Consider the following 56335-nt stretch of genomic DNA (forward strand, 5'->3'; position numbering starts at 1 on the left):
AGCACCGCGAGATCCGGGGTTTACCCGTTTCCTGAGAGCTGGCCAGAGAGCTGACCAGAGACCTGGCTAGTGACTTGGCCAGAAAACTGGAGCGTGTTGACCTTCATCAGCAAACCCTGGCGCTTCGGCACTCGGCGTTGAGTATAGGCTTCGGATCTACGCTTCGCTACTCGGGAGGCATCCTGGGGCTTTACTGGGATCCGGCGCAGGCTCACCCAAAACAAAAAGCCGCCTTGCGGCGGCTTTTCGAATTCGAAAGAGGTTGATCGGACTTAGCCGAACTTGCCGAATGCGGCGTGCAGCTTGTTGATCTGGGAAGCGACCGGATTGTCGTTCGTTGCTTCCTCGACCTGCTCTGCGTCCTTGCGGTACAGCATCTTGTCGAGGTGGACGACGCGTTCCTGCAGCCGGGAAGAGCGGTCAACCAGCTCGCGCAACGTTTCCGGCAGATCAGTCCAGGTTGGGCCGCCCGCGGCTGTGGACAGCTTGTCGAGGCGAACCTTGTTCTTCTCGCTGCCGGCCTGCTCACGGGACATCTCGCCCTCGTTAACCGCACGCTGCAGCAGCAGCCAGGAGGCCAGCTGCATGAGCCGGGTGGTCAGACGCATGGACTCCGTCGCGTAGGCGAGGGAGGCAGGACGCGGAAGCTGCTTGGCTTCTTCGCGGCCGTTGCCGTCCAGGTACATTGCCGTTTCCTCGACCAGCGACATGCCTTCCTGAAACAGGCTCTGGAAGCTGTCGGAGCTGGCAAGGTGATGCGCGATATGAACTGCGCTTCCTGTGTCACCGGCTTTTTTGATGTCGTCCGTCATAGGATTGCTAAGCCTCAATTACTCTTCCGGTTATCCTGCCATCTCTTCTTTGTCTGTCCCGGGATATGACATCCCGTTTCAGGTGTTCCTTTTTGGAACGATGCAGGTCTTCATGGCCTGTATCCAGCAAAGCGCGTGCCAAACGGACAAGTAAACGGCCATTAACCAGAACATTGACAAGATACTATGAGGCGTTGGCAAAAAAAAGAGCCGCTTGGTTGCGGCTCTGAGTCTTTAACAGGGAGGCGTCAAACAGAGTGGACAGGAGCCACTCACATCCAGATGACTGGATAGCTATGTTTATATTTTAGAAAGATTAATAAGAGGTAAACGAGTAAATTTTTACCTATCAGCTTTACTGTAAGTGCGTGTCAAAAAAGGACATAAACTCAAGTTCTGTAATAATTTACAGGGTCACTTCTGGAAAATTGAGTTGGCTGCATCGCGAATAGTGCCGCGTTGCTCAAGCTCCTTCTGGGTACGGTTAATTTCACCCTTCAGGGCTTCGATCCGTTCCTGCAGCTCGGCCTCGGAAAGACGAGACAGTTCTTCCCCTACGGCAACCGCGCCAAGTGGTGATTTTTTGGGGACATCTTCATCAAACAGGTTCATCGGTTTCCTCCTCTGCGATGCCAGATCGGGGTCCGGCCGCGTTTCCGACCGTTATTTAACCCGAGCCCGGGCGGGTTGCCTCGCCGGGCTGTTTTCCTGCAAATAGACAGACGCTCGATTTACCATATGCCAGGCACAGTTGGCCTAGCCAGTCCCAAAATGAACCAAAAAGGAAACGCCTCTATGCAGAATCTGCCGGATCGCATGACCGCCGTTGCCATTTCAGAGCCCGGAGGACCGGAGGTTCTGCGCGTTGAAGAGCGGTCCATTCCCGAATTGGGACAAGGCGAGATCCTGATCAAGGTGGCGGCTGCCGGTGTCAACCGGCCGGATGTCCTGCAGCGCAAGGGGGCCTATCCGCCGCCGAAGGGCGCGTCCGACCTGCCGGGGCTAGAAGTCTCTGGCGAAGTGGTGGCTCTGGGCGAAGGAGCAGGTCGGCACAAGATCGGTGACAAGGTAACGGCGCTCGCCCCTGGTGGCGGCTATGCGACCTACTGCAAGGTGCCGGAAGGACATGCCCTGCCGGTTCCCAAAGGGCTTTCCATGGTGGAGGCCGCAGCCGTTCCGGAAACCTTCTTCACTGTCTGGACCAATGTGTTCGATCGCTGCGGCCTGAAAAGCGGAGAGCGCTTCCTGGTGCATGGCGGCACTTCGGGTATCGGCACAACGGCAATCCAGCTCGCGAAGGCATTCGGCGCCGAAGTATTCACCACCGTCGGGTCGGCGGAAAAGGCCGAGGCGGTGAAAAAGCTCGGAGCGGACCACGCCATCAACTACCGTGAAGCGGAGTTCGAAAAGGTGATCCTGGAGATCACGGGCGGCGAAGGGGTTGACGTGATCCTGGACATGGTCGGTGGTGACTATGTTGAACGGAACTGGAAAGCCGCAGCGGTGGAAGGGCGTATCTGCCAGATCGCGACGCTGAACGGCATTGCGGAGAACGTCAATTTCTCTCGCCTGATGGTCAAGCGCCTGACCCATACGGGGTCGACTCTGCGTCCACGCAGCGATGCGTTCAAGACGGCAATTGCCGAAAGCCTGAGGGAGAAGGTTTGGCCGCTGCTCGAATCGGGCAAAGTCGCGCCCGTGATGGATTCCACCTACCCCTTGGCCGAGGCCGCGGAAGCCCATCGGCGCATGGAAGGCTCTGGCCATATTGGAAAAATCGTCCTGACGGTGGATGTCTGATGCCGGATGGAAACCTGCAACTGGGCGATTGTTACGCGAGTATTTGCGTTTCCGTGTTTTTCGACATATATTCCGGCCACTTTCCAGGAAACTGATCAAGGAACACCGCTTTTTCGCCCTGCCGGGCGAGAGAGCAGACGAGAGGAATTTATCTGATGGCGAACACGCCGCTTATGCCGAAGGCAACCGCCGTCTGGCTCGTGGACAATACCGCGCTGAGTTTCACTCAGATCGCCTCCTTCTGCAAACTGCACCCGCTTGAAGTGAAGGCAATTGCCGATGGCGAAGCCGCACAGGGGATCAAGGGACTTGATCCGATCCTGACCGGCCAGCTCTCCCGTGAAGAAGTCGAAAAGGCTCAGAGAGATCCGAACTATCAGCTGAAGCTTCAGGGTTCGAAGGTGGTCGTGCCTGAATCCAAGCGCAAGGGACCGCGTTACACGCCGGTATCCCGTCGTCAGGACCGTCCGAATGCGATCCTGTGGCTGGTGCGCAACCATCCGGAACTGAAGGATGCGCAGATCATGCGCCTTGTCGGCACCACCAAGCCGACCATTGCCGCAATCCGCGACCGGACCCACTGGAACTCTGCCAACCTGACGCCGTCCGACCCGGTTACCCTGGGCTTGTGCAGCCAGCTTGAGCTGGACATGGAAGTCGAAAAGGCTGCGAAGAATGCTCCGCTGCCGATGGCAGGCGAAGTGAACGAGACCCTGATGTCCGTCGAAGACAGCACCAGCGAAGACGCTATCGCAGCTGCTTTCTCGCTCGATCCGTCGAAGCCGATCCAGCGCGAGGAAGAAGAGGAAATCGACGCCGATGCCGTGTTCGCCAAACTGAACTCGCTGAAGAGCGAAACTCAGGACGAAGACGAAGAAGACGACGAAAACCGCTGATCGCTTCCCGCTTTCTGCAAATTCTGGAACCGCCGGCTGAGTTCAGCCGGCGGTTTTTGTTTGACCTTCCAGACGCATGTTTCCGGCTTGCCCGCCCAGGGTGTGGAATGGCTGAATTTTCGACATGAGCCGTACCCAGATCATATGAAAACGCGTTGCCACGTTGAGGATCACACAATAATCTCCCTGAAAAATTCGGGAGACGCTCATGACCTACAGACTTTTGAAACTTGCTTTTGGCCTGACCCTCGCCTTTGGCTCGTTCCAGGCTCACGCGGAAACGCGGATCACCTATAAATCCGCCAAGACCGGTTCCTCCTATTACCAGATGGGTGTCCAGATCGCGGAAGCCATCAAGGCCGGCAGCAATGGAGACATGATTGTCACCGTGGAAGAAAGCCAGGGCTCCGTTCAGAACGTGATGGAAGCCAAGGCGCGCGGTGGTGACTATGTGTTCACGACGCCGCCAGCGCTCGTTTCCCTTGCCCAGGGCGGCAAGGCCATGTTCGAAGGCAAGGGCGATCCGAAGTTCGATGAAATCCGTGCCCTGTTCCCGATCCCGTCGTTGACCATGCATTTCGTCATGTCGGCCGATAGCGGTGTTTCCGACTTTGCCGGGATGGAAGGCAAGACGATCCTTCTCGGCAAGGGCTCCTTCGGTGCGACGGAAGGCGAAAAATATCTCAAGATGTTCGGCCTTGAAGGCAAGGTGAACATCGCTGACGCGGAACTTTCCAATGCGGTTGCCGCGCTCAAGAATGGCCAGATCGATGGTTTCGTGACCGCCGGTTCCTGGCCCGCGCCGAATGTTATCGAGGCGGCTGCCTCCGCGGACGTGACGGTGCTTTCGCTCAGCGATGAGCAGATTGCCGAAACCAAGCGTTCGAAACTGGTTATTCCGGCCGGGACCTATGCCGGCCAGGCCGAGGACATCGTCACCACCTCGCTACCGGTCGTTGCCTATACGACCAGCGCCATGGACGACGACACGGCCTATGCCCTGACCAAGACCTTCTGGGACGAAAAAGCCAAGATGGGCGAAGAAGCCCCGTGGTGGAATGGTGTCGATCAGGCGCTGATGGCCAATATCACCGGCAAGATCCACCCGGGTGCCGCACGCTACTATCAGGAAGCCGGCATCGAATTGACAGACGCCCAGAAGTAAATCACAAGACCGAACGCGGGGCGCCATGGCAGGATCTGCCGGAAAATGGCGCCCCGTATCGTTCGTGCAGACACAGTGGTCCGGCGGAAATCGTCCAACGGGCCCTTCCAGGACTGTCCAAAAGCATCAGTTCCCTGCCTTGCGCAGGAGAGCGCTCTGACAGAATGAAACCGTGCAGCGGCATGTCGCCCCTTCGGCCGATAAGCTGCGCAACCAGATAGAAATACCAGCCCATGATCAGTGGTGACACCGCGACATCGCCCTTCCAGCGAATGGCCATGCTTCTTCTCGCAACGGCGCTTGTCGTATTTCATCTCGGGTTGATCTTCTCCGGTCTGGTGCCGAACCTCGTCAGTCGGCCGCTTCATCTTGCACTTGCCCTGCCATGGATCTTCATCTTTGCCAAAGGCGGTTTTCTCACGCGCTTGAGCGGTGCAATCCTGTGTGCTGCAGGTGTGGCCGTCTGTCTGTGGATCGTGGCCAACCAGTCCGCGCTTTCGGACCAATACGGCTTTCTGGAAGGTGACTTCCAGTTCTGGATGGCCGGCACCCTGTTGCTGGTTGTGCTTGAGGGCGCGCGTCGCGCAATCGGCTGGCCGCTGCCGGTGGTGGCGGCGCTGGCACTGGCCTATGGCATGTTCGGTCAGCATATTCCGGGTGAATTCGGTCACTCCGGCACGCCGCTTGCGAGTTTTCTCGGCACGCTGACCATTGCTGAAGGCGGGGTCTGGGGAAGCCTGACCGGTGTCTCGGTTGGCGTGGTCGCCATTTTCGTGATTTTCGGCGCGGTTCTGAATGCCGGGGAAGCCGGACAAGGGTTCATGAACGTCGCTGCGGCGGCGGCAGGCCGGCTCAAGGGCGGGGCGGCCAAGGTGTCCGTGTTGTCCTCGGCGCTGTTCGGCTCCATTTCAGGCTCCGCGTCTGCCAATGTGGCTTCCACAGGTGCAATCACTCTTCCGGCCATGACGCGGCTCGGCTACCCGAAAAAACTGGCGGCAGCCGTCGAGGCAGTTGCGTCCTCCGGCGGCCAGATCATGCCGCCTTTGATGGGGGCAGGGGCCTTCGTCATGGTGGAGCTGACACGGGTGCCTTATACTCAGATCATGGCAGCGGCCTTGCTGCCGGCAATTCTTTATTTCTTCGCGGTCTGGGTGGGCATCAATGCCTATGCCAAGCGGTATGACCTTGCTGCCATCGACCAGGGCGATCAGCCGCAAATGCGCCAGGTGGCCATTACCTCAGCCTTCTTCCTGGTGCCGTTCTCCGTGCTGCTGTGGGGCATGTTCGTCGCGCGCTATACACCGCAATACGCTGCCTGCATTGCCATTTTGGCCGGGTTCGCGCTGCTTTTCTTCAACGCCCAAGGAACCTTTGCACTCAAGGACATCCTGCTGCGGCTGGAAAGCGCGGCTTTGAACTCGGCGCGTCAGGTATCGGTCATCGCGGCGATCATCGTCTGTGCCTCGATCATCATCGGCGTGCTGGCGATCACCGGGCTCGGCGTCAAGATCACGTCGCTCATTCTGTCCGGGTCGGGTGGATACCTGTGGCCGTCCTTGTTCCTGACCGCGCTTGCCTGTCTGATCCTCGGCATGGAAGTGCCGACGACCGCGGCCTATGTCATTTGTGTTTCCGTTGCCGGACCGGCCTTGATGCAACAGGGGTTGGAACCCTTGCAGGCACATCTTTTTGTCTTCTGGTTCGCGCTGCTGTCGACCATCACGCCGCCGGTCTGCGGAGCCGTCTTCATCGCCGCCGGGATGATTGGCGAAAACTGGCTGAAGGTAGCTCTTTCCGCCATGGCACTCGGCATTGGCCTCTACATCATTCCTCTGGCCATGGTCGCCAATCCGGCGGTGCTGGAGCTTGCGGCCCGCCCGCTGCCGGCGCTGCTTGCCGCTGCCAAGATCGGCCTCGGGCTGGGCCTTGTTTCCTACGGTGTCATAGGCTTCAGAAAGCCCCTGCAGAGACTGGCTGCAAGCGGCGCAGGCCTTCTGATTATCTTTGTCGGGGGCAATCTGCTCTAGGCAGTCGCCCTAGGTGCCCTGGCCACAGCCTTCCGGCTTGAAAATCCGTTGTGTCGAAGCTGGATGGCGAAGCAGGGCTGCTGCCGGCCGAATTGGGCGTTGCTGAAAATTGCCGCCGCAGTTGGGGCATGCGCCATTGAGGACGTTTCGGGCGCAGTCCGCACAGAACGTACATTCGAAAGTACAGATAAAGGCCTCTTCGGATTCCGGTGGAAGGTCCTTGTTGCAGCATTCACAATTGAGGCGCAGATCCAGTATGGCGGTCTCCGGTAAGAAATTGTCCGCCAAGGGTCATCCGTTGCGGTTGGTCAGGTCAAGCGGCAATCGCTAGCCCTTTTGAACGCGCTTTCCGAAATCGACGTTGCTGCTCTTCCCGAGGCCGTGTCTGAGGCACAGGTAGATGATGGCGAGGCTTGCCAGCAGCCAGAGTGCGCCCCAGAAAATCGTGGGGCTGCCAAACTCTTCCGCCAGCATGTAGGCATCGGAACGGGCACCTGAGCGACGGATGGTGTCGTCGAAAATGTCGAAGGGCACGTAGAGGATGCTGGTCAGGCCGATGACGCGCAGGATCAGGTCGTTGACCGTGACACTGAGATACCTCGCTGCCGCCAGCATGGCCACGCCGGTGCCGATGCAGAAGGCGAGGGCAAAGAGATCGCGGATATAGAGCAGCGCGACCAGCAAGGTGAAGGCACCGAGCAGGCCCAGCACGATGCGGTCTGCATTTGTTTTCAAGGCAATCATCAAGAGTGCCATGCCGATGGCGAGCGAGCCGAGATACCCGGCCGTCAACGTCAGGAAACGGCTGCCACCGCGTGTAATCGCATGGCCACCCTGCCAGGGCGAGAGAGAGATTTCCTCCACGGAACCACCGGTCAGGATGGCCGCCAGCGCGTGGGACAATTCATGCAGATAGACGATCAGGATCTTCAGGGGCACGACCAGGATGGTGTTCCAGAAGAGGAACATCACCGCGGTAATGAGGATGAGCTGCCAATGGCCTTTGAGGATCTGCATGAAGTTGAAAAGTCCGTCTGAGGGCGGAAAAGTCAAGCCGGCATGCCCGGTTCACCCGACATCACGCGTGCATTCCTCAGGATCCGTTGAGCTGACGTGAGTCTCAGCGTTCCGTCAGTTTCAGTTCGATCCGGCGGTTCTTGGCCAGGGCGTCCGGTGTTTCCCCTTCTTCCAGCGGCTGGAATTCGCCGAACCCAGCTGCGACAAGCCGCTTGGGGTCGACGCCGCGTTCGATCAGGTAGCGGACCACGGAAATGGCGCGGGCGGCGGAGAGTTCCCAGTTGTTACGCAAGCGTCCGGTGCCCGACAGGGGGCGGGCGTCGGTGTGCCCGTCGACACGCAGCACCCAGTTGATCTCGTCCGGAATTTGACCGCTGAGCTCCTGGATGGCGTCTGCAAGCTTGTCGAGCTCCTGCCGGCCTTCCGGATTGATGTCTTCCTGACCGCTGTCGAAAAGCACCTCGGACTGGAACACGAACCGGTCGCCGACAACGGAGATGTCGGAACGCTGGGACAGGATTTCGCGCAGGCGGCCGAAGAAGTCCGAGCGGTAGCGCGACAGTTCCTGCACGCGCTGAACCAGTGCGGCGTTCAGCCTCTTGCCGAGGCTGGCGATCTTGGCCTGGCTGTCGGCTTCCTTTGCCTCGGAAGCTTCAAGAGCAGCGTTAGCGGCAGCTATCTGGCGGCGTAGTGCCGCGATCTGCTGATTGAGCAGCTCCACCTGCGCAAGGGCGTCCTGGCTGATCTGACGTTCGTCGTCGAGCAGGTTTTCCAGCTGGGTGGCGCGTCCGCCGGCCGCATCGGCTGCACCGGAACTGTTTTCCAGAAGGCCAAGCAGCCGGGTCTGTTCGCTCTGTGCATCGGAAAGGCTGGCCTGCAGGCCGAGGATCGTGTCTTCCAGCTCCCCGGAATTGGCGCGCTCCAGGGCGAGAAGCTCCGTCAGCTCGCTGATCTGGGCATTCAGCCGGTTCAGCACCGTGTCGCGGCCCGAGAGCTGCTGCGACAGGAAGAACTGGGCGATCATGAAGATGGACAGCAGGAAGATGATGACGAGCAGCAGTGTCGCCATGGCATCAACGAAACCGGGCCAGTAGTCGGTCGACTGGGCCCTTCGGCGAGCGCGCAATCCTGCCAGTCCGGCCATCGTCTACTCCTTCGCGCGGTCGAAAGCGGCGGCGATCGAGGACAGGAGCCCTTCGATGCGCTTTTGCTGTTCGCCCTGGGCCTCGGCCCAGTCGCGCATCATCTGCTGTTCGGAGCGAACGTGTTTGACGAGGCCCTGAATGCCTTCGGCCAGATTGGCCATGGCCTGGTTGGCATTCTTGCTGCCGCCTTCCTCAACGCTTTTCTGCAGGGCGGAGATCGAGGCCTGTATCTGTTCGACGCCGGGTGAGTCCGGAGCATTGAACAGGCTTTCTTCCGGATCGATGTCAGTGACAGTTGAGAGCCAGTCTTCAAGCTCGTTGTAGAACCGGTTCTGGGCCTGCCCCGCCTGCAGATCCAGGAAGCCGAGCACAAGCGAGCCGGTCAGACCGAAGAGCGAGGACGAGAAGGCCGTGCCCATGCCAGAGAGAGGCGCTTCCAGGCCTGCTTTCAGGTCCTCGAAGATGACGTTGGCATCACCCGAGCCGACGTCGAGCGATTGAATGGTTGCACCGACTGAGCTGACGGTCTGCAGCAGACCCCAGAACGTGCCGAGCAGGCCGAGGAACACCAGGAGGCCTGTGAGGTAGCGCGACATCTCGCGGCTTTCCTCAAGACGCATTCCGATGGAATCGAGGATCGAACGGGCGGTGGTTGGCGTCAGGGCCATGTCGCCGGACTTGTTGCCGAGCAGGGCAGCCATCGGCGCCAGCAGCACCGGCGAACGCGTGTCGAGGCCCGGGTCGCCGATCCGGAAACTGTTGACCCAGGAGATTTCCGGGAACAGTCGGATCACGCGGCCGAAGAGCAGCAGCACACCGAACACGCCGACAAGCACGATCAGGCCATTCAGACCCGGGTTGCTCATGAAGGCCGTCGAAATCTGCGGGAACAGGATGAAGGCGATGAAGGCAACGATCACCAGAAAGATGATCATGAAGGTCAGATAGGCCCGCGGACTGGACAGGCTGTAGGGGTCAAATTCACGGGCCATATTGCGTTATCAATCACCTGAATTGGACGTAACTGATTGATAGCGTGATTTTTAACGGCTTGGAAACCTCGAATTGCCGAAGAGACCCGAATAAAGTCTGGAAAGCCCGAAAACCGTCGGGTTTATCCAAAGGCCTTCTCATGAAGAGACGGGCCGTGGGTCCCGTCTCCCGGGGTGGGCGGTTTGCGCCGCACATCTTTCAGGTCAGCGTGATGCGCTTTTCGAAGATGAGGGTGTTCGCGTCGCGGTGCTGCCGGGAAGCGCTGGAGGCAATCAGCCCTGAGCCGGGGTTGCCGCCTTTTTCAGGAGCTGCAGTAGGTATTTGTGGGCGTCTTCGTTGCCGACAACCACATCGCCGCTTTCCAGCATCTTGTTCTTGCCCTGAAGATCGGTGACGAAACCACCGGCTTCGCGCACCATCAGGAGGCCGGCCGCAATGTCCCAGCTGTTCAGGTTGCGCTCCCAGAAGCCGTCGAGACGGCCGGACGCAGTCCAGGCAAGATCGAGGGCAGCTGCGCCGCAGCGGCGGATGCCAGCGACTTCCGGCATGATGTAGCGCAGCTCGCGCAGTGTCCGGCCATGGTCGCCCGACCCGATGAAGGGCAGGCCGGTGCCGAACACCATTTCATGCAATTCGGTGCGGCCTGCAACCCGCAGGCGACGGTCGTTCAGGAAGGCGCCGCGACCGCGTTCAGCGGTGTAAAGCTCATCCATCACCGGATTGTAGATGACCCCGGCCACGATCTCGCCAGCCCGTTCCAGTGCGATGGAGGTGGCGAAGATCGGAATGCCGTGCAGGAAGTTGGTGGTGCCGTCGAGCGGGTCGACATGCCAGCGATGCTGGCCGTCGGTTCCCTCGACTTCACCGCTTTCTTCCATGACCAGCCCGAAGGTCGGGCGGGCCTTGGTCAGTTCGGCGCGCACAATGTCCTCGGCGCGGCGGTCTGCAGCCGAGACGAAATCGCCGGGTCCCTTGCGGGACACCTGAAGGTTTTCAACTTCACCGAAATCGCGAACCAGAGAACGTCCGGCTTTCGTTGCGGCTTGAACCATCACGTTGAGGAGAGCTGTGCGGGCCATTGTTTGTCACTTGTTGTTGGGCGCCGCCCGGCAAAATCCGGGCGCGCCAATTTGAAGTCTTGCCGGGAGGAGATCAGTCCGCGCGGCGGACGTATTCCAGTGAACCGGTGTCGACGATGATCTTTTCGCCGGCGGTGATGAACGGAGGTACCATCACGCGGACGCCGTTTTCCATGAGCGCGGGCTTGTAGGACGAAGACTGGGTCTGGCCCTTCACCACCGCGTCGGCTTCCCGGATTTCCAGGGTCACGAACTGCGGCAGGGTGATGCCGATCGGGCGCTCTTCATGCAGTTCCACGGTCACCATCATGCCGTCCTGCAGGAAAGCGGCGCGGTCGCCAACGAAATCAGCCTGAAGTTCCAGCTGCTCGTAGGTTTCGGTGTCCATGAAAATCAGCATGTCTTCCTGGGTGAAGAGATACTGGAAGTCTTTCTGCTCCAGACGGACGCGCTCGACCTTGTCTTCGGAGCGGAAACGCTCGTTGAGCTTGCGGCCATCGAGCAGGTTTTTCATTTCAACCTGTGCGAAGGCACCGCCTTTGCCTGGCTTGACGTGTTGGACTTTGACAACCGCCCAAAGCGTGTCCTGGTGCTGAAGCACGTTACCGGGCTTTATTTCGTTTCCGTTGATTTTCATGGAACGACCGACTGTTTGATTTGTTTGGATCTTAGGGTCTGTTGACCATTAGAAATCCGCCGCGTCCGGTGGAAACTCCACCCAAACCACGACAAAACTCCAAAACTCAAAAGAACCTTTAGCAGGGCGAGACCGGCGGGCCGCCGATGCGCCTGAAATTTGCTCGCGCCTGTCCACCACAAAAGCCGGTGGAGTTCAAGGAAAAAAGGCAAACATCCTTACGATTCCGCGCTTCCTCGCAAGGTTTACGGAGATTCCTTGCCGGGCTCCTCCGACGGGGCCATCAATGTGGCCGAATATTGTTCGGCCAGCTTGCGCGCTTCATCCATTGTTGTTTCGTCCAGACTTTCGATAATCCGGTCGAGCGAGAAATCGGAAACACCCAAGGTGCGGGCAATCAGGTGCCAGCCCGCTGCGGCGGCAAAATCCTGTTCCCGACCACGGCCGTAGGCATAGGTCCGTGCCAGCCGGTTCATCGCGACCGGGTTGCCGGACGTGGCGGCCCGCTCGAACCAGTCGGCGGCTTCCGTCTCGTTCGGATCGACGCCCTTACCCTGGAACCGCAGAATGCCGTAGTAAACCTGCGCGGAGGTGTGTCCGCGGCGGGCTGCACGGCCAAGCCAGAACGCACCCAGGCCGGGGTCGTTCAGCCCGGTCTGGGCTTCCAGATAGGAAAGGCCGAGCGCGTATTGCGCTTCCGGATCGTTTAGCTGGGCGGCTTCTTCCAGAAGTTCTCGCGATTTCTTCTCGTCGAAGGGGCGGCCTTCGCCTTCCTCGTAGAGCAGGGCGAGATTGTAGAGCGCAGACGCATTGCCCGCGTTGGCAGCCTCTTCGAACAGGTCCGCTGCCTTCTTCTTGTCGACTTCGACACCGGTGCCGAGCAGATAGAGCTGGGCCAGCTGCATGGCAGAGCCGGTATCACCCTTGGCGGCGGCCAGGCTGTACCAGTCGGCAGCCTTGGCCTTGTCCTGATGTATGCCGAGCCCGGCTTCGTGCAGCACGCCTAGCAGGGCTTGGGCGGCCTTGTCGCCCTGTTCCGCCAAAGGGGTCGCAAGACCGAGCGCGGTCAGGAACCAGCCGCGTTGAAAAGCGGTGTACGCGGTATCAGCGTTGGCGACTTCGCCTTCTTCCAGTTTCGGCGGACCCGCGTCGACAATGCTCAGCAGTGTCTTGTCCTTGGTCGTGACGTCGATCAGCACCGGTAACGGTTTACCATCCGGCCCTACTGGTACGTCCGGCTCTGGCGCCGCGTCACCGGCCTCTGTTGTTTCGCTGGTGCCGGTGTTGTCCTGGGCAATGGCCGGAGAAAACGACACGGATGACAGCATTCCAGCTGCCAGCAACCCTGCCGCAAGCAGAAAGGGGGCGTGAAGTTTCCGGCGTAGGCTCGTTTCAGGTGTCGGCATGCATCCAGCTCTCGCTATTCGACTTCAGGAAAGGGATGGGCGTCCAGAATACGATTGGCTTCGGCAATCACGGATGAAATATCCGTGTCCGGTTGCCAGGCAGCATCCTTGAGGGCAACAAAATCTGCTCCGGTCGCGGCAACGCCTCCCAGGGTTTCTAGCGTGTTGCCGGCAAGTGCGACGCAGGGTGTTTCGAACAGTTCTGCCCACCAGGAGGCGCTGGACAGGGTCCTGTCATGGGCCTCGGCCTTTTCAGGCAGGTCCAGCTTGCCGAAGAAGATGTAGTCGACCCCGGTTTCGGCCCATTCCATGGAATCATGCTTCAGCTTGGTGCCGCCGGTGCCGACGATACGATCGGGTTTGAAGCTTTCCACGGCCAGCTTCAGGTCTTCCAGAGAGGTGTCGACGTGGACGCCGTCGGCGCCGCTGCGGCCGGCTGCCTGGGTATCGCGATAGACGATAGCTGCCGCACCACCTTCCTGGATGATCGGGACAAGTTCGCTGGCAGCGGCTTGCAGATCCTTGGTGCTGGCGCCAGGGCGGTAGATCATCACGCAAGCGATGTCACCACCGGTGAAGGCCTGTTTGAGCTTTTCCGCCATGTCGGCGGTGTCAAATTCCGGCGGCGTCACGAGAAAGAGGCGGGGACGGTTCACTTGTGCGGTCCTGATTGATGTCTGATCGGGATTTTGTCCCTAAAGACGGCGAAAGAGGGACGCAAGGCCCCTCTTTCAATAAAGTGAAAGAATTTCTCTGCCGATCCGGCCGAAAATCAGGCGATCTTCGGATCCAGTTCGCCAGACTGATAGCGTTTCGCCATGTCGGCAAGCGTAACGATCTTCTTGATCTTGGACGCCTTGCCGGCCGTGTTGAAGGCTTCCAGACGCTCGATGCACAGCTTCTGCATGGCATCGCGGGCAGGCTTCAGATATTTGCGCGGATCGAACTCGCCCGGGTTCTCGCTCAGGATCTTGCGGATCTGACCGGTCATCGCCATGCGGTTGTCGGTGTCGATGTTGACCTTGCGCACACCGTTCTTGATGCCGCGCTGGATTTCTTCCACCGGCACACCCCAGGTCTGCGGCATCTGGCCACCATACTGGTTGATGATGTCCTGCAGGTCCTGCGGCACGGAAGACGACCCATGCATGACAAGGTGGGTTTCCGGCAGGCGGCGGTGAATTTCCTCGATCACATGCATGGCAAGGATTTCGCCGTCCGGCTTGCGGGTGAACTTGTAGGCACCGTGGCTGGTACCCATGGCGATGGCAAGAGCGTCGACCTTGGTTTCCTGCACGAACTTGACGGCTTCTTCCGGGTCGGTCAGCAGCTGGTCATGGCTGAGCTTGCCTTCCGCGCCGTGGCCGTCTTCCTTGTCGCCCATGCCGGTTTCAAGAGACCCCAGAACACCGAGTTCGCCCTCAACGGAGATGCCGCCCAGATGGGACATGTCGGTCACGGTCTTGGTGACGCCGACGTTGTAGTCCCAGTTTGCCGGGGTCTTGCCGTCGGCTTCGAGGGAACCGTCCATCATCACAGAGGTGAAGCCGGCCTGGATGGCCGTCATGCAGGTTTGCGGAGCATTGCCGTGGTCCAGATGCACGCAGACCGGAATATGCGGATAGATTTCCACGACGGCGTCCATCATGTGCTTCAGCATCACGTCGTGGGCATAGGACCTGGCACCGCGAGAGGCCTGGATGATAACCGGGGCGTCGGTCTGGTCCGCCGCAGCCATGATCGCCAGTGCCTGCTCCATGTTGTTGATATTGAACGCCGGAACGCCGTAGTCGTGTTCAGCAGCATGATCAAGAAGCTGGCGGAGGGTGATACGTGCCATCAAAAATCTCCAGAGGGTCCGGTTCCAATGAGCCGACAAGGTTCGCGAAAAATCACGACACCTATTTTGCGGTGCGTCAAGTCCCGCTGGTTCTAACAAGATTTGTGGCCATTTAAAGAGGGCCGGCTTCGCTTAAATCAATTAAAATACAAGGGTCTGCCGGAAATCGTGTTGGCAGATTTAATTTGCGGATCGAATTAAATTGAGGCGGTCAGCACCACCGCCCGGCGAGTTTTAAACCGGCGAACTGATATCGACAAATGTTCCGGCCGGATCTCTGACAATCATCCTCATCTGGCCATAGGGCATTTCGCGAGGTGCCTCGACCACGTTCACACCGAGTGTCAGGGCACGCTCGTATACCGTTGAACAGTCGTCGACGACAAAGGTCAGGATCACTCCTGCGGTGGCGCGCTGGGCACGTGCCGGGACAATCTCGCTGGTCTGTTTCAGGATGCCCAGCTCGAGGGCCGGGTTATCGGCATCGGCAAGGTTTACAAACCAGTCGGACACGAATTGCGGCTGCAGGCCCAGGAGGTCCTGATAGAAGGCCGCCGTTGCGGCGACCTCCTCGGTCAGGATGTTGGTGAAACAGCGTTGCATGACAGATTTCACCCCGCTTCGATGTCAGGCTTCGAGTGCCTTCACCCCCGGCAGTTCCTTGCCTTCCAGCCATTCCAGAAAGGCGCCGCCGGCTGTGGAGACATAGGAGAAATCGTCAGCCGCTCCCGCGTGGTTGAGCGCTGCGACGGTGTCGCCGCCACCGGCCACGGAGTTCAGCTTGCCTGCCTTGGTATTGGCAGCGGCATGCTTGGCAGCGGCAACGGTTGCGGTGTCGAATGGGGCGATCTCGAACGCGCCCAGAGGGCCATTCCAGACCAGGGTCTTGGCGGCGTCGATCTTGGTTTTCACCGTTTCGATGGATGCTGCGCCGACATCGAGGATCATGCCGTCTGCCGGGATGGCGTCGAGCGAAACAGTTTCGTTGTCCGCGCCGGCCTTGAATTCCCTGGCAACAACGGCATCGGCAGGCAAGACGATCTCACAACCGGCCTTGTCGGCTGCGGTCATGATGCGTTTTGCGGTTTCAGCCAGATCATGCTCGCACAGCGACTTGCCGACGTCCGTGCCTTGTGCGGCCAGGAAGGTGTTGGCCATGCCGCCGCCGATAACAAGCATGTCGACCTTGGCAACGAGGTTTTCCAGCAGATCGATCTTGGAAGAAACCTTCGCACCGCCGACAACGGCGAGAACCGGACGAACAGGATTACCGAGCGCGGAGCCCAGGGCTTCCAGTTCCGCCTGCATGGTGCGGCCGGCATAGGCTGGCAGAAGCCGGGCAATGCCCTCGGTGGAACCGTGGGCCCGGTGTGCCGCCGAAAAGGCGTCGTTGACATAGATGTCGCCATTGGCGGCCAGAGCCTTGGCGAAGTCCGGGTCGTTCTTTTCTTCACCGGCATGGAAGCGGGTGTTTTCCAGCAGCAGGACATCGCCATCGACCATGACGTCGACAGCATCCTTTGCCGCCTGGCCGATGCAGTCGTCTGCAAAGACCACGGGTCTGCCAAGCAGGCCGGCAACCGCCAGGGCGACCGGGCCGAGCGACATGTCGGCAACGCGCGCGCCTTTCGGGCGGCCGAAATGGGCGAGCAGGATGACCTTTGCCTTCTTGTCGGACAGTTCGCGGATGGTCGGCAGGACCCGCTCGATACGGGTGGTATCGGAAACCTTGCCGCCATCCATCGGTACGTTGAGGTCGACGCGGACCAGAACGCGTTTGCCGGCAATGTCAGTCAGATCATCGAGAGTTTTGAAAGCCATTGATTTACCTGTTGGAAATCGCCCGTCTTCAAGGACGGCTGGAGTTGGTGGAAACGGCGATGCCGATGCCGAACAAGGTCAGGAGAATGCCGAAGGACCGTTCCATCCAGAGCTTGGCACGCATGAACTTGAGGCGTACGGCGGGAAGCGTGAAGAAGACGGTCACCAGAACAAACCAAAGGAACACGCCGCCCGCCATGATCACGCCGTAACCGATCTGGGTCCAGAGCGGCGTTTCGGGAGACGTCACCTGCAGAAACACCGAAAGGGCGAACATGGTGGCTTTCGGATTGGTCACGTTGGTGAAGAAGCCCCAGCGAAGCGCGCGGAAGGGCGACATGCCGGACAGGGCACCGTCGGCCGGCATCTCCTTAGATGCCGTGCGGTACATGGTGACGCCCAGGAAAACGAGGTAGGCAGCGCCGATCAGTTTCAGCGCGTTGAAGAGCAGGATCGACTGGGAAACGATCAGGCCGATACCCGCCAGTGCGTAAGTGACGTGTACGCCGAGGGCCAGCGCGATGCCGAGCGCAGTCATGATGCCGGCGAGCCGTCCGCCGATGAGGGCATTGCGCAGGACAACGGCAAAGTCGGGCCCGGGAACGATTGCGACCACGACGGTCAGCGAAATGACGGTGAGCAGTTCGAGCAAGCAGGGAACTCCGGGAAGGATAAGGATCGAACAGGGAGAGTTATCGATCTGGCGGTGATTGAAGGTTGGCCATCGTTTCGGACTTTTGGCCATCAACATCCGGCTGCCAGGACCGTTTGGTGTTTCTTGCGGAGCGTTCCTTCGACCGTTCCACGAAATAGAAGCCGACGCCGATCAGGACAACAAATACGATCAGAAAAGTCAGCGTGGTCATGGTCAGGATCCTTCAATTGGACTCAGGAATTTCCAGCCGGAGAATCCGGCTTTCGCAAGACATCGGAATTGAGGCTGCCCATGTCAGGCTCATCGTCCTGATCTGAAGGGAACCGTTCGTTGTCCCGCTTCATATCGAGCCAGTAGAACCCGAAACCCACAAGGCAACCAACCGCGAACAACGACCCAAGAATGACCAGTAGGGCGGTCATGACGGCGTCTCCAGGATTGAACTGCAAGTCTGCAGCTCCAGTCTACATGACCTTTGCCCCGGGGCTATGCCTGAATCGAGAAAGTTTTTTGCGGCTTTGCCGGAAAGACATCCATACCGACAAAAAAGACGCCGGATGAACCGGCGTCTTTCGAAGGCAGGGATCAGATGAGCTTTGCCATCGCCACGGCCGTGTCGGCCATGCGGTTGGAGAAGCCCCATTCGTTGTCGTACCAGGACAGGATGCGCACGAAAGTGCCGTCCATGACCTTGGTCTGGTCGCAATGGAAGACCGAGGAATGGCTGTCATGGTTGAAGTCCATCGAAACCAGCTTGTCTTCGGTGTAGCCGAGCACGCCCTTCAGTTTGCCGTTTGCGGCTGCCTTGATGGCTTCGTTGATTTCCTCAACGGTGGTGTCGCGCTTGGCGATGAAGTTCAGGTCGACCACGGAAACGTTCGGCGTCGGGACACGAATGGCCACACCGTCCATCTTGCCGGCCAGGTCTGGCAGTACCAGGCCGACGGCCTTTGCAGCGCCGGTGGAGGTCGGGATCATGGACATGGCCGCAGCACGGGCGCGGTAGAGATCCTTGTGCATGGTGTCCAGCGTCGGCTGGTCACCGGTGTACGAGTGGATCGTGGTCATGAAACCTTTTTCAATGCCGATGGTTTCGTTCAGCACATAGGCGACCGGGGACAGGCAGTTGGTGGTGCAGGACGCGTTGGATACGACGAGGTCGTTTGCGGTCAGCGCATCGTGGTTGACACCGTAGACGATGGTCTTGTCGGCGCCGTCGGCCGGGGCGGAGACCAGAACGCGCTTGGCGCCGGCTTCCAGATGCATGGAGGCCTTTTCCTTGGCGGTGAAGATGCCGGTGCATTCCATGGCGACTTCAACGCCAAGCTCGCCCCAGGGCAGTTCCTTCGGGTCGCGGATCGCGGTCACCTTGATCGGCTTGCCGCCACCGACGGAAATGGTGTCGCCATCGACCTTGACCTCTGCTGGGAAACGGCCGTGCACGCTGTCGTAACGCAGCAGATGCGCGTTGGTCTCGACCGGGCCGAGATCGTTGATCGCAACGACTTCAATGTCGGTGCGGCCGGATTCGATGATCGCACGCAGCACGTTGCGGCCGATGCGTCCAAATCCATTGATTGCTACCTTGGTTACCATAATCCACTCCCGCAATCTTCGGTGTGCCTCAGAAGGGGCTAAACCGATTTAAAAACCACATAGTGTGGTCACTTGAAAAGCACTTGATGTGCCCGTAGGCCCGGCACCATAGGAGGAAGTCTTGGTGCCGGGAATTGATTTCGGTTAAACGCTGAGCTTTGCCTTGGCGGCTGCAACCACGGCGTCCGCCGTGATGCCGAAATGCTCATAAAGTTCCTTGTAAGGCGCGCTCGCGCCAAAGCCGGTCATGCCGACAAAGATACCGTCCGCACCAATAAAGCGGTCCCAGCCCATGCGGATGCCGGCTTCAACGGCGATCTTGACCGGGCTGTTGCCGATGACGGCGGCCTTGTAGTCGTCTGACTGTGCTTCGAAGAGCTCGTACGACGGAACGGAGACCACGCGCACGGCAATGCCGGCCGTGCTCAGGTCCTTTTGCGCGTTGACGGCGATTTCGACTTCCGAACCGGTCGCGAAGATGGTCACGGCCGCGTCTTCGTCGCTGTCGATCAGCACATAGGCACCCTTGGCGCAGAGGTTGTTTTCCTCATAGGTCTTGCGCAGCGACGGCAGGTTCTGACGGGTCAGTGCCAGGACCGACGGTCCGTCGCGGTTCTCCAGCGACAGCTGCCAGCACTCGAGTGTCTCGGTGATGTCGGCCGGGCGGAAGAAGGTCAGGTTCGGGATCGCGCGCAGGGCGGCGAAATGTTCCACCGGCTGGTGGGTCGGACCGTCTTCGCCAAGACCGATGGAATCATGGGTCATGACGTGAATGACCCGCTGGCCCATGAGGGCTGCGAGACGGATCGACGGACGGCAGTAATCGGAGAAGATCAGGAAGCCGCCGGAATAGGGGATAAGGCCGCCGTGCAGAGCCATGCCGTTCATGGCTGCCGCCATGCCGTGTTCACGGATGCCGTAGTGGATGTAACGGCCGGAGAAATCGTCCGGGGTGACTGGCGCGGTTTGCGGCGTCTTGGTGTTGTTGGAGCCGGTCAGGTCGGCGGAGCCGCCAATGGTTTCCGGAACAACTTCGTTGATGACACCCAGAACAGCTTCGGAAGCCTTGCGGGTCGCCATGGTCGGCTGTTCGTCGGCGAGCTTCTTCTTGTAGTCCAGAACGGCCTGGGTGAAGCCGGCTGGCAGGTCGCCACGATTGCGGCGCTCGAATTCGGCGCGGGTCTCGGCGTCAGCTTCGGCAAAGCGCTTCTGCCAGTCCTTGTGAGCTTGGGCGGAGCGAAGGCCGGCAATGCGCCAGGCGTCCAGAATGTCGCTCGGAACTTCAAACGGCGCGTGCGGCCAGTTGAGCGCGGCACGGGTGCCGGAAATTTCGTCTGCACCAAGCGGCGAGCCGTGAACCTTCGCGGTGCCTGCCTTGGTCGGTGCACCGAAGCCGATGGTGGTCTTGGCGGCGATCAGGGTCGGGCGGTCGCTGGCCTGTGCCTGGCGAATCGCGGCGGAAATGGCGACCGGATCGTGACCGTCGACGCTGAGCGTGTTCCAGCCGGAGGCGGCAAAACGGGCCTGCTGGTCGGTTGAATCGGTGATTTCGACCTTGCCGTCGATGGAGATGCCGTTGTCGTCCCAGATAACGATCAGCTTGTTGAGCTTCAGGTGACCTGCCAGCGACAGGGCTTCCTGGCTGATGCCTTCCATGAGACAGCCGTCACCGGCCAGCACATAGGTGTAGTGATCGACAAGATCCTCGCCGAAGCGGGTGGACTGCAGGCGCTCGGCGATGGCCATGCCAACCGCGTTGCCGAGACCCTGGCCGAGCGGGCCGGTGGTGGTCTCGATGCCAGCGCCGTGGCCGTATTCCGGGTGCCCGGCAGTGCGTGCGCCTAGCTGACGGAAATTCTTGATCTCGTCGAGGGAGAAGTCTTCATAGCCCAGCAGATACAGCAGGCTGTAAAGCAGCATCGAGCCGTGACCGGCGGACAGAACGAAGCGGTCGCGGTCGGCCCAGTTCGGGGATGTCGGATCGAATTTCAGGAATTCGGTAAAAAGAACTGTCGCGATATCCGCAGCGCCCATGGGCAGGCCGGGGTGACCGGAATTAGCCTTTTCCACGGCATCGATGGCAAGAAAGCGGATCGCATTTGCCATGCGCTGGTGTTTATCAAGATCGGTCATCGTGGTCCCGTTGCTTGCTTTGGAGCCCCCCTTGGCCGAAGCAGAGAGCCCGGCAAGGTTGTTTTGAGGTGCGTTGCTCAAGAATTAACACTCGTCAATCTCGAACAGGCGCCAGACAAATATCAGGAACGGCACCCGAGTCAATAAAGCTGGTTTGGGTCTTTTGAGGGCATTGCCGGGGAAGAATTTTTTCTTCCACGCGTTATAGAGTTGAGGATTCTGCCAATGGTGGCATTGACTGAGAGAAGTTGCGGTGCCTAAGCTCGACGCTCTAACAAAGATTTGCTTTTTCGCCGTGAAACGTGCTTTGCCGCGCATTCTCTGAAATGCCCGTAATTTGAGCAGCAACTCCAGGGTCGAAAGCGCCAAATCTCCAGTCTGACCTAGGAAGGAATGGGCGGACCGCCGCAGAAGAACGATTGGGACGACGTAATTAATGGCGGATGTCGACTGCATGGAAAAGACCAGCCTGGCCGATGCGGTAAAGCGGCTGGACAAAGCCGTCGGCAATCTCGAAGCGGCTGTCCAGCGCCGTCTTGATGCAGACAGGTCGCTCAATGCCCTGCAGGATGACCTGCAGCGGCTCGGCGAAGACCGTTCCCAACTGGCAGCCTCACTCGATGAAAGCGAAGCACGGGCTTCCCGGCTGGAAGAGGCCAACCGGGATGTCTCCCGGCGGCTTGTCTCGGCAATGGAAACCATCCGCAGCGTGCTCGACGCGCACGGAGGCTAGGCGCATATGGCTCAGATCACGGTTACCATCAACGGCAAGTCCTTCCGCATGGCCTGCGATGACGGCGAGGAAGAGCGCCTGATGGGCCTTGCTGCCCGTTTCGATGGCTGGATCAACGACTTGCGAGGCGCCTTCGGCGAAATCGGCGACCAGCGCCTGACGGTAATGGCCGGCATCATGGCGGCCGACCAGCTTTCGGAACTGGAGCGCAAGATCGCCCGGCTTGAAGAACAGCTGGCCGATGCCAAGAAACAGCAGGTGGCCGCGCTCGACAACATGAGCCAGAACGAAGAAGAGCTGTCGCGTGCCGTCAATACTGCCGCCGCTCGGATCGAAAGCCTTGCGGACGGTCTTTCCAAGAGCTTGCGAGCCCAGGACAACGCCTGAGGCGACTGCCGATCCGGCCAGACGGCAACGGAGAGTGCCCGCAACTTCGTTTGTGATGAAATCCATGCCGCACTGGTAATTGCCGCCGCACCGGATTATATGCGGTAATTGCGGCTGCCCGATACGTCAGGAACATTATCCCCGGGGCCTTACGCATTCCCTTGGGAGCTGTCCCTGCGCTGGGCCGTGGTCCGTTGCATACGGCGCCCACCTACATTGTAGGTTTCCCGGGATTGCAAATCCAACGGTCGGGCGGCTGCGCGTTTCCTTTTCAGGACGCGGGCCGATCCATTCTATTCGAGGCCCCATGACCGACCTTTCCTCCATTGCTGCCGAAAAAGACAGTCTTCGCAAGCAGGTGCTTGCCCGCCGCAAGGCAATGCCGGAGGTGGAGCGGATCGAACACAGCCTGATGCTCAGCGATCACGCCGAAGATCTGCCACTGCCGGCAGGAGCAGTTGTTGCTGGGTTCTGGCCGATCCGGGACGAAATTGACCCGCGCCCGCTGATGGACCGCCTGCGCCAGCTTGGGCACCCCCTGTGCCTGCCCGTGATGACCGGCCCGAGCCTCATCTTCCGCCGCCTGGAGCGGGATACGGAACTGGTTTCCGCCGGTTTCGGCACCTCCGAACCCGGCCCCTCTGCCGAGGAAGTGCGCCCGGATGTTCTTCTGATGCCGCTTGCCGGCTTTGACGGCAAAGGCACGCGCATCGGTTACGGCAAGGCTTTTTACGACATTACAATTGCGCAGCTGCAACACTCCGGGCCCCTTTTGTGCATCGGGCTTGCCTTTTCCGTGCAGGAGGTTGACCGCGTCCCCGCGGAAGCGCATGACAAGCCGTTAAATGGAATTCTGACCGAGCAGGGGTACCGGGCGTTCGGCTGACGGCGAAAGTGATCGCCGAAGCAGGCCGCCCAGTGAGGATATATGCGTATTCTGTTTCTGGGCGATCTTGTCGGCCGCGTGGGCCGTACCGCCGTCATTGAGCAATTGCCGGAGCTGGTGGAAAGCAACCAGCTCGATTTCGTGATCGTCAACGGTGAGAACGCTGCGTCCGGGTTCGGCATTACCGAGACGATCCTGCAGGACGTTCTGGATGCGGGCGCCGACGTCGTGACCACCGGCAACCACGTGTGGGACCAGCGTGACACCCTGGTCTATATCGAGCGACAGGACAGGCTGCTTCGGCCGGTCAATTACCCCTCCGGGACGCCGGGGCGCGGTGCGCACCTCTTCACGGCCAGAAACGGCGCAAGGGTGATGGTGGCCAATGTGATGGGCCGCGTTTACATGGATGCGCTGGACGATCCCTTTGCCGCCATCGACAACGTCATCAACGGGTGTCCGCTTGGCGATGTGGCCGATGCCATCATCGTCGACATGCATGCCGAAGCCACCAGCGAGAAACAGGCCATGGGTCACTTCCTGGATGGCCGGGTCAGTCTCGTTGTCGGAACGCACACCCATGTGCCGACGGCCGATCACCAGATCCTGGAAAACGGCACGGCCTATATGTCCGACGCGGGCATGTGCGGTGCTTATGACAGCGTGTTGGGCATGGACAAGGAAGAGCCGGTCAACCGGTTCCAGCGCAAGATACCTAGCTCCCGGTTCACACCGGCAACAGGCGATCCGACCATCTGCGGTGTTGCCATCGAGACGGACGATCGGACCGGGCTTGCCGAGCGGGTTGCGCCGCTTCGCATAGGCGGCCGGCTGGAGCCTGTGTTCCCGTCCTTCTGGCCGAACGGGGTCTGACCAAGGCCGAGAATTTCTCTGCGCTGGATTTTCCGGGTCAACTTGCCTATAAGCGGCGCAGTTTTCACTGACATCACCTGTAAAGAACCGAGAAGAGCCATGGCAGGCCATTCAAAATTCAAGAACATCATGCACCGCAAGGGACGCCAGGACGCGGCCCGCTCCAAGATGTTCTCCAAGCTGTCCAAGGAAATTACCGTCGCCGCGAAGATGGGTGACCCGGATCCGGACGCGAACCCGCGCCTGCGCCTTGCCGTCCAGAACGCCAAGGCCCAGTCCATGCCGAAGGAAAACATCCAGCGGGCGATCAACAAGTCCCAGTCCGGCGACGACGACAACTACGAGGAAGTCCGTTACGAAGGCTACGGACCGGCAGGTGTTGCCGTGGTCGTCGAAGCCCTGACCGACAACCGCAACCGGTCCGCCTCCAATATCCGCTCCTATTTCACCAAATGCGGCGGGTCGCTGGGGGAAACGGGCTCGGTCTCCTTCATGTTCGATCGTGTTGGCGAAATTATCTACAAGCCGGAAGCCGGTGAAGCCGACGCGGTTCTGGAAGCTGCGATCGAAGCTGGCGCGGAAGACGTTCAGTCCGACGAGAGCGGTCACACGATCTACACCGCTTTTGAAGATCTGAACGATGTTTCCGCTGCTCTGGAACAGGCACTGGGCGAAGCGGATTCGACCAAGATCATCTGGAAGCCGCAGAACCTGACGCCGGTCAACGCGGACAAGGCCCAGACCATGATGAAACTCATCGACATGCTGGAAGACGACGACGACGTCCAGAACGTCTACTCCAACTTCGATGTCGACGAAGAAACCATGGCCTCTCTGGCTTCCTGAGTAACACAGGATATGGATCTGAAAACCCCGGCCCTGCCGGGGTTTTTGTTTTGGTGGTCCTGAGGCTCGCGCCTTCCTTGAACCAAGGAGACCGATTGCATGTTCAATATCTTCGACCTGACGCAGAAAGACCCGAAAACCTTGCAGGAGCGTGCGCTGAAGCTGGCGGAGGAAGCCGGAGAGCTGGCACAGGCCGTTCTTTCGGCAACGAAGGCGCCCGGCAGCGAATACAAGAACCAGACGCTGGCAGATGTCCGTGAAGAAGCCGCCGATGCTGCGATCGTGGCGATGAGCGTTCTGGCGCAGGCTTCTTCAAGCAGAGAAGAGTTCGAGGCAGAACTCACGCGGCTGATGGCGGAAAAATGTGCCAAATGGCAGGAAAAGCTGCAGGAAAAGCCTTTGGCCGAATAGGGTTTGCGCCGCGTTTTTGGGGCGAGTTTTGCAATATCTGAAGCCAGATAAATATGGCTTTCTTCTTTTCACCCTCATCTTGAGGAGCCGCGTTAGCGGCGTCTCGAAAGATGGGCCACTTGTACCTGAGTGCGCAGCCCATCCTTCGAGACAGCGCTTCGCACTTCCTCAGGATGAGGAGGTGGGTGGAGCCGACGCAAGATTCCGGATTGGAACCGCCTACCGGAAAAGCGGATCCAGCAGGGGCATGCTGGAGAGGGCGGCGAGGGCGATCAGGCCGTAGGCGAGCTTGCGATAGAGTTTCGGGTCGGCGTGCTTGAAGCCGTTGGAGCCGAGATAGATCGCAAGGGCATAGACGGGGATCGCCATGATCAGGAGGTGGAACACTTCCAGCGTGAAGAAGCCGTTGAAGATATAGGCAACGAAGGTTCCGATACTCGCGAGCGCGAAGAACACGATCAGGTTGGCGCGGACGATTGCCGGTTCCTTGGCGCTGGAGAGCCAGAAGGCAACCACTGGCGGGCCGGAGACCTGCGAGATGCCGCCGAGGATGCCCGCAACTGCGCCAACCCCAAGCGATACCGGCCTGGAGGGTTTGCGTTCATAGCGCCAGCCGGACACCAGCAGCAGTAGCAGTCCGGTCACGATTGCAAAGATCGTCCAGCGTAGAACCAGCACGTCCGCGTTGGCCAGAAGCCAGGCGCCGACGTGAACAAAGACCACAGCACCAACGACCGCGGGAAGCACTGTCGACCAGTTGCACAGCCTGAGCGCCCTGACCACCAAAGGCAGTGCGACAATGCCGTCGATGAACAGAAAGGTGGCGGCCGCGGTTGACGGCAGCATGACGCTGGCGGCCACCGGCATGAAGATCATTCCCGCGCCGAACCCAGCAAACCCGCGCACGCAACCGGCCACAAACAGGACCACGGCGAGAAACACCAGAAGGCCGGGCGGAAAGGAGCTGAAGATGTCGGCCATGGGAACTCGCGGAACGGACGGGACAAAAAAGAGATTGGCCCGGCAGAACGCGGGCCTTGGCGGGGGAGGTGGCCTGCCGGTAGGGGCAAGGCCGGATTAAACACGTTGTGAGGTGTTTTTGACAGGCTTTCCGGTGGTAAGCCGCGCTTTGGCTGGCGTCAACGGGGAAGTTTTGTTACCGATTTGTTCCATGATACACGCGATTCGTTTGCTGGGCATCGACCCGGGGCTGCGGCGTACCGGCTGGGGCATGATCGAGGCGGCGGGAAATCGCCTGTCCTTCATCGCTTCCGGAACGGTAACCTCCGACAACAAGAAGAGCCTGGCCGAGCGCCTGGTGCAGCTGCATGACGGCCTCAGCGAAGTCGTGCGCCAGCACGAACCATCCGAAGCCGCGGTAGAACATACGTTCGTCAACAAGGATGCGGGCGCAACTCTGAAGCTCGGGCAGGCACGCGGGATCGCTCTGCTGGTGCCATCGCTCGCCGGACTTCCGGTTGCCGAATATGCGCCGAACCTCGTCAAGAAGACGGTGGTCGGGACCGGTCATGCGGAAAAGGAACAGATCCGGGCCATGGTCAAGGTTCTGATGCCGCGGGCCACTTTCAATTCGGACGATGCCGCCGATGCACTGGCAATTGCCATTTGCCATGCGCAGCACCGGTCCAACAGTACAGCGCGGCTTGCCGCCATGGGGGCAATATGATCGGCAAGCTGAAAGGCACCATCGACAGCTATGGCGAGGATCACGTGATCCTGGATGTACACGGGGTGGGCTATCAGGTCCATTGTCCCTCGCGCATTCTGCAGGGTCTGCCGCGCGCAGGTGAAGCGGCTGTCCTTTTCATCGAGACAATCGTTCGTGAGGACATGATCCGGCTCTATGGCTTCGGGGTAGAGGCGGAGCGCGAATGGTTCCGTATCCTGATGACCGTTCAGGGTGTCGGCGCCAAGGTTGCGCTGGGCATTCTGGGGATCTTGAAGGCAAGCGAAGTCGCCAACGCGATTGCGCTTGGCGACAAGGCAACGATTTCGCGGGCGCCTGGCGTCGGCAAGCGCGTTGCCGAACGCATCATTGCCGAACTCAAGGACAAGGCACCGGGACTTGCCACAGTGGACCAGGGCACGATTGCAGTTTCCCAGAACGTTGCCGACAACGTGGCTGCCCGGCCAGTGGCCGAGGCGGTTTCGGCGCTCACCAATCTGGGGTATGCACAGGCGCAGGCGAGCGGCGCCGTCGCAAAGGCCTTGCAGTCAGCCGGTGAGGACGCGACCACGGAAACGCTGATCCGCCTTGGCTTGAAGGAATTGGCCGGATGATCGCCGTTACCTATGGCATCATTGCCGTCGTATTCGTGGTTCTGGGGATCGGCGGTATCATGTACCTCGATCACCGTTTCAGTGCCTCGGTGGGGGATCGTCCGTTTACCGTCAACGGACGCCGTGTGGAGTCGGACGACCCTTTTGTCCTGCGCCAGTTCAAGAAATTCTATGCACTCCGGGTGGCCTATTCGCTGGCTCTTCTGGTGTTGCTGTTTGTGGTCGTAAGCCATGTCGGATGACACTCGCATCGTGACGCCGGAAATCCGGGGGGACGAGATCGATTCAACCATGCGCCCCCAGGTGCTGGATGATTTTGTCGGTCAGGCCCAGGCGCGCGCCAATCTGAAGGTCTTTATCGGTGCGGCGAAGGCTCGGGGTGAGGCGCTGGACCATGTGTTGTTCGTCGGGCCTCCCGGTCTCGGCAAGACGACGCTGGCGCAGATCATGGCACGCGAACTGGGGGTCAATTTCCGGGCGACTTCCGGTCCTGTCATTGCCAAGGCCGGCGACCTGGCCGCACTTCTGACCAACCTGGAAGAGCGCGACGTCCTCTTCATCGACGAGATCCATCGGCTCAATCCGGCAGTCGAGGAGGTGCTTTATCCGGCGATGGAAGATTTCCAGCTCGACCTGATCATCGGTGAAGGACCGGCTGCGCGATCAGTCAAGATCGACCTGGCGAAGTTCACGCTCGTTGCCGCAACGACGCGGCTGGGCCTCTTGACCACTCCGCTGCGCGATCGCTTCGGCATTCCTGTCAGGCTGCAGTTCTATACGGTTCCGGAGCTGGAGCACATCGTCAAGCGTGGCGCCGCCATTCTCGGCATCGGCATGGTTGAAGACGGTGCCCGCGAGATTGCCAAACGCTCCCGCGGGACACCGCGTATCGCCGGGCGACTGCTGCGGCGGGTAAGGGACTTTGCCATTGTCGCCGGCGTCGAGCGGGTCGACAGGGAACTCGCCGACAGGGCGCTTCTGCAGCTGGAAGTCGATGGTGCCGGGCTCGACAGTCTCGACCGTCGTTATCTGAGCCAGATCGCGGTGAATTTCGGTGGTGGGCCGGTCGGGATCGAGACCATTGCGGCGGCGCTTTCCGAGCCTCGTGACGCCATCGAGGAGATCGTCGAACCCTACCTGATCCAGAACGGGTTTCTGCAGCGGACGCCAAGGGGACGTATCCTGACGCCGATGGCGTTCGAACACCTGGGTCTTGCGGCCCCATCCAGACCGGATGCTCCGCAAATGGGACTGTTCACCGATCCCGAATAGTTTACGTAGTATTTATAAGACAAGGTCTTGTCAGTTACATCTAGCTCTGCGTAGCGATTAAGCATTTATTCGCGAATCCTGCCGTATCGTCGCGTTAACTATGCGGGGGAAACCATGCGGAAGCGCCTTTCATCTAAACTGGCTCTAATGTTTTTAGCCGGCGCACTCACTATGTGCGTGGCAATTGTCACGGTCACGTCGACCATTTCGCGGGATGTTGCAAACGGTCAGGCTGATGCCGGCCTGCAAAGTGCTACCAAGGCGAAACAGAAGGTTATTGAACTCTCCCTTGGGCAGGTGAAGGACAGCGCTGCGTTCTTCTCCACGCTGGAAGGCGCCAAGGACAGTCTGATGAAGACCATGGTCGGGTGGAAGAACCTGAAAGAAGGGCAGAACGAACTGCTCCGGAAGATCTTCGTGACCGACAATCCGCATCCCGAAGGTGAGCGTCACCTTCTGGTGGAGCCGGAAGAGTCCAACTACTACGTGAACAACCACAAGGTCGTTCATCCGATCTACCAGGAACTGGTCGATCAGGGCCTGTTTTCCGATGCGGCGCTGGCCAATCCGGACGGGTTCATCACCTACACTTTCCGCAAGGGTCCGGAATTCGCCTTCCACGTGGAAGACGCGCAGATCCAGGGCCATCCGGTGCAGATCGCCATGGGCAAGCTGTTCGAGGCCTCGAAAAACGAGACGCTGGCGGCCGGGCAGATCTATTCCTCAGGTTTTGTGACCACCGAAGACGGCACCGTCTCGGAAGTTCTCGCGGTGCCTGTGTTCTATCTGGACCGGTTCTTCGGAGCGATTGCGTTCACGACCAACATGGAGCATCTGGCCGGATTGCTGAACGAGAAGACCGGCCTCGGCGACAGCGAGCGCATCTTCCTTGCCGATTCCGATGGCAAGCTGGTACAGCTCGACGATATGGGCCGGGCGAGTGCCGTCCACATGATCTCCGATATCAAGGTCAACGACCGGCTGATCCGCCTGGAAGACGGTGACTACCGCTTCGCGGAAGCAAGCAACACGTTTGTCGGTTCGCCTTTCGGTGTTGTCGATGCCGTCAAGCAGACGGAACTGTCGGCTGCCGCCGATCGCATCACCTATGGTGCGATCATTTCCGGTTTCCTCTGTCTGGTTCCGATCGTCGGCCTGATCTGGTGGGTAACCCGGCGCATGTTCGCTCCCATGGAACGCCTTGCCGTCGCGGCTCGCAAGATCGCCGACGGCGACCTGGAAGTGGGTGTCGAAGCGACCGAACGCCAGGACGAGATCGGCCGCATGGCGCGCTGTATCGAAGTGTTCAAGGACAGTTCGATCGAACGCGAGCGTCTGGCATCCGAGCGCAAGGTTGGCCACATCGCCCGCGAACAGCGTGAAAAGACCATCGATGCGCTGATTGCTGCATTCCGGGCCGAGTCGCAGGCGGTTCTGGAGCTGGTGGAAACCAATATTGCCCGTGTGGAAGAAGTCTCTTCCGCCCTCAGTCATCGGTCCACTGCCGCGTCAGACCAGGGGCAGACCGCGGTGTCGACTTCGGAAAACGCTTCCTCCAACGTTCAGGCGGTTGCCTCCGCCACCGAGGAACTCAACGCGTCGATTTCGGAGATCTCTCGACAGGTCGAAACCACGGCAAGCATCGTGGCCCAGACCACGACCGCCGCGCAGAGCTCCAATTCCAAGATCTCCGGCCTTGCGGAAGCGGCCAACAAGATCGGCGATGTCGTGTCGCTGATTTCAGAGATCGCCGAACAGACCAACCTGCTGGCGCTGAACGCGACGATCGAAGCCGCACGTGCGGGCGATGCCGGCAAGGGCTTTGCGGTCGTTGCCTCCGAGGTCAAGTCGCTCGCCGGCCAGACTGCCAAGGCAACGGAAGAAATCTCCGCGCAGATCGCGGCAATCCAGGCCTCTACCACCGAAGCGGTGGAAGAGATTGCCCGGGTGTCGGAATCGGTCGAGGAGGTCAACTCCTACACCACCACGATTTCGGACGCCGTGCAGCAGCAGGGCGCTGCCACCGGTGAGATTTCCAGAAACGTTGCAGAAGCCGCGGAAGGTACCCGCAGCGTTGCGGAGACAGTGGCATCGCTGAACGAAGGCGTTGCCGAAAACTCGGAAGCGGTTGGCGACATGCTGAACGCGACCATCGAGATGAAACAGCAGGCGGAACAGCTTCGTGCGTCCGTCGAGAAATTCCTCTCCGAGGTTGCCGCTGCATAAGATACGGCCTACGTAAGGGCCAGGTGCGAGCCTCCCGGTCGGTCGACCGGGAGGCTTTTTCATTCAGCTTTCGAGGGACAAAGCGTGTCGGACTGGCCGGATCTCGCCGGCCGCCTGGAAGATGGCGGTCATGTGCTTCCTGTTCGCGTCTACTACGAGGACACGGATTTCACGGGCATCGTCTACCACGGTGCCTATGTGCGCTTCTTCGAGCGCGCCAGGTCGGATTTCCTCCGTCTCATCGGAATTCACCATCGTGAGATGGCCGAAGGTACCCACGGTGCTTCGCTGGCCTTCGCAGTCAAGACAATGACGCTGGACTTCCAGAAACCGGCCAGGATTGACGATGTGCTGGAAGTTCGTACCAGCCTTGCGGAGTACAAAGGCGCCCGAATCCGGCTCGATCAGCTGATTTACCGCGGCGAAGAGCTGCTGATTTCGGCTGCCGTCACCGTTGCGATCATCACCTCGCAGGGACGTCCGACCCGACTGCCGCAGGTCCTTTCGGAAAAACTCGTGCGGCATGCACCTGGAGAAAACACCGACGGTTGAAGGGTTTGGCTCTGAATGAGCAGGCAAGCTGCTTGGCGGCGGTAAAATACTTTCAAAACCCATTACTGCGTTAATCTTGCAGTAACCTTAATTGATTCCTTTAGAGAGGGACTTTCTTTGATTGGAAAAGTCCCAGTTTTGACAAAATCAAACGTCAGAGAGGCGGCAGGTTACAAGAGCCGGCCGGCTGATTCCGGTTCCTCGCTGTCGTTTTCGAAACCTTGAATGCAAAACAGCGTCAGACGGCCAAGGGGTCATTGAATTTATGGAAACACTTGTCCAATCGACATTGGCGCCAGAGAGCGGCATTTCGTTTTTTGCGCTGTTCTGGCAGGCGCATATCGTCGTCAAGGTCGTAATGCTCGGCCTTTTGGGCGCTTCGGTTTGGTGCTGGGCGATCATCGTCGACAAGATCATGCTGGTCGGCCGGACACGGCGCCAGATGAGCCGGTTCGAAACGGTGTTCTGGTCCGGTCAGTCTCTCGAAGAACTCTATAATACGCTTCACAATCGTGTGAACCATTCGATGGCGGCACTGTTCGTCGCAGCGATGCGTGAATGGAAGCGCAGCCACGAGGGCGCTCGGCCTGCCATCGGCAGCCTGCAGCAGCGTATCGACAGGGTGATGGATGTCACCATCCAGCGCGAAGCCGAGCGGCTTGAAAGCCGGTTGCTGATCCTGGCAACCGTTGGCTCCGCGGCACCGTTCATCGGTCTGTTCGGAACGGTCTGGGGCATCATGACGGCGTTCCAGGCGATCGCGGCATCGGAAAGTACCAACCTTGCGGTCGTGGCGCCCGGTATTGCCGAAGCGCTGTTTGCGACCGCGCTTGGTCTACTGGCCGCCATTCCGGCAGTTATCGCCTACAACAAGTTCTCGGCCGACGTCGGCAAGGCGGTTTCGCGCATGGAAGGCTTTGCGGACGAGTTCTCCGCCATCCTGTCCCGTCAGATCGACGAGAGGGGCTGATCCATGGCCATGCAGGTCGGTTCAGGTCAGGCAGGAAGCGGACGGCGCGGGCGGCGCAGGCGTCGCCACGCACCCATGAGCGAAATCAACGTCACGCCCATGGTCGACGTGATGCTGGTGCTCCTGATCATCTTCATGGTGGCTGCTCCGCTCTTGACGGTCGGTGTGCCGATCGATCTGCCGGAGACCAGCGCCAAGGCCCTGGAAGGCGATACCGAGCCGATAACCATCTCGGTGAACGCGGCTGGTGAAATCTTCATCCAGGACACCCCGATCACGATCGAGGAGATCGTGCCAAAGCTCGAAGCCATTGCCGCCAATGGTTACGAGGAACGTATCTACGTGCGCGGCGATCAGGATGCCGACTACGGCACCATGATGAAGCTGATGGGCCGCATCAGCGCGGCCGGGTTTAAACGCCTCGGTCTTGTCACTCTGGAAGAACGGGACTCGTAACGCGTCATGCGCGCAGGTCTCATCGCGTCTCTGGCCGGTCACTCGGCTTTCCTGCTCTGGGGCTTGATCGCCTTTCCGGACGCTGAGAGCTTTGCGGTTCCGCAGGTGGATTCTCTGCCTGTCGAACTGGTGCCTATCGAGGAAATCACCAGGCTTCGGGTTGGCGAAAAGACCGCCGAAGTCCGGGATGTCGCGGCGGTGAACCCAAGCGATACCCCGGCCGAGGAACCTCCGAAACCGGCCGATAAACCGGGCGAAAGCAAGGTTGAGCAGCCGACGCAGCCGACACCTTCGCCGTCTCCGACGCCTCCTCCGGCACCGGAACCAACGCCCGTTGCGGATCCGGAGCCAGCTCCCGCGCCTGCGCCCGAACCGGCGCCGGTGGCCGAACCTGCGCCTGCACCGGATCCTGCCCCGGCGCCAGAGCCTGTGCCGCAGCAGGAGGCCGCGCCTGCGCCCCAGCCGATCGTGACCAAGGTTTCGCCGCGCTCCAAGCCGACGCCGCCGAGGAATGCGCCCGAGCCGCCGAAGGATAATTTCGACAGCACCGATATCGCTGCGCTTCTGAACAAGGTCGAACCGGCCAAACAGACCGGCGAAACCAGCCAGAACCCGGCCTCTCTCGGTTCCCGGCGCGGGGAGCAGAACGTGCGTATGAGTCAGTCCGAGCTGGATGCGCTGCGTGGAATGGTGGCGCAATGCTGGAACCCGCCGGTGGGTGCCGTCGGTGCGGAAGACCTGAAGGTTCGTGTCCGTTTCAACCTGTCCCAGGACGGTCAGGTTTCGGGTCAGCCGGAAGTCATGAATTCCAGCGGCAATCCGGCGTTCGGAGCAGCCTCGAGCAGTGCCGTGCGCGCGATCATGCGCTGCCAGCCATACAATCTGCCAATTTCCAAGTATGAAGCTTGGCAGGAAGTCATCATCAATTTCGACCCCAGAGAGATGCTCGGGGGATAGACTGGCCCGGCCAGTTCAAACGTCCATAAGGGAGCTGTTGTGCTCATGCGCGGAATACTGAAAAAACTTTCTGTTTTCACAAGCCGGAAAGCCAGAGGGCTCGCATTTGTTCTCGCTTCTTTTGTGGTGATTGCTCCGCTGCCGGCGGCAGCGCTTGTCGAAATCGATATTACCCAGGGCAACATCGAGCCCTTGCCGATCGCACTGCCGTCGTTTTCCGCCGAAGGCGGAGACGGCAAGCTGGCCGCGGACATGACCAACGTCATTGCCGCCGACTTGAAACGATCCGGCCTGTTCCGGCCGCTTGACCCGGCCAGCTTCATTCAGAAGAACATGAGCGTGAATTCCACGCCGCGTTTCGGCGACTGGCGTCAGATCAGTGCTCAGGCGCTTGTTACCGGTACGGTGATCAAGCAGCCGGACGGGCGTCTGCGGGCGGAGTTTCGTCTGTGGGACGTTTTCGCGTCAGAGCAGATGCTGGGCCAGCAGTTCTACACGACACCTGAAAACTGGCGGCGTCTGGCGCATATCATCGCTGACGCGATCTATGAGCGGCTGACCGGTGAAAAGGGCTACTTCGACACCCGCATCGTCTATGTCGACGAAACCGGCCCGAAGGACAAGCGCGTCAAGCGCCTGGCGATCATGGACCAGGACGGCGCAAACGTGCGTTACCTGACGCGCGGCGACGATCTGGTGCTGACACCGCGGTTCTCGCCGACGAGCCAGGAAGTCACCTACATGTCCTACGGCGGTGCCGATCCGAGTGTCTATCTGCTGAATATTGAAACGGGTCAGCGCGAAATCGTCGGCAACTTCCCGGGCATGACCTTTGCGCCGCGGTTCTCGCCCGATGGGCAGAGCGTGGTGATGAGCCTGCAGCAGGGTGGCAATGCCAACATCTTCAAGATGGACCTGCGCTCTCGCCAGACGACGCGTCTGACGAACGACGCGGCCATCGACACGAGCCCGTCGTTCTCACCGGACGGACGCCAGATCGTGTTCGAATCCGACCGCGGCGGCACACAACAACTTTATGTGATGAGCGCAGGCGGCGGCGGTGCGCAGCGTATTTCCTTCGGGCCTGGCCGGTATTCCACGCCGGTATGGTCGCCGCGTGGAGACCTGATCGCCTTTACCAAGCAGCACCAGGGCCGCTTCATGATCGGCGTCATGCGGCCGGACGGAAAGGGCGAGCGTATCCTGACCGAGGGCTATCACAACGAAGGTCCTGCCTGGTCGCCGAACGGCCGTGTGCTGGTGTTTTTCCGGGATACGCCGGGTGCCAATGGCGGGCCGCAGGTCTGGACCGTGGACCTGACAGGATACAACGAACAGCGGGTGGAGACCCCGGCCTTCGCGTCGGATCCCTCCTGGTCGCCGCTGATCGACTGATGGAGACATGCGGCCTGTGAAGGCAGGCCGTGTTAAGCTTTCGCTAACCATGTTTGAAAAGGCGTTTTTTACCGGTTTTGGCTAGAAAGCGTTTACCAAGAACCGGACGGATGAAATGTCAGGTTGGCGGGCTGGGGTGTAGGAGACAGGAATGTTCAAGAGTTTAAACGCCGGACGGGGCGCGCGCTGGATTGCAGTCTGCTTCGTGGTTCTGTTCGCAGCAGCATGTGCCCAGAACAAACCGGACGGGCTGTCGAGCAATGTGAAGCCCGGCACGGGCCAGGACTTCGTCGTGAACGTGGGTGACCGCGTGTTCTTCGAAGAAGACCAGTCGGTGGTGACATCGCAGGGTCAGGCAACCCTTGCCAATCAGGCCAAGTGGCTGAACCGCTATCCCCAGTACACGATCACGATCGAGGGGCATGCGGATGAACGCGGCACGCGTCAGTACAACATCGCGCTGGGAGCACGCCGTGCCCAGTCCGCACGTGACTATCTGGTGGCACAGGGCGTGAACGCCTCGCGAGTCCGGACGATTTCCTACGGCAAGGAACGGCCTGTTGCTGTCTGTAACGACAACAGCTGCTGGTCGCAGAACCGCCGTGCGGTGACTGTCCTGAACAACGCGACCAACTGATCCGGCAAATGCCGAACAAAAAGGCCGGGCAGCTTGCCCGGCCTTTTTTGTTGGGCCGGCCGGAAATGACGAAATCACTTCAATGTCAGCCGGTAACGTCAAAATTTGGCCGAAGTCGAAGCGCTCTGTGCACTTGAGTAAGAAGCCGGGCATGGTAAGACATCATGCGCGTGGATCTGCTTGAGTATTGGCGTTTGTCGGACCACGGCCAGACACTGGTACAGCAAATCCAACCGGAGGAGCGAATGCTGAAACTAAAGGGACTGGCAGGTCTCATCATGGCGTTGGTCATCACCTTCGCCACTGCCACACCGTCGCAAGCCCAGCTGTTCGGACGCAAGAATGACGATTCCAGCGTAAGGATCGGTCAGCTTGAGGAACGGATCCGGGTTTTGACCGGTCAGATCGAACAGTTGTCCTATCAGATGCGGGAATTGCAGGATCAGATGCGCCGCATGCAGGAAGACAATGAATACCGCTTCCAGCAGCTGGAAGGCGGCACCCCGGGCAAGCGCTCGGATGTCGCTCCAGGATCGACCGCTCCGGGCCTAGGCCCGGACGGTACTCCGCAGTCGGGCAACCTTATCGCGCCGGGTGGAGGTTTTGCGACACTCCCTACGGACGGATCTGGAGACGGCAACTGGGATCAGTCCGGCGGCTATGAAAGCGGTTTGCCGAGCGACGGTCCGATCGACCTTTCGCGGCTGGCCAACGGGCTTGAAAACCTGCCTGGCACCGGTCAGGAAATCGCGCCCGATCCTGGTCTTGCCACCGACGATGACCAGATTGCCAGCGTCATCGGCAGCGGCGACCCGAGCTCTGACTACAATCAGGCCTATTCCCTGGCGGTCAATGGCGATTACGCGGGTGCCGAGCGCGGATTCCGGAACTTTCTGGAAACCTATCCCGACGATGCACAGGCAGCGAACGCTCAATATTGGCTGGGCGAAAGCCTGCTGGCGCAGCAGAACTACCGCGAGGCAGCCGATGCCTTCCTGAAGACCTACACGGACCATCCCGGCAACGCCAAGAGCCCCGACAGCCTGCTCAAGCTGGGTGTCTCGCTGCGTGGTCTCGGCGAAGCGGATGCGGCCTGCGCAACGTTTTCCGAACTGCTGAACAAATATCCGAATGCCGCTCCAGCCGTTTTGTCCCAGGCGCGGGATGAACGCCGTCGTGCCCAGTGCTCCTGACGGGCCGGTTGAGCCCCTGAGGCTCCCGGCCGATCGCGTCGATGCTCTTTTTTCAAAGCTAAGCTCTTTTTCCAATCTGGCGCTGGCAGTGTCCGGCGGCTCGGATTCCCTTTGTCTTCTTGTTCTTTTCGATGAATGGCGCAAACGCACCGGCTGGCAGGGTGCCGCCGAAGTGCTGTGTGTGGATCATCAACTTCGGCCTGAAAGCGGTCAGGAGGCGGAATTCGTTGCAACGAATGCGCGCGCATGCGGCCTTGCCTGCACGGTGCTGCGCTGGACCGGCACCAAACCGGCTGCAAACCTCCAGGAAGCGGCACGCATTGCCCGTTACCGGTTGATGGCAGCGCGTATGCGGGACATCGGCGCGGAGGCGCTTGTTCTTGGTCATCACCTTGACGATCAGGCGGAAACTTTTCTGGACCGTCTGACCCGGGGGAGCGGCGTTACCGGCCTCAGCGGGATGGCGGCTGACGAAGACTGCGGTCCGGAAGGTCTGCGCCTGCTGCGTCCGCTCCTGAGTGTTTCGAAATCCGACCTCGAGGCAACACTTGAAGAGCGCGGCCGTTCCTGGTGCACGGATCCCTCGAACCGGAACCCGAAATACAAGCGCAGCCGGCTCCGCGCCATCTTGTCGCTGTTGGCCGAGGAGGGATTGAGCGCAGAGCGTCTTGCGCAGACCGCTACCAATATCCGCCGGGCGCGGGAAGCCCTTGAGCGGACCGCCGATGACCTGGTCGCTCGGCTGATCACCGAACACCCGGCAGGACCCGCGCGCCTGGAGCGTGAAGCCTACCGCGAGCAGCCGGAAGAACTCCGTCTCCGGTTGCTCGTCTATCTGATGGCGCGTGTCTCGGGCAAGAATTCCCGACCAAGACTTGCCAGGCTTCAGGCTCTGGACGGGGTGCTGATGTCCGGTGAGACGAACCGTCAAACCTTTCAAGGATCGGTTTTCGACGCAGACGCAAGCGTCATCAGAGTGTGGAAAGAACCGGGGCGCGAGCCGCCGGGCATTCTCACGGGTCTTGCTGGATCCGGCTCATGGGATGGCCGCTACCTTTACCGGGTCTCCACTTGTCCTGTTGGCGAAAGTGATGCCCCCTTGTGCCTGGGGCCGCTGATGAACGCGCCTGTAGCGTCCCGGGAAATCGACTGGCCGGCGGGCTGGCCCAAGGCCGCCTTCGACTGCGCGCCGGTCCTGTGGCGGGCAGGGGAGATCCTGACCCCGGCTTCCGCGACGGCTGTTTTGACCATTGGCAATACCTGCAGCAGTGCAGATTTGAATTTGGAGCGAATGCCGATCCAAGGTAAATTGCCGGATAACTTTATGGACAATGAGGACACAGACGAGGAAATCTGAGGTTTTCCCCATCTGGAACATCTGTTAGAGGTCCGTGCTTAAGAAAATAGTCAGCGCATCTGCGCAACTATGGCGCACCGCCTTGGCAGCGGGCTTTGGGCGACCTATCTTCGCTCTAAAGAAACGTAACCGCGTGCAGTTAGTCGCGTTGGGCGGTTAAGGAAACGAAATGAACGCACATTTTCGCAACTTCGCTCTCTGGGTGATCATCGCCCTGCTATTGATCGCATTGTTCCAGCTTTTTCAAAGTCCCGCGCAGCATGGCGCAACGAATGACATTGCTTATTCGGACTTCATGAAGCAGGTCGACAACGGCGAGATCCGATCGGTCATCATTCAGGAACAGAAGATCACCGGTACCTACAGCAGTGGCAGTGCCTTCCAGACCTACGCTCCTGACGGCGCGCAATATGTCGATGAGCTGCGCAGCAAGGGCGTCTTGATCAATGCCCGCCCGCCGGCGGAAAGCTCTCCGTTGCTTGGTGCGCTGTTCTCCTGGCTACCGATGCTGATCATCCTGGGTATCTGGATTTTCGTCATGCGCCAGATGCAGGGCTCCGGCGGCAAGGCCATGGGCTTCGGCAAGTCCAAGGCGAAGCTGCTGACCGAGGCACACGGCCGGGTAACCTTCGAAGACGTGGCCGGTATCGACGAAGCCAAGGAAGACCTTCAGGAAATCGTCGAGTTTCTGCGCGACCCGCAGAAGTTCCAGCGTCTTGGTGGCCGGATCCCGCGCGGTGTTTTGCTGGTTGGCCCTCCGGGTACCGGTAAGACGCTGACCGCGCGTGCGGTTGCCGGTGAAGCAAACGTTCCGTTCTTCACCATTTCCGGTTCCGACTTCGTGGAAATGTTCGTCGGTGTGGGTGCGTCCCGCGTCCGCGACATGTTCGAACAGGCCAAGAAGAATGCTCCGTGCATCATCTTCATCGACGAAATCGACGCGGTCGGCCGTCATCGTGGCGCCGGTCTCGGCGGCGGTAACGACGAGCGCGAACAGACGCTCAACCAGCTGCTGGTCGAGATGGACGGTTTCGAGCCGAACGAAGGCATCATCATCATCGCCGCGACCAACCGGCCGGACGTTCTGGACCCGGCGCTGCTGCGCCCGGGCCGTTTCGACCGCCAGATCGTTGTACCGAACCCGGATATCACTGGCCGCGAAAAGATCCTGAAAGTGCACATGCGGAAAGTTCCGCTGGCACCGGATGTCGACGTCAAGACGCTGGCACGCGGTACGCCGGGCTTCTCCGGTGCGGATCTGATGAACCTCGTCAACGAAGCCGCGCTTCTGGCTGCCCGCCGCTCCAAGCGACTGGTGACCATGGCAGAGTTCGAAGACGCCAAGGACAAGGTCATGATGGGTGCGGAACGCCGTACGCTGGTGATGACCGAGGAAGAAAAGAAGCTGACCGCGTATCACGAAGCCGGTCACGCGCTGGTGGCTCTGCACCAGGAAGCTTCCGATCCGATCCACAAGGCGACCATCATTCCGCGCGGACGTGCGCTTGGCATGGTCATGCGCCTGCCGGAGAAGGACCAGGTGTCGCTAACCCGCGCCAAGTGCAAGGCCGACCTTGCTGTTGCCATGGGTGGCCGCGTCGCCGAAGAAATGATCTTCGGCTACGAGAAAGTGACTTCGGGCGCGTCCGGCGACATCCAGATGGCCACCAAGCTGGCCCGCGCGATGGCGACCCAGTTCGGCATGTCCGACAAGCTCGGTCCGCTGCTTTACGGGGAAAACCAGGAAGAAGTGTTCCTGGGACACTCCGTGGCAAAGAACCAGCACGTTTCCGACGAAACCCAGAAGATCGTCGATGCGGAAATCAAGTCCTTCGTCAATCAGGGCTATGAAACCGCCAAGAAGATCCTGGGCGACCACGAAGACCAGTTGCACACGATCGCCAAGGGTCTCCTGGAGTACGAAACCCTGTCGGGTGACGAGATCAAGGGTCTGCTCGATGGCAAGCCGCCGGTGCGCGACACGGACGACGACCAGCCGGTCGGCCGGTCGTCCGCGGTACCGACCGCCGGTGCCAAGCGTGGCGGCGACGAGGCCAGCGGTGGCATGGAGCCGCAGCCACAGTCCTGATCGGTTCCGATATTCTGAACAACCCAGATGCCCGGCCTGCGCCGGGCATCTTCGTTTGCGGTGAAAGAACAGGGTTGCCAGCCATCAGGGAATGGTAACAATTGCTCACATATTTTGAATCGTGACTTCGGCTGATTGCGTTACAAAGAGCGCAACCAAGACAGATAGATCAGCAAGGCATATTTGATGCGCAAGTTTTTCGGCACCGACGGCATCCGCGGTCAGGCGAACAGCTATCCCATGACCGCCGAGATGGCGCTGAAGGTTGGCATGGCCGCCGGGTTGGCTTTCAAGAACGGCGGACACCGCCACCGGGTGGTTATCGGCAAGGACACCCGCCTTTCCGGCTACATGCTGGAAAACGCCCTCGTGGCAGGCTTCACTTCGGTCGGCATGGATGTGTTCCTGCTGGGCCCGCTGCCGACGCCCGCTGTCGCGATGCTGACACGCTCACTCAGAACCGATCTCGGTGTGATGATCTCTGCCTCGCACAATCCATTCCAGGACAACGGCATCAAGTTCTTCGGCCCGGATGGCTTCAAGCTCAGCGACCAGATCGAAAAGACGATCGAAGAGCTGATGGAAAGCGACCTGACATCCCGCCTGCCGAGCGCCAGCGAGCTAGGCCGTGCAAAGCGGATCGACGGTGCGCAGCAGCGCTACATCGAATTTGCCAAGCGGACGCTGCCAAGGGAAATGAGCCTGGAAGGTCTGCGTGTTGTGATCGATTGCGCCAACGGGGCTGCCTACAAGGTCGCGCCCGAGGCGTTGTGGGAGCTGGGTGCGGATGTGATCACCATGGGTGTCACGCCGGATGGCTTCAACATCAACAAGGAATGTGGCTCGACGTCGACCGATGCCCTGTCCCGCAAGGTGCATGAAGTACGCGCCGACATCGGCATCGCGCTCGATGGGGATGCGGACCGGGTCATCATCGTCGATGAAAACGGCTCAGTGGTGGATGGCGACCAGCTGATGGCCGTGGTGGCGCAGTCCTGGCAGCAAAGCAACCGCCTGTCCGCGCCCGGGATCGTGGCGACGGTCATGTCCAATCTCGGACTGGAGCGATACCTTCAGAGCCTCGGGCTGGGCCTTGCCCGGACCAAGGTCGGCGACCGCTATGTGGTCGAACATATGCGTGCCAACGGCTACAATGTCGGCGGTGAGCAGTCCGGCCATATCGTCCTGTCCGACTTTGCCACGACCGGCGACGGCCTGATCGCGGGTCTGCAGGTTCTTGCGTGCGTCAAGGATCAGGACAAGCCCGTGTCGGAAGTCTGCCGCAGGTTCGAGCCCGTGCCGCAGATCCTCAAGAATGTGCGCTACAAGGGCGGCAAGCCGCTTGAGCAAGACCTGGTCAAATCGGCGATCGAGGATGGCGAAGCCCGCCTCGGCAATTCCGGCCGCCTCGTGATTCGAGCTTCCGGCACCGAACCGTTGATCCGCGTGATGGCGGAAGGCGACGATGCGGAGCTGGTCAAGCAGGTGGTCAATGATATCGCCGGCGTGGTGGCAACAACCGCGGCCTGATCGGCGAGGCAACAAGTGATAAGAAAAGCCGCCCATGTAGGGCGGCTTTTTTGTTGCGGCTTATCCGCGGACAGCCCCCGATGATACCTGGGATGCAGGCTCGAGACAGGGCGACTGGATGCCAGTTTCTCGGGAAGTCCTAACAAGTTTATGAAAACGTAGCGACAGGTGGTCCCCCATGTCCGCATCTTGTTTCATTTGACCTGGATGACAACAAGTGGCTCTGGCAGTTATGTCCCCGGCCTGCCTGATAATTTTGCACGCCTGTTTCTGATCTTTCGATGTTTCTTCGGCTGTTAAGGTTTCCTTAAGGTAAAAAAACGCGGTTAAAGAACAGAGTTAAGTCACAATTAATGAATTCCCGTCAGTATGCTTTCAAGTTTGATGTGTCCGGCATTGGTTAACGCGGACGCTCACTGGAAAAGGACGAGGACATGGACAATTTCTTTAAGCGTTTGTCTTTGACCGGCTTTGCTGTTGCGCTTTCCACTGCTGCATATGCCGCGGATTTGCCAACCCCGGTCATCGAGCACATCCCGCAAGTCCCGGCTGCTGGCGGTTGGTACCTGCGTGGCGATATTGGCTACAAATTATACAGTGACCCGGACGGTAGCTTTAACGATCCTGCTATTGGGGATCTGCGATATGAACGAACCAGCATGGACAACGCCTGGATGTTTGGTGTTGGTGTTGGTTACCAGTTTAACGACTACTTTCGAACAGACTTGACGCTGGATTATGAGACACGGGCAACTGCAACGGGCTACGCAGAATGCGTTGGTTGTGCCACTTCCGGCCAGTATTCAAAAGAGCAAGCAGACATCGACGTCTGGACAGTAATGCTCAATGCTTACGTTGACGTTGGTACCTGGAACAGGATTACGCCTTACGTGGGTGCTGGTATCGGCGCAGCCTACGTTAACACCAGCAACAAGAAATCGTTTAATCCTGATGGTTCAAACCCGACTTATGACGGTGACAACGGTCAGTGGAATTTTGCTTGGGCTTTGATGGCCGGTGCTGAGTACGCTTTCACTCCTAATTGGAGCCTGGATGCGGGGTACCGGTATAAGAACCTCGGGGAAGCAAAGAGTGTTAGACTTGAGGATGCTGGCACCGGCGGAACGAGAGAAAAATGGGAGGATCTCACTGCTCACGAGTTCCGCCTTGGTGCGCGCTACACCTTCAACACGTTCGCAGCCCCGGCCGGCCCGGTCTACTACGAGCCGCAGGGTCCGATCACCAGCAACTTCTGATCTTCCGATCAGCGAATTTGAAAGGCCGGTCAATCGACCGGCCTTTTCCTGTTTGCGCCCACACTTTCCCTTGAGTTCTCTTGAACCAAGCGAAGCCAATCCTGATTTCAGGTGCGGGTGGCTTGTCTGAGAGAACGCTTCCGGAAGGCGAGGGGGCGTGACCGAATTTATCCGTTCACCCGTGATTTGAATTGACCAAAGGTCAGGAAGGTCCTATCCCCATAGGTGGGCCACCTCTCCCCAACGAGAGGCAACTATCTGCGAGGGTAGACAGATATGACAGACCTCACCGCCAAGCCGGACGTGCGTCCGGCCAATCCCAATTTTTCTTCTGGTCCCTGTGCCAAGCGTCCCGGCTGGTCGCTTGAGGCCTTGGGCGATGCGCCGCTCGGGCGGTCTCACCGCGCCAAGCCCGGCAAGGCCAAACTTGCCGAAGCCATCGAGTTGACCCGCAAGGTGCTGAACGTGCCGGACGGATATCGAATCGGTATCGTCCCGGCGTCCGACACCGGCGCTGTCGAGATGGCGCTCTGGTCGCTGCTCGGTGCACGTGGCGTCGAAATGCTCGCCTGGGAAAGCTTCGGCTCCGGCTGGGTTACCGACGTCATCAAACAGCTCAAGCTCGATGATGCCCGGGTCCTGGAAGCGCCTTACGGCGAACTGCCGGATCTTGCCTCGGTCGATTTCTCCAAGGACGTTGTTTTCACCTGGAACGGCACCACTTCCGGCGTCCGTGTTCCCAACGGCGACTGGATCCCGGCCGATCGCGAAGGCCTGACCATCTGCGACGCGACTTCCGCCGCATTTGCGCAGGACCTTGCGTTCGACAAACTCGACGTCGTTACCTTCTCCTGGCAGAAAGTGCTGGGCGGGGAAGCTGCACATGGCATGCTTATCCTCAGCCCGCGCGCGGTCGAGCGTCTCGAAAGCTATACGCCGGCCTGGCCGATGCCGAAGATCTTCCGCATGACCAAGGGCGGCAAGCTGATCGAGGGCATCTTCAAGGGCGAGACCATCAACACGCCGTCCATGCTCTGTGTCGAAGACTATATCGACGCCCTCAAGTGGGCCGACGGTCTGGGTGGGCTGTCTGGCCTGCGTGCCCGCGCTGATGCCAACCTCAAGGTGCTTGCCGACTGGGCGGAAAAGACCTCCTGGGTCGATTTCCTTGCAGTTGACCCGGCAACGCGGTCGAACACGTCCGTCTGCCTCAAGGTCACGGATCCGGGGATTCTTTCGCTCACAGCAGACCAGCAGGCCGCCTTTGCCAAGGCTCTTGCCGGTACGCTCGACGCTGAAGGCATCGCCTATGACATCGGCGCTTACCGCGATGCACCGTCCGGTCTTCGGATCTGGGCCGGCGCGACCGTCGAGACGAGCGATCTTCAGGCCTTGACCCATTGGCTTGACTGGGCATTCCAGTCGGAAAAAGCGAAGCTGCCCCAGGCCGCCTGAGCCTGTTCATCCTTCAACGACAACAGTCCCGGGCGGTGCGCTGCCCGGATCGTTTCTCGTATTCAAGGAGAGGCTCCAATGGCTCCCAAGGTACTGATTTCCGACAAGCTGTCGGACGCTGCCGTGCAGATCTTCAAGGATCGCGGCATCGACGTGGACTTCCTGCCGGACGTCGGCAAGGACAAGGAAAAACTGCTGGAGATCATCGGCAAATACGATGGTCTGGCAATCCGTTCGGCCACCAAGGTTACGGAAAAAATCATTGCAGCGGCAGAAAATCTGAAGGTGATCGGCCGTGCCGGGATCGGCGTCGACAATGTCGACATTCCAAAGGCGACCGCGCGCGGTATCATCGTCATGAACACGCCCTTCGGCAACGCGATCACCACTGCCGAACATGCCATCTCGATGATGATGGCGGTTGCGCGCCAGATCCCGGCGGCCGATGCCTCGACCCAGGCAGGCAAATGGGAGAAATCCCGTTTCATGGGCCGTGAACTTACCGGCAAGACCCTCGGGTTGATCGGTTGCGGCAATATCGGCTCTATCGTGGCGGACCGGGCCATCGGCCTGAAGATGAAAGTCATCGCCTTCGATCCCTTCCTGACGCCGGAAAGGGCCGTTGCGCTAGGTGTCGAGAAAGTCGAGCTTGACGGCCTCTTGTGCCGGTCCGACTTCATCACCCTGCACACACCGCTCACCGACAAGACGCGCAACATCATCGATGCCAAGGCCATCGAGAAGATGCGCAAGGGCGCGTATCTGATCAACTGTGCCCGAGGCGGGCTCGCGGATGAGGCGGCAGTGCGGGCGGCCCTGGACGCGGGCAAACTCGGCGGGGCGGCGTTCGACGTCTTTGTCGAGGAGCCTGCCAAGGAAAACCTGCTGTTCGGCGCGCCGAACTTCGTCTCGACGCCGCACCTGGGTGCTTCCACCACGGAAGCCCAGGAAAACGTTGCACTGCAGGTGGCAGAGCAAATGTGCGACTACCTGCTACAGGGCGCAGTCCGCAACGCGCTCAACATGCCGTCCATTACTGCCGAGGAAGCGCCCAAGCTGGTGCCATTCGTGCGTTTGGCCGAACAGTTGGGCTCTTTCGCGGGGCAGCTGACGGAGACCGGCATCGAAGGGGTTCGCCTGGAATATGCCGGTGCTGTTGCCGAGATGAACGTGCAGGCGCTGACTGCAGCTGCGTTGACGGGGCTGCTGACGCCGCTCCTGCAGACGGTCAACATGGTTTCCGCGCCCATCCTTGCCAAGGAACGGGGCATGAAGATCGAGGAAATCCGCCGCGAAAAAGACGGCGCCTACGAGACCTACATGCGCCTTACGGTGATCACCCAGCGTCAGGAACGTTCGGTCGCAGGCACGGTCTTTGCCGACGGAAAACCGCGGATCATCCAGGTGAAGGGCATCAACATGGAGGCCGAGCTCGGCCCGCAGATGCTTTACATCACCAACGAGGACAAGCCGGGCTTCATCGGACATCTCGGGATGGAACTCGGCAACAGCGGTGTCAACATCGCGACCTTCCATCTCGGCCGTCTGGCCCCTGGCGACGATGCAATCTGCCTTGTGGAGGTGGATGGCGACGTGTCTCCGGAGGTTCTGGCACGGCTGGAGGCCGTTTCCCACGTCAAGCAGGTCAAGGCCTTGCATTTCTAGAATGGCTGGCGTTCGACGGAACGCCCGCTGATCCGCTATCCGGTCAAAAAGGGTGCGTGCCCCTAATCGCGCCTTCCGGATGTACGTCAGGTGCAGCCCAAGTTCCTGGCGCTTGAGCCTTCTGCCTTTTGCAGAAGGCTCCTTTTTTCCCGAACCGATCAGACTGCCGGCGCGCGGCGCTTTTTGAGGATGCGCCCGTCAAGGACGACGAGGCCTGCCAGCAGTACGGCAAAGCCACCAAGCTGAAGCACCCCCAGATTTTCTCCCAGGATCAGCCAGCCGAAGAAGAGAGCGCTTGCCGGGACAAGGAGCGTGACCAGCGAAGCGTTGGTCGCGCCGGCTTCGGCCAGAATCTGGAAATAGATCAGGTAGGCAAGGGCGGTTGCCAATACGCCGAGCGCGAGCACATTGAGCCAGGCCGTCAGGCTGGGATCGGCCATGGTCCAGTTACCGGCAGTCAGAAGAGCGACCGGCAGCATGAGGGTGGTCGAGCCGAGCAACTGACCCGTTGCCGTCACTTGCGGCGGCAGTGTCTTGAAGCGGCGGGCGAAGGTCGCCGCGCAGGCATAGGAGATCGCGGCACCCAGGCAGCAAAGCTGTGCCCACAACGGGTCGCTCGCAAGGCCCGACAGGCTGCTCCACAACATGATGGCGACACCTGCAACACCCAGCACCACACCGGCAATCCTGTTGCCCTGAAGCGTTTCCTGTTTCGTCAGCAGACCAGCCACGATCACCGTGAAGACAGGCGTCGTTGCATTCAGGATGGATGCGAGGCCCGCACCGATTTCTGTCTGTCCGAGAAACAGGAGAGAGAAGGGAATGGCGTTGTTCAGCAGTCCCATGACCAGAAACGGCACGGTATATTTTTTCTCCAGCCGGTTCAACATGCCACGATGCCCAAGGATCATCAGCAGGACCGTGCAGGCAATGGAAACACGCAGGAATACGAGAACAAACGGCGGGATTTCGGCAACGGCCACTTTTGCGAACAAAAAGGAACCGCCCCAGATGGCGCCAAGGACGGTCAGCATGATCCAGTTACGAAGTGGCATTGCACGATCTCTGATTGAGTGATGTTTCTCAGGTAGCACCCCACCGGAAGGAAGAACACCCGAAACGCGAGTAGAGGACTGGTCGCTTGTGAGGATGGGGCGTGATGCTTTGGGGCGCCGCTTGTTCGTTGGGCCGCCAAGACCGGTAAGGTGAAGGTGGGCATAGTCGGGGTTGCCTTCCTGCTTTCGACAACGAATTGAGGCGGCCTGTCCGTTTTGTCTGTGCAAGCGTCGGTCCTGGGCTTGCGCAGTCGGTTCACTCCGGCAACAGTATCGAGGCCGCGTTTTCTTCGGCTGCTCGGAAGAGTTCTTCATTCATGACCCAGGTTGCCCCCGCAGCGGATTCCAGATCGCTTGCCGGACGTTTGACACCGTTGCTGGTTGCTGCCGCTTGCCTCCTGGGTGCGAACGGACTTTCCGTGACAATGATTTCGGTGCGTGCCAAATCGGAAGGCATGTCCGATGCGCTCATCGGGTTGCTGGGGTCGTGCTATTTCGGCGGCATGATCGTGGGTGTGCTGCTGACACCGTTTCTGATCGCACGGGCAGGGCACATTCGCGTCTTTTCCACGCTGGCTGCAATCAGCGCCATCGCCATTCTGGCGATTGCCTTCACACCTGCCGGCTGGCTCTGGATGGTCGTGCGTCTGGTGAGCGGGGCGGCTTTTTGCGGCACGACGATGGTTCTGGAAAGCTGGCTCAATTCCATCGCCACCAATTCGTCCCGCGGGCGGATCCTTTCCGTCTACCGGATAGTCGACATGATCGCCGTCATGGGCAGCCAGTTCATGCTGCCCGCGTTCGGTCCGCTTGGTCCGGATATTCTGATCGTTCTGGCCATCCTGTTCTGTTTCGCGCTGGTGCCGATCTCCCTGACAAGTGAGCGCAATCCCGCAGCGCCGCCCGCGCGGTTCTTCGATCCGCTCATGTTGTGGCGCGTGTCTCCGGTCGCCCTTGTCGCCGTCTTCACCATTGGCCTCACAAACGGTGCGTTCCGCATGGTTGGCCCGGTTTATGCGGAAGGAATTGGACTGGGGCTTGAAACGGTTGCCGCGTTCATCGCGATCTGGGTCTTTGCCGGGGCGATCTTCCAGTATCCCGCAGGCTGGCTGTCCGACCGGCTCGACCGGCGTGTCGTGCTCGGTGTCTTTACCGTCGGTGCCGGGCTTGCCTGTCTCTTTATATCGGGGTCTTCGACCCGGCTGGAGCTTTTTGCAGGCGTCTTCCTGTTTGGCGGATTTGCCCTGCCGCTCTATTCGCTTTGTGCGGCCCATGCCAACGACAATGCCGAGCCGGGGCAATTCATCGATGTAGTGGCGGGGCTCACACTTGCCTATGGCGTCGGCGCCATGGCGGGGCCGTTCATTGCCTCACTGGTGATGGAGCAATTCGGCCCCTCGGCCTTCTTCCTCTATACCGCCACACTGCACCTGTCGCTCGTGGTGTTCATCTTCGCGCGGATCGTCAGCCGGGACGCTGTTCCCGCAAGCAAGCGGCATCGCTTTGTCTGGCTGCTGCGCACGTCGCCGATGATTTTCAGGCTTGCGCGCAACGACAAGCCGGATGCAGGTGAGCCGCCGGCTAAATAATCTGCCGTCGCTACATTGCCGCAAATACAGTCTAATCCGGGAAAAGTCCGTTCAGGTGCACGGTATGACTGGTCAATTGTCACAGGGGTGACCGGGCCGATCAGGAGAGCTGGCAAAAAAACCTGCTTTTGGCTCTCAATCTCCCTGCGGAGACTCGCAAGAGCGGGGAAACCTGTCTATAGTCCGCGCCGTTTGCCCCGGTCCGGTTGCCGGGGCTTGTCGTGTTGGCGCCCCGGACAAGTTTCGGATGGTGCGGAAGCTGCTTCAGGAGAGCAAAGTCTAGATGGCGAATGTGGTTGTTGTCGGTTCGCAATGGGGTGACGAAGGCAAAGGCAAGATTGTCGACTGGTTGTCGGAACAAGCCGATGTCATCGTAAGGTTCCAGGGCGGGCACAATGCCGGTCATACCCTTGTCATCGACGGTGTCAGCTACAAGCTGTCTCTCCTGCCGTCCGGGGTTGCACGCGAAGGCAAGCTGTCCGTCATCGGCAACGGCGTCGTGCTGGATCCGCATGCGCTGGCAGAGGAAGTCGAACGCCTCAGCAAGCAGGGCGTCGTGGTGACGCCGGAAAGCCTGCGTGTTGCCGAGAACGCAACGCTGATCCTGTCTCTGCACCGCGAGCTTGATGCGTTGCGCGAGAATTCCAACACCGGAACGCGCATCGGCACCACCAAGCGCGGTATAGGACCGGCGTATGAAGACAAGGTTGGCCGCCGCGCTATCCGTTTGATGGACCTGAAGAACCTTGCCACTCTGCCAGCCAAGATCGACCGCTTGCTGACGCACCACAATGCGCTGCGCCGGGGGCTTGGCCAGGATGAGGTTTCCGCACAGGCGATCTACGACGAACTCGCCAGCGTTGCGGACAAGGTCCTGCCCTACATGGACAAGGTCTGGTACCTGCTGGACGATCTGCGCCGTCAGGGCAAGCGTATCCTTTTCGAAGGTGCACAGGGCGCGTTGCTCGACATCGACCACGGCACCTATCCCTTCGTGACGTCGTCCAACACGGTCGCCGGCCAGGCTGCGGCAGGCAGTGGCCTTGGCCCGAATTCGATCAACTATGTGCTCGGTATTACCAAGGCCTATACGACACGCGTCGGCGAGGGCCCGTTCCCGACCGAACTGAAGGACGAGATCGGCGAGTTCCTCGGTACGCGCGGTCACGAGTTCGGTACGGTTACCGGCCGCCGCCGCCGCTGCGGCTGGTTCGACGCTGTGCTGGTGCGCCAGACCGTCTGCACCTCGGGCATCACCGGCATCGCGCTGACCAAGCTGGATGTTCTGGACGGTCTTGATGAAATCAAGATCTGCATCGGCTACGAACTGGACGGCGAGCGCATCGATTATCTGCCGGCTTCGCAGGGTGCCCAGGAGCGCGTGAAGCCGATTTACGAAAGCCTGCCGGGCTGGAAGGAATCGACCGAAGGTGCTCGCACCTGGGCCGATCTGCCGGCGCAGGCGATCAAATATGTGCGTCACGTCGAAGAACTGATCGGTGCTCCGGTCGCTCTTCTGTCGACAAGTCCGGAACGCGACGACACAATTCTTGTGCAGAATCCCTTCCAGGATTGAGATCTGTGACGTTAGAAGCACATTATTAAGGACTGCGGTTGCGTGCTGCGAATCACCGCACGCAACCACCTTTCGTTTTCGGCGTTCCATGTGTGTGCCGAACAAACAATCTGTGTTAGAAAAAGGGTACTGCGAGGTTCTCTGTCGCGGCGAAGTTATTGAAGAAATAGCACCGGTTTTCGAAAAACTTGCTATAAGCCTGAGAATGAAACGAAATCTCGGGCCCGCAGAACAGATCCTTGCAGTCGGCCGGTAGGCAGGAAGATGGCTGATTACTATTCAATTCTGAAGAAAACGATCGCGTCTTTACCTGAAAACAATGGTGCTGCACGCAGAAGCGTTTACAGCCGTGCGCGCAATGCCATCGTCAATCAGCTGAAAGCCTATGAGCCGCCGCTGGCGCCGTCCGAGATCACGGCCGAGCAGCTGCGTCTGGAAGAAGCCATTCGCAAGGTGGAGGCCGAAGCCGCCCGCGAAAGCCTCGGTCTCAGCCCCACAGTTCCGAAGGTCGAAACGCCGACCCCGGCGCCGCAGGTTTCCGCGCCGCCCGTGACACCGCCTCCGGCTGAACCGGTGGCAGAGGCTGCGCCGGAAGCGCCTGCGCCTGCACCACAGGAACCTGAAACAACTGCAGCACCGGTGGTGGATACCCCGGCTCCGTCGCCCTTGAAGGAAACCCTGACACAGGCCGAAGCGCTTGGTACCGCGGCCAGCCAGGCTGTTCACCACGCCAAGGAAGCTGCCGACCCGGGCGCTGCGCCTGTGCGCCAGGAGCCCTCTTTCGGCGGACCTGTGCAGCCGGATCAGGCAGATGATGGTCTGTTCGAGCCTGCGGATACCACCGGTGCGGCCGATACCGCCGATCAGGCTTATCCAGGCGACGAGACAGCCAAGCCGAAGGACAAGTCGGCCTCCAAGAAAAGCCGCTCCAAGCGCGCCAAGCCGAGTGCTTCGGATGCGCTGCGTGGTGATTCATCCGGCAGCCGCACCGTTCCGATCGTCATTGCTGCGGGTGTCCTGTTGCTGGTGCTCCTGGGCGCTGGAGCCTATTTCCTGATGCCTGCGGGCGATGAGACAGCCGATAGCGGCAACGTGCCGGTCGCGTCTTCTTCGCAAACGCCTGTCGATACGCAGCCGGACACCACGCCGGAGCCTTCGACCGCTGCCCCTGCTGGAGAAGGTGAAGAGCCTTCGAAAAACACCGACCGCCTGTTGAACGAAGGCGAGACGGATGTGGTTGCCCCGGATGCACGTACGGTAACCACGACGACGATTACCGGACAGTCTGATTCGCCTGCGCCGGCCGATACACCGCAGGTCGATACACCAGCTTCCGCTGCGCCCGAACCTTCCCAGCCGTCCATCGTGACGAGCGGAGAAAACGATCAGTCTTCTGCGACCACCGAAAGCCCGATTGCGGTGCCGGAAGACAATCTCTCGGCCATTTCGCCTGACGAAACTTCACCGGCTCCGTCCGCCACGGCGGCGGATTCCTCGGTGCAGCGCTCTATCCTTTACGAAGAAGGGGAAGAGTCCGGCGGTGCCGGAACGGCTGCGCAAGGCGCTGTCGTTTGGGGTGTCGATGAAGAAACGAATCTGGACGGCAAGGCTCTCGCGGTTCTGAGCGCCTCCATTGAAATCCCCGAGCGGGATGTGAAGGTCGACATTCGCATCAAGCCGAATGACGATACTTCCTTGCCCGCCAGCCATCTGGTCGAGATCAAGTACGAGTTCCCGGAAAACTTCGCTCCGGGTGACGTCGTCAACGTGCCAGGCTTGGTCATGAAGCCTACGGAAGAAGCTCGTGGCGATGCGCTGATCGGCGCTTCCGTGAAAGTGTCTCCGGGCTTTTTCTGGATTGCCCTTTCCAGCTTGCCGAACGAGCAGCAACGCAATCTCGCCCTGCTGCGTGAACGCGGCTGGATCGACATTCCGATGCTTTACGAAAACGGCAAGCGCGGCATCCTGACCCTGGAAAAGGGAACCGCCGGTGCAGAAGCCGTAGAAAAGGCGATCACGTCCTGGCAAGCCGGCTAAGCGCCAGCCTGCCTCCTTTCAAAATCTGAAGAAGCCGCCTCACGGCGGCTTGCCTTTTTCCGTCACACAAGGCATGGTCCGCCTTGGTCCGAGGGGTGTTCCGGTTACCGGAGCTGAGATGGCGTAATGCCGAACCCTTAGAACCTGATCCGGGTCATGCCGGCGAAGGGACGGAATCCTTAGCCTATTCCCGGATCTCCATTGTCATTTTCGGCTTGTCCGAAGACGGGAGATCCTATGCGTACTTGTCTGCGACCACTGCGGTCGCCGCACATCCGAATGCCGGTATCGGCTTTCATGCGTTCCTGTTGGCCAATGGCGGCGGGGGCTGCGGGATGATGGCGTTTGTGAAAGCTGTTGCCAGGACCATACTCGGCCTCCTGCTGACTGTCGCTATCTGGGCGGCAATCGTCCATGTGTTCGACACCCAGCATTATATCCTGCCGGGTCCGGACCGCGTCTTTACAGCCTTTGTCAAACACGCAGGCTTCCTTCTGCATCATGCCGGCATCACCGCCTATGAGACGGTGCTCGGGTTTGTGCTGGGGGCAGCCGCTGGGGCATTGCTATCCGTTCTTTTGTGGCTGTTTCCGATTGCTGCAAGATTTGCCATGCCGCCCATTCTGGTGACGCAGGCCCTGCCTGTTTTCGCAATCGCGCCGATCCTGGTGCTCTGGCTCGGTTTCGGGCTGGCCTCCAAGATCGTCGTCATCATCCTGGTCATCTTCTTCACGGTCACATCGACGTTTTTCGATGGCCTGCAGCGGCTTGACCCGGGTTTGTGCGATCTCGCCCGGCTTTATCGTCTGTCTCGCCTGAAGGAACTCTGGTTCTTTCGCCTGCCGTCAGGCTTGCCGGCGTTTGCCTCCGGCCTGCGGGTGGCCGCGGTGTTCGCTCCCATGGGGGCGATCATCGGCGAATGGGCCGGGGCAAAAGGAGGCCTTGCCTTCATCATGCTTCAAAGCAGCAACCGGATGCAGGCGGACATGATGTTCGCCGCCCTGATCCTGCTCGCGGCGATGGTGCTGATCATGCGCTTTGCCGTGAACCATCTCACCCGACTTCTTGTTCCCTGGCAGCCGCTCACCTAGCTGCCGCTCTACGGAGGACCTCATGAAAAAACAAATCCTGTCACTAGCATTGGCGGCCGGGCTGCTGGCATCGGGGCCGGTACAGGCCAGTGAGAAACTGACCTTGCTGCTCGACTGGTTCATCAATCCGGATCACGCTCCGCTGGTAACTGCGCAGACCAAGGGTTTCTTCGAGGCAGAAGGCCTCGAGGTAGAGATCATCGAACCGGCGGACCCGGCAATGCCGCCGAAACTGGTTGCTGCCGGGCAGGGCGATATCGCGGTGTCCTATCAGCCGACGCTTCATGCGCAAATCGAGGAAGAGCTGCCGCTGAAATGGATCGGTACGCTGGTGGAAACGCCCCTCAATTCTCTCATCGTGCTCAAGGACGGCCCGATACAGGAACTGAAGGACCTCAAGGGCAAGAGTGTCGGATTTTCCGTGTCCGGCTTCGAGGACGCGATGCTGGGCCAGATGCTGCGTTCGGCCGGTTTGACCATGGATGATGTCGAGCTGGTGAACGTCAATTTCGCGTTGTCAGGCTCTCTGCTTGCCGGTCAGGTGGATGCGGTGATCGGCGCATATCGCAATTTCGAGCTCACCCAGCTCGAAATCGAAGGCAAACCCGGCAAGGCTTTCTTCCCCGAAGAAAACGGTGTGCCGATCTTTGATGAGCTGATCTATGTCGTCAACAAGGACAAGACGGACGATCCACGCTTCGCCAAGTTCCTGGCAGCCGTGGAGGCGGCCACCATCTATCTGAGCAATCACCCGGAAGAAGCCTGGAATGCCTTCATAGAAGCGTATCCGAACCTCAATGACGAGCTGAACAGGCGGGCATGGTTCGATACGTTGCCGCGGTTCGCCAAGCGTCCGGCTGCACTTGATGAAGGCCGCTACCAGCGCTTTGCGGAATTCATGGCCGAAGCCGGTCTGATCAGCAAGGTCGTGCCGGTGGAGAGCTACACAGCCGAAATTCGCTGAGGGGTTGAAGGAACGTTGCCAGGGACAAGACGGCGCTGGAGCCAGTCTCCAACGCTTCTGACCACCGGCAAAGAAGCTCCCTCTCTCCGTCGTCACCTCGGCCAAGCGTAGCGCGAGCCGGGGCCGGGGAGGCGGAAGTCTCTGTGAGTGTCTGTGGTTTTCAGGCGATGGCTTCCGGGCTCTCCGATCCCGGATCTTCGCTGCGCTGCGTCCGGGATGACACCGGGAAGGACTTTCAAGCAAAAAGAAAAGCGCTGGAGCCTGGGCTCCAGCGCTTTTTTGTCTCTTCCAGGTTCGGCTATCTCAGGCGGCGGGCTGGTCCATTGTGCGGGCGCTGTTGCGCACGGCTTTCTGAACCTTTTCGAAAGCGCGAACCTCGATCTGGCGGACGCGCTCGCGGCTGACACCGAATTCGCCCGAAAGGTCTTCCAGCGTCATCGGGTCTTCGGCCAGGCGACGTGCTTCAAAGATGCGCCGTTCGCGCTCGTTGAGCACGTCCATCGCGTCGTTCAACATCTTGCGACGCATGTCCAGCTCTTCCTGATTGGCAAGCAGGGTTTCCTGACTGTCGCTTTCATCGACAAGCCAGTCCTGCCATTCACCGGCATCAGCTTCCGCGCGCACGGGCGCATTCAGGCTGGCATCGCCGCCCAGACGGCGGTTCATGGACACCACTTCCTCCTCGGATACCCCGAGTTTGGTGGCAATCTCAGAGACCTGATGCGGCTTCAGATCGCCTTCGTCCAGCGCCTGGATCTTGCCCTTGAGGCGACGCAGGTTGAAGAACAGGCGTTTCTGGTTGGCCGTGGTCCCCATTTTCACGAGGGACCATGAGCGCAGGATATATTCCTGAATAGCCGCCTTGATCCACCACATGGCATAGGTCGCGAGCCGGAACCCCTTGTCCGGTTCAAAGCGCTTGACCGCTTGCATCAGGCCGACGTTGCCTTCGGAAACGACTTCTCCAATCGGCAGGCCATACCCGCGGTAACCCATGGCAATCTTGGCGACGAGGCGTAGATGGGAATTGACTAGGCGTTCTGCAGCTTCAGGGTCTTCATGCTCTTTGTAGCGCTTGGCGAGCATGTACTCTTCCTGCGGCTGAAGCATCGGAAACTTGCGGATCTCGTCCAGATACCGGCTAAGACCGCCTTCCCCTGCTGTAAGCGTCGGAACGTTCTGGGCCATAACATGCACCCCCTTTCGTCAAGTTTGCGACCCCTTCCTCCCGCTGCCCCGCAGTGATACGCAAGCAAGCCATTTTTGAGGGAAGGCGGACGCACAATAGTGTCCGTACAGGCACACAAGAGCTTCTAATATAGGTCCAAATTGGCCGATTGCATGGTCAGAAAACGAAAACGCATCCTAAAATTTTTGTAATCCGGACAAAAGATTTGCGAAATCATCCGGGTAAGGGCTCTCAAAGCGCAAGGTTTTACCATTTTCCGGGTGTTCGAAAGCCAGCAGGCCGGCATGCAGGGCTTGCCTGTGAAAACCGTTCACGAGGCTTTTGAGCGGCTCATCGAGCCTGTTTGCCTTGGTCTTGAAACCCGA

Annotated in this window: 57 protein-coding genes, 1 other RNA gene and 1 riboswitch (1 of these 59 only partly in view); of the genes, 34 read left to right on the plus strand and 24 right to left on the minus strand. The window is 59.8% G+C overall.

Annotation, left to right across the window (positions count from 1 at the left end; all coding sequences use genetic code 11):
• Positions 1-272: 272 nt before the first annotated feature.
• Positions 273-812 carry a protease adaptor protein RcdA gene (gene rcdA, locus B0E33_RS16195; RefSeq protein ID WP_023003489.1) on the minus strand — a complete coding sequence of 180 codons (540 nt, stop codon included), beginning with the start codon at positions 810-812 and terminating at the stop codon, positions 273-275.
• 414 nt (positions 813-1226) lie between these two features.
• The gene (locus B0E33_RS16200) at positions 1227-1424 is read right to left on the minus strand and encodes a DUF1192 domain-containing protein (RefSeq protein WP_077291756.1); all 198 of its coding nucleotides are present in this window, start codon (positions 1422-1424) and stop codon (positions 1227-1229) included.
• A 183-nt stretch (positions 1425-1607) separates the two neighbouring features.
• On the opposite strand from B0E33_RS16200, the gene B0E33_RS16205 reads away from it, so the two are divergent.
• The 3 genes from B0E33_RS16205 (at position 1608) to B0E33_RS16215 (ending at position 4673) form a co-directional block, all read left to right on the plus strand.
• Positions 1608-2612, plus strand: a complete 1005-nt coding sequence (locus B0E33_RS16205) for an NAD(P)H-quinone oxidoreductase (protein WP_077291757.1) — start codon at positions 1608-1610, stop codon at positions 2610-2612.
• Between the two features lie 155 nt (positions 2613-2767).
• Positions 2768-3508, plus strand: coding sequence for a DUF1013 domain-containing protein (locus B0E33_RS16210; RefSeq protein WP_055661191.1), 741 nt, complete (start codon positions 2768-2770; stop codon positions 3506-3508).
• A 208-nt stretch (positions 3509-3716) separates the two neighbouring features.
• Entirely contained in the window at positions 3717-4673 is a 957-nt protein-coding gene (locus B0E33_RS16215; protein WP_077291758.1) for a TAXI family TRAP transporter solute-binding subunit, read from the plus strand.
• A gap of 1 nt (position 4674) precedes the next feature.
• On the opposite strand, the gene B0E33_RS16220 is transcribed toward B0E33_RS16215, so the two are convergent.
• The gene (locus tag B0E33_RS16220) at positions 4675-4953 is read right to left on the minus strand and encodes a hypothetical protein (protein WP_077291759.1); all 279 of its coding nucleotides are present in this window, start codon (positions 4951-4953) and stop codon (positions 4675-4677) included.
• Here B0E33_RS16220 and B0E33_RS16225 point away from each other — a divergent pair.
• A complete protein-coding gene (locus tag B0E33_RS16225; protein ID WP_077291760.1) occupies positions 4952-6700 on the plus strand; it encodes a TRAP transporter permease in 1749 nt (582 codons plus the stop codon). The two genes, B0E33_RS16220 and B0E33_RS16225, sit on opposite strands and share 2 nt — an antisense overlap.
• Positions 6701-6709: 9 nt before the next feature.
• Here the strand turns inward: B0E33_RS16225 and B0E33_RS16230 are convergent, their stop codons facing one another.
• From B0E33_RS16230 to B0E33_RS16305, 17 genes are all read right to left on the minus strand, one after another.
• Complete coding sequence (locus B0E33_RS16230) at positions 6710-6958, minus strand: DUF1272 domain-containing protein (RefSeq protein ID WP_077293383.1); 249 nt, start codon at positions 6956-6958, stop codon at positions 6710-6712.
• 69 nt (positions 6959-7027) lie between these two features.
• The gene (locus tag B0E33_RS16235) at positions 7028-7717 is read right to left on the minus strand and encodes a M50 family metallopeptidase (RefSeq protein WP_077291761.1); all 690 of its coding nucleotides are present in this window, start codon (positions 7715-7717) and stop codon (positions 7028-7030) included.
• A gap of 103 nt (positions 7718-7820) precedes the next feature.
• Positions 7821-8861 (minus strand): peptidoglycan -binding protein, encoded by a 1041-nt coding sequence (locus B0E33_RS16240; protein ID WP_023003479.1) that lies wholly within the window; start codon positions 8859-8861, stop codon positions 7821-7823.
• Positions 8862-8864: 3 nt separating this feature from the next.
• The gene (locus tag B0E33_RS16245; protein WP_023003478.1) at positions 8865-9854 is read right to left on the minus strand and encodes a flagellar motor protein MotA; all 990 of its coding nucleotides are present in this window, start codon (positions 9852-9854) and stop codon (positions 8865-8867) included.
• 273 nt (positions 9855-10127) lie between these two features.
• The gene (locus B0E33_RS16250) at positions 10128-10934 is read right to left on the minus strand and encodes an inositol monophosphatase family protein (RefSeq protein WP_077291762.1); all 807 of its coding nucleotides are present in this window, start codon (positions 10932-10934) and stop codon (positions 10128-10130) included.
• A 73-nt stretch (positions 10935-11007) separates the two neighbouring features.
• Positions 11008-11571 carry an elongation factor P gene (gene efp, locus B0E33_RS16255; protein WP_006932138.1) on the minus strand — a complete coding sequence of 188 codons (564 nt, stop codon included), beginning with the start codon at positions 11569-11571 and terminating at the stop codon, positions 11008-11010.
• A 245-nt stretch (positions 11572-11816) separates the two neighbouring features.
• Positions 11817-12977 (minus strand): tetratricopeptide repeat protein, encoded by a 1161-nt coding sequence (locus B0E33_RS16260; RefSeq protein WP_031270527.1) that lies wholly within the window; start codon positions 12975-12977, stop codon positions 11817-11819.
• Positions 12978-12991: 14 nt separating this feature from the next.
• Positions 12992-13633: a thiamine phosphate synthase gene (locus tag B0E33_RS16265; protein ID WP_077291763.1), complete on the minus strand. Its 642-nt coding sequence runs from the start codon at positions 13631-13633 to the stop codon at positions 12992-12994.
• Positions 13634-13749: 116 nt separating this feature from the next.
• On the minus strand, positions 13750-14817 hold the full coding sequence (gene fba, locus B0E33_RS16270; protein ID WP_077291764.1) for a class II fructose-bisphosphate aldolase: 1068 nt from the start codon (positions 14815-14817) through the stop codon (positions 13750-13752).
• A gap of 234 nt (positions 14818-15051) precedes the next feature.
• Positions 15052-15420, minus strand: coding sequence for a VOC family protein (locus B0E33_RS16275; RefSeq protein WP_077291765.1), 369 nt, complete (start codon positions 15418-15420; stop codon positions 15052-15054).
• 24 nt (positions 15421-15444) lie between these two features.
• Positions 15445-16638 carry a phosphoglycerate kinase gene (locus B0E33_RS16280; RefSeq protein ID WP_075282840.1) on the minus strand — a complete coding sequence of 398 codons (1194 nt, stop codon included), beginning with the start codon at positions 16636-16638 and terminating at the stop codon, positions 15445-15447.
• A gap of 28 nt (positions 16639-16666) precedes the next feature.
• Entirely contained in the window at positions 16667-17290 is a 624-nt protein-coding gene (locus tag B0E33_RS16285; RefSeq protein ID WP_023003471.1) for a LysE family translocator, read from the minus strand.
• A 40-nt stretch (positions 17291-17330) separates the two neighbouring features.
• Positions 17331-17504, minus strand: a complete 174-nt coding sequence (locus B0E33_RS30950; protein WP_023003470.1) for a hypothetical protein — start codon at positions 17502-17504, stop codon at positions 17331-17333.
• Between the two features lie 22 nt (positions 17505-17526).
• A complete protein-coding gene (locus B0E33_RS16290; RefSeq protein WP_077291766.1) occupies positions 17527-17715 on the minus strand; it encodes a hypothetical protein in 189 nt (62 codons plus the stop codon).
• Between the two features lie 163 nt (positions 17716-17878).
• Complete coding sequence (gene gap, locus B0E33_RS16295) at positions 17879-18889, minus strand: type I glyceraldehyde-3-phosphate dehydrogenase (RefSeq protein ID WP_077291767.1); 1011 nt, start codon at positions 18887-18889, stop codon at positions 17879-17881.
• A gap of 144 nt (positions 18890-19033) precedes the next feature.
• On the minus strand, positions 19034-21022 hold the full coding sequence (gene tkt / locus B0E33_RS16300; protein ID WP_031270523.1) for a transketolase: 1989 nt from the start codon (positions 21020-21022) through the stop codon (positions 19034-19036).
• Positions 21023-21106: 84 nt separating this feature from the next.
• Positions 21107-21478: a hypothetical protein gene (locus tag B0E33_RS16305; protein ID WP_023003462.1), complete on the minus strand. Its 372-nt coding sequence runs from the start codon at positions 21476-21478 to the stop codon at positions 21107-21109.
• On the opposite strand from B0E33_RS16305, the gene B0E33_RS16310 reads away from it, so the two are divergent.
• The 7 genes from B0E33_RS16310 (at position 21477) to B0E33_RS16340 (ending at position 25158) form a co-directional block, all read left to right on the plus strand.
• Positions 21477-21755 (plus strand): DUF4164 domain-containing protein, encoded by a 279-nt coding sequence (locus B0E33_RS16310; protein WP_023003460.1) that lies wholly within the window; start codon positions 21477-21479, stop codon positions 21753-21755. The two genes, B0E33_RS16305 and B0E33_RS16310, sit on opposite strands and share 2 nt — an antisense overlap.
• Positions 21756-21761: 6 nt before the next feature.
• The gene (locus B0E33_RS16315; RefSeq protein ID WP_077291770.1) at positions 21762-22142 is read left to right on the plus strand and encodes a cell division protein ZapA; all 381 of its coding nucleotides are present in this window, start codon (positions 21762-21764) and stop codon (positions 22140-22142) included.
• Between the two features lie 108 nt (positions 22143-22250).
• Positions 22251-22405: non-coding RNA, 6S RNA (gene ssrS / locus B0E33_RS16320), on the plus strand.
• 44 nt (positions 22406-22449) lie between these two features.
• Positions 22450-23028 carry a 5-formyltetrahydrofolate cyclo-ligase gene (locus B0E33_RS16325; RefSeq protein WP_062487054.1) on the plus strand — a complete coding sequence of 193 codons (579 nt, stop codon included), beginning with the start codon at positions 22450-22452 and terminating at the stop codon, positions 23026-23028.
• 42 nt (positions 23029-23070) lie between these two features.
• Entirely contained in the window at positions 23071-23901 is an 831-nt protein-coding gene (locus tag B0E33_RS16330; RefSeq protein ID WP_077291771.1) for a TIGR00282 family metallophosphoesterase, read from the plus strand.
• Between the two features lie 99 nt (positions 23902-24000).
• Positions 24001-24747: a YebC/PmpR family DNA-binding transcriptional regulator gene (locus B0E33_RS16335; protein ID WP_023003451.1), complete on the plus strand. Its 747-nt coding sequence runs from the start codon at positions 24001-24003 to the stop codon at positions 24745-24747.
• A gap of 99 nt (positions 24748-24846) precedes the next feature.
• A complete protein-coding gene (locus tag B0E33_RS16340) occupies positions 24847-25158 on the plus strand; it encodes a MazG-like family protein (RefSeq protein ID WP_023003450.1) in 312 nt (103 codons plus the stop codon).
• 219 nt (positions 25159-25377) lie between these two features.
• On the opposite strand, the gene B0E33_RS16345 is transcribed toward B0E33_RS16340, so the two are convergent.
• Positions 25378-26139, minus strand: a complete 762-nt coding sequence (locus B0E33_RS16345) for a sulfite exporter TauE/SafE family protein (RefSeq protein ID WP_077291772.1) — start codon at positions 26137-26139, stop codon at positions 25378-25380.
• A gap of 190 nt (positions 26140-26329) precedes the next feature.
• On the opposite strand from B0E33_RS16345, the gene ruvC reads away from it, so the two are divergent.
• From ruvC to serA, 18 genes are all read left to right on the plus strand, one after another.
• Positions 26330-26845 carry a crossover junction endodeoxyribonuclease RuvC gene (gene ruvC / locus B0E33_RS16350; protein ID WP_055661203.1) on the plus strand — a complete coding sequence of 172 codons (516 nt, stop codon included), beginning with the start codon at positions 26330-26332 and terminating at the stop codon, positions 26843-26845.
• On the plus strand, positions 26842-27459 hold the full coding sequence (gene ruvA / locus B0E33_RS16355) for a Holliday junction branch migration protein RuvA (protein ID WP_023003447.1): 618 nt from the start codon (positions 26842-26844) through the stop codon (positions 27457-27459). The genes ruvC and ruvA overlap by 4 nt, the downstream gene beginning before the upstream one ends.
• Complete coding sequence (locus B0E33_RS16360) at positions 27456-27701, plus strand: hypothetical protein (RefSeq protein WP_023003446.1); 246 nt, start codon at positions 27456-27458, stop codon at positions 27699-27701. The genes ruvA and B0E33_RS16360 overlap by 4 nt, the downstream gene beginning before the upstream one ends.
• Positions 27691-28731 (plus strand): Holliday junction branch migration DNA helicase RuvB, encoded by a 1041-nt coding sequence (gene ruvB, locus B0E33_RS16365; RefSeq protein ID WP_023003445.1) that lies wholly within the window; start codon positions 27691-27693, stop codon positions 28729-28731. Before B0E33_RS16360 ends, ruvB begins: the two co-directional genes overlap by 11 nt.
• Positions 28732-28902: 171 nt before the next feature.
• A complete protein-coding gene (locus tag B0E33_RS16370) occupies positions 28903-30957 on the plus strand; it encodes a methyl-accepting chemotaxis protein (protein ID WP_023003444.1) in 2055 nt (684 codons plus the stop codon).
• A gap of 84 nt (positions 30958-31041) precedes the next feature.
• Positions 31042-31509, plus strand: coding sequence for a tol-pal system-associated acyl-CoA thioesterase (gene ybgC / locus B0E33_RS16375; protein ID WP_077291774.1), 468 nt, complete (start codon positions 31042-31044; stop codon positions 31507-31509).
• A gap of 265 nt (positions 31510-31774) precedes the next feature.
• Positions 31775-32479: a protein TolQ gene (gene tolQ, locus B0E33_RS16380; protein WP_023003442.1), complete on the plus strand. Its 705-nt coding sequence runs from the start codon at positions 31775-31777 to the stop codon at positions 32477-32479.
• 3 nt (positions 32480-32482) lie between these two features.
• A complete protein-coding gene (gene tolR / locus B0E33_RS16385; RefSeq protein ID WP_023003441.1) occupies positions 32483-32935 on the plus strand; it encodes a protein TolR in 453 nt (150 codons plus the stop codon).
• Positions 32936-32941: 6 nt separating this feature from the next.
• Positions 32942-33892, plus strand: coding sequence for a cell envelope integrity protein TolA (tolA, locus tag B0E33_RS16390; protein ID WP_023003440.1), 951 nt, complete (start codon positions 32942-32944; stop codon positions 33890-33892).
• Between the two features lie 45 nt (positions 33893-33937).
• Positions 33938-35287, plus strand: a complete 1350-nt coding sequence (tolB, locus tag B0E33_RS16395; RefSeq protein WP_023003439.1) for a Tol-Pal system beta propeller repeat protein TolB — start codon at positions 33938-33940, stop codon at positions 35285-35287.
• Positions 35288-35438: 151 nt separating this feature from the next.
• Positions 35439-35924, plus strand: coding sequence for a peptidoglycan-associated lipoprotein Pal (gene pal, locus B0E33_RS16400; RefSeq protein ID WP_023003438.1), 486 nt, complete (start codon positions 35439-35441; stop codon positions 35922-35924).
• A 245-nt stretch (positions 35925-36169) separates the two neighbouring features.
• On the plus strand, positions 36170-37117 hold the full coding sequence (gene ybgF / locus B0E33_RS16405) for a tol-pal system protein YbgF (RefSeq protein ID WP_031270520.1): 948 nt from the start codon (positions 36170-36172) through the stop codon (positions 37115-37117).
• Positions 37089-38474 carry a tRNA lysidine(34) synthetase TilS gene (gene tilS / locus B0E33_RS16410; RefSeq protein WP_228148021.1) on the plus strand — a complete coding sequence of 462 codons (1386 nt, stop codon included), beginning with the start codon at positions 37089-37091 and terminating at the stop codon, positions 38472-38474. The genes ybgF and tilS overlap by 29 nt, the downstream gene beginning before the upstream one ends.
• Before the next feature lie 169 nt (positions 38475-38643).
• Positions 38644-40563 (plus strand): ATP-dependent zinc metalloprotease FtsH, encoded by a 1920-nt coding sequence (gene ftsH / locus B0E33_RS16415; RefSeq protein ID WP_023003435.1) that lies wholly within the window; start codon positions 38644-38646, stop codon positions 40561-40563.
• Positions 40564-40749: 186 nt separating this feature from the next.
• Positions 40750-42093 (plus strand): phosphoglucosamine mutase, encoded by a 1344-nt coding sequence (glmM, locus tag B0E33_RS16420; protein ID WP_023003434.1) that lies wholly within the window; start codon positions 40750-40752, stop codon positions 42091-42093.
• A gap of 434 nt (positions 42094-42527) precedes the next feature.
• On the plus strand, positions 42528-43349 hold the full coding sequence (locus B0E33_RS16425) for an outer membrane protein (RefSeq protein WP_077291775.1): 822 nt from the start codon (positions 42528-42530) through the stop codon (positions 43347-43349).
• A gap of 276 nt (positions 43350-43625) precedes the next feature.
• Positions 43626-44804, plus strand: coding sequence for a phosphoserine transaminase (locus tag B0E33_RS16430; protein ID WP_023003431.1), 1179 nt, complete (start codon positions 43626-43628; stop codon positions 44802-44804).
• A gap of 78 nt (positions 44805-44882) precedes the next feature.
• A complete protein-coding gene (gene serA / locus B0E33_RS16435; RefSeq protein ID WP_023003430.1) occupies positions 44883-46469 on the plus strand; it encodes a phosphoglycerate dehydrogenase in 1587 nt (528 codons plus the stop codon).
• 158 nt (positions 46470-46627) lie between these two features.
• On the opposite strand, the gene B0E33_RS16440 is transcribed toward serA, so the two are convergent.
• A complete protein-coding gene (locus B0E33_RS16440) occupies positions 46628-47524 on the minus strand; it encodes a DMT family transporter (protein WP_167579550.1) in 897 nt (298 codons plus the stop codon).
• A gap of 317 nt (positions 47525-47841) precedes the next feature.
• On the opposite strand from B0E33_RS16440, the gene B0E33_RS16445 reads away from it, so the two are divergent.
• The 5 genes from B0E33_RS16445 to B0E33_RS16465 all read left to right on the plus strand — a co-directional run bounded on the left by B0E33_RS16445 (position 47842) and on the right by B0E33_RS16465 (position 54781).
• A complete protein-coding gene (locus B0E33_RS16445; RefSeq protein WP_077291776.1) occupies positions 47842-49113 on the plus strand; it encodes an MFS transporter in 1272 nt (423 codons plus the stop codon).
• Between the two features lie 283 nt (positions 49114-49396).
• Complete coding sequence (locus B0E33_RS16450) at positions 49397-50689, plus strand: adenylosuccinate synthase (protein ID WP_023003427.1); 1293 nt, start codon at positions 49397-49399, stop codon at positions 50687-50689.
• Between the two features lie 264 nt (positions 50690-50953).
• Complete coding sequence (locus B0E33_RS16455; RefSeq protein WP_077291777.1) at positions 50954-52726, plus strand: hypothetical protein; 1773 nt, start codon at positions 50954-50956, stop codon at positions 52724-52726.
• 81 nt (positions 52727-52807) lie between these two features.
• A riboswitch (TPP riboswitch) is annotated at positions 52808-52914 on the plus strand.
• A 57-nt stretch (positions 52915-52971) separates the two neighbouring features.
• Positions 52972-53817, plus strand: a complete 846-nt coding sequence (locus B0E33_RS16460; protein ID WP_322853542.1) for an ABC transporter permease — start codon at positions 52972-52974, stop codon at positions 53815-53817.
• 22 nt (positions 53818-53839) lie between these two features.
• Positions 53840-54781 (plus strand): ABC transporter substrate-binding protein, encoded by a 942-nt coding sequence (locus tag B0E33_RS16465; RefSeq protein ID WP_023003424.1) that lies wholly within the window; start codon positions 53840-53842, stop codon positions 54779-54781.
• 303 nt (positions 54782-55084) lie between these two features.
• Here the strand turns inward: B0E33_RS16465 and rpoH are convergent, their stop codons facing one another.
• Complete coding sequence (gene rpoH, locus B0E33_RS16470; protein ID WP_023003423.1) at positions 55085-55969, minus strand: RNA polymerase sigma factor RpoH; 885 nt, start codon at positions 55967-55969, stop codon at positions 55085-55087.
• 177 nt (positions 55970-56146) lie between these two features.
• A protein-coding gene (locus B0E33_RS16475; protein WP_077291778.1) for an RluA family pseudouridine synthase crosses the window boundary here: on the minus strand, positions 56147-56335 show its 3' end. The gene runs 837 nt beyond the window's last position; 189 of the gene's 1026 nt are visible here — the last part of the coding sequence; its start codon lies beyond the right edge, outside the window; it ends in the stop codon at positions 56147-56149.

The sequence above is a fragment of the Roseibium algicola genome, from assembly GCF_001999245.1.
Lineage (GTDB): Bacteria > Pseudomonadota > Alphaproteobacteria > Rhizobiales > Stappiaceae > Roseibium > Roseibium algicola.

Bases quoted from the DNA above. Each gene is read 5' to 3' on its own strand.
- rcdA (WP_023003489.1), bottom strand. From the start codon at position 812: ATGACGGACGACATCAAAAAAGCCGGTGACACAGGAAGCGCAGTTCAT.
- B0E33_RS16200 (WP_077291756.1), bottom strand. From the start codon at position 1,424: ATGAACCTGTTTGATGAAGATGTCCCCAAAAAATCACCACTTGGCGCG.
- B0E33_RS16205 (WP_077291757.1), top strand. From the start codon at position 1,608: ATGCAGAATCTGCCGGATCGCATGACCGCCGTTGCCATTTCAGAGCCC.
- B0E33_RS16210 (WP_055661191.1), top strand. From the start codon at position 2,768: ATGGCGAACACGCCGCTTATGCCGAAGGCAACCGCCGTCTGGCTCGTG.
- B0E33_RS16215 (WP_077291758.1), top strand. From the start codon at position 3,717: ATGACCTACAGACTTTTGAAACTTGCTTTTGGCCTGACCCTCGCCTTT.
- B0E33_RS16225 (WP_077291760.1), top strand. From the start codon at position 4,952: ATGCTTCTTCTCGCAACGGCGCTTGTCGTATTTCATCTCGGGTTGATC.
- B0E33_RS16220 (WP_077291759.1), bottom strand. From the start codon at position 4,953: ATGGCCATTCGCTGGAAGGGCGATGTCGCGGTGTCACCACTGATCATG.
- B0E33_RS16235 (WP_077291761.1), bottom strand. From the start codon at position 7,717: ATGCAGATCCTCAAAGGCCATTGGCAGCTCATCCTCATTACCGCGGTG.
- B0E33_RS16240 (WP_023003479.1), bottom strand. From the start codon at position 8,861: ATGGCCGGACTGGCAGGATTGCGCGCTCGCCGAAGGGCCCAGTCGACC.
- B0E33_RS16245 (WP_023003478.1), bottom strand. From the start codon at position 9,854: ATGGCCCGTGAATTTGACCCCTACAGCCTGTCCAGTCCGCGGGCCTAT.
- B0E33_RS16250 (WP_077291762.1), bottom strand. From the start codon at position 10,934: ATGGCCCGCACAGCTCTCCTCAACGTGATGGTTCAAGCCGCAACGAAA.
- efp (WP_006932138.1), bottom strand. From the start codon at position 11,571: ATGAAAATCAACGGAAACGAAATAAAGCCCGGTAACGTGCTTCAGCAC.
- B0E33_RS16260 (WP_031270527.1), bottom strand. From the start codon at position 12,977: ATGCCGACACCTGAAACGAGCCTACGCCGGAAACTTCACGCCCCCTTT.
- fba (WP_077291764.1), bottom strand. From the start codon at position 14,817: ATGGCACGTATCACCCTCCGCCAGCTTCTTGATCATGCTGCTGAACAC.
- B0E33_RS16275 (WP_077291765.1), bottom strand. From the start codon at position 15,420: ATGCAACGCTGTTTCACCAACATCCTGACCGAGGAGGTCGCCGCAACG.
- B0E33_RS16280 (WP_075282840.1), bottom strand. From the start codon at position 16,638: ATGGCTTTCAAAACTCTCGATGATCTGACTGACATTGCCGGCAAACGC.
- B0E33_RS30950 (WP_023003470.1), bottom strand. From the start codon at position 17,504: ATGACCACGCTGACTTTTCTGATCGTATTTGTTGTCCTGATCGGCGTC.
- B0E33_RS16290 (WP_077291766.1), bottom strand. From the start codon at position 17,715: ATGACCGCCCTACTGGTCATTCTTGGGTCGTTGTTCGCGGTTGGTTGC.
- gap (WP_077291767.1), bottom strand. From the start codon at position 18,889: ATGGTAACCAAGGTAGCAATCAATGGATTTGGACGCATCGGCCGCAAC.
- tkt (WP_031270523.1), bottom strand. From the start codon at position 21,022: ATGACCGATCTTGATAAACACCAGCGCATGGCAAATGCGATCCGCTTT.
- B0E33_RS16310 (WP_023003460.1), top strand. From the start codon at position 21,477: ATGGAAAAGACCAGCCTGGCCGATGCGGTAAAGCGGCTGGACAAAGCC.
- B0E33_RS16305 (WP_023003462.1), bottom strand. From the start codon at position 21,478: ATGCAGTCGACATCCGCCATTAATTACGTCGTCCCAATCGTTCTTCTG.
- B0E33_RS16315 (WP_077291770.1), top strand. From the start codon at position 21,762: ATGGCTCAGATCACGGTTACCATCAACGGCAAGTCCTTCCGCATGGCC.
- B0E33_RS16325 (WP_062487054.1), top strand. From the start codon at position 22,450: ATGACCGACCTTTCCTCCATTGCTGCCGAAAAAGACAGTCTTCGCAAG.
- B0E33_RS16330 (WP_077291771.1), top strand. From the start codon at position 23,071: ATGCGTATTCTGTTTCTGGGCGATCTTGTCGGCCGCGTGGGCCGTACC.
- B0E33_RS16335 (WP_023003451.1), top strand. From the start codon at position 24,001: ATGGCAGGCCATTCAAAATTCAAGAACATCATGCACCGCAAGGGACGC.
- B0E33_RS16340 (WP_023003450.1), top strand. From the start codon at position 24,847: ATGTTCAATATCTTCGACCTGACGCAGAAAGACCCGAAAACCTTGCAG.
- B0E33_RS16345 (WP_077291772.1), bottom strand. From the start codon at position 26,139: ATGGCCGACATCTTCAGCTCCTTTCCGCCCGGCCTTCTGGTGTTTCTC.
- ruvC (WP_055661203.1), top strand. From the start codon at position 26,330: ATGATACACGCGATTCGTTTGCTGGGCATCGACCCGGGGCTGCGGCGT.
- ruvA (WP_023003447.1), top strand. From the start codon at position 26,842: ATGATCGGCAAGCTGAAAGGCACCATCGACAGCTATGGCGAGGATCAC.
- B0E33_RS16360 (WP_023003446.1), top strand. From the start codon at position 27,456: ATGATCGCCGTTACCTATGGCATCATTGCCGTCGTATTCGTGGTTCTG.
- ruvB (WP_023003445.1), top strand. From the start codon at position 27,691: ATGTCGGATGACACTCGCATCGTGACGCCGGAAATCCGGGGGGACGAG.
- B0E33_RS16370 (WP_023003444.1), top strand. From the start codon at position 28,903: ATGTGCGTGGCAATTGTCACGGTCACGTCGACCATTTCGCGGGATGTT.
- tolQ (WP_023003442.1), top strand. From the start codon at position 31,775: ATGGAAACACTTGTCCAATCGACATTGGCGCCAGAGAGCGGCATTTCG.
- tolR (WP_023003441.1), top strand. From the start codon at position 32,483: ATGGCCATGCAGGTCGGTTCAGGTCAGGCAGGAAGCGGACGGCGCGGG.
- tolA (WP_023003440.1), top strand. From the start codon at position 32,942: ATGCGCGCAGGTCTCATCGCGTCTCTGGCCGGTCACTCGGCTTTCCTG.
- tolB (WP_023003439.1), top strand. From the start codon at position 33,938: ATGCGCGGAATACTGAAAAAACTTTCTGTTTTCACAAGCCGGAAAGCC.
- pal (WP_023003438.1), top strand. From the start codon at position 35,439: ATGTTCAAGAGTTTAAACGCCGGACGGGGCGCGCGCTGGATTGCAGTC.
- ybgF (WP_031270520.1), top strand. From the start codon at position 36,170: ATGCTGAAACTAAAGGGACTGGCAGGTCTCATCATGGCGTTGGTCATC.
- tilS (WP_228148021.1), top strand. From the start codon at position 37,089: ATGAACGCCGTCGTGCCCAGTGCTCCTGACGGGCCGGTTGAGCCCCTG.
- ftsH (WP_023003435.1), top strand. From the start codon at position 38,644: ATGAACGCACATTTTCGCAACTTCGCTCTCTGGGTGATCATCGCCCTG.
- glmM (WP_023003434.1), top strand. From the start codon at position 40,750: ATGCGCAAGTTTTTCGGCACCGACGGCATCCGCGGTCAGGCGAACAGC.
- B0E33_RS16425 (WP_077291775.1), top strand. From the start codon at position 42,528: ATGGACAATTTCTTTAAGCGTTTGTCTTTGACCGGCTTTGCTGTTGCG.
- B0E33_RS16430 (WP_023003431.1), top strand. From the start codon at position 43,626: ATGACAGACCTCACCGCCAAGCCGGACGTGCGTCCGGCCAATCCCAAT.
- serA (WP_023003430.1), top strand. From the start codon at position 44,883: ATGGCTCCCAAGGTACTGATTTCCGACAAGCTGTCGGACGCTGCCGTG.
- B0E33_RS16440 (WP_167579550.1), bottom strand. From the start codon at position 47,524: ATGCCACTTCGTAACTGGATCATGCTGACCGTCCTTGGCGCCATCTGG.
- B0E33_RS16445 (WP_077291776.1), top strand. From the start codon at position 47,842: ATGACCCAGGTTGCCCCCGCAGCGGATTCCAGATCGCTTGCCGGACGT.
- B0E33_RS16450 (WP_023003427.1), top strand. From the start codon at position 49,397: ATGGCGAATGTGGTTGTTGTCGGTTCGCAATGGGGTGACGAAGGCAAA.
- B0E33_RS16455 (WP_077291777.1), top strand. From the start codon at position 50,954: ATGGCTGATTACTATTCAATTCTGAAGAAAACGATCGCGTCTTTACCT.
- B0E33_RS16465 (WP_023003424.1), top strand. From the start codon at position 53,840: ATGAAAAAACAAATCCTGTCACTAGCATTGGCGGCCGGGCTGCTGGCA.
- rpoH (WP_023003423.1), bottom strand. From the start codon at position 55,969: ATGGCCCAGAACGTTCCGACGCTTACAGCAGGGGAAGGCGGTCTTAGC.